The following is a 57,671-nucleotide window of genomic DNA, read 5'->3' as shown; positions in this document are numbered from 1 at the left end:
AAATGGCTCGGATGCGGAACGTCAGATTATTCGCCGTCGATTGAAAATGATTACGGCCACATGTGCCACTTTCAAGCTTTGCGTACGAATTCCGATTTCAGCTGCATGGCACCGAAGCCGTCGATCTTGCAGTCGATGTCGTGATCGCCGTCGACCAAACGGATATTCTTGACCTTGGTGCCGACTTTGACCGAGGACGAGCTGCCTTTGACTTTCAGGTCCTTGATCACCGTCACCGTATCGCCGTCCTGCAGGATGTTGCCGACCGCATCCTTGACGGTTTTTGCGGCATCGGGCGTTTCCGCGGCGGCCGATTGCGGCCATTCGTGGGCGCATTCCGGGCAGACATAGTTGTCCCCGTCGCCGTAGGTGTATTCGGATTGGCATTTGGGGCAGGGTGGCAGCGCGCTCATGGAGTTCTCATTGGCCTGTACAGGCTTTCATTGTAATCCCTGCGCTGGTAGCGGACAGGAAATCAAAAGGCGATGGCTTGGTGTGGAAGGCCGTGCCGGTTCCGCGCAAATAACCGATATATGGGTTGGCCTTGGTCCGGGATTCTTTCGATTTCACAATAAATTTACAATTCAACTGTGGTGGACGGATTTCCGACATCTCGGCGGAGTCGGCAGACCCAAACCCCGTGCGCGCGCGGGCTCATCAGGGCTTGGCGAGGTCCTGAGGCCGATGTGCTGCGCGATATGTGGTTGATTAAATTAAAAATACACATAATCACTATTAAAAATATTAATACCAATACTTGTATTATTAAAATAATATGGATTTACCTGATGTGCGGAGCGCCCTCCCTCTCTCTGCTCCGCCGATCCCAGGTGTGTTCATTCCATCACACTTTTAAAGGCCACGCCCTGCGTGGCCTCTTTTTTTGCCGGTGCCGGCATTGGCAGTGCCCAGTCAACTCGGTATGCTCGAATACCGCCGATTATGCCGATAACGCCTTGAAACCGATGAAACAAAACCCTACGGTGCAGCTGCGCACCTGGATGTGGCGCGCCTTCATGCAAAGTGCGCTGATTCCGCTGCTGCTGGTGGAGACGGTCCTGATTGCCGTCTACCTGCTCAGCAACAGCGCCATCCGTGATGCCCAGATCGAGTATCTGCGGGAGAACGCGCGCAACGACCTGCGCGCGGTGGCCAGCCAGGAATCGCGCGTCATCGACCAGCAGCTGTCGGCAATCGGCGCGCTTACACGCATGTATGCCAATGAAGTGGGCAGCGCGCTGCGTGACCCCAAAACCGTGCCGTTGACCTCGAATCTGGCTTTGACCGATACCGGCGTGCACTACAGCCCGAAGGACGACGGCCGCCCCGCGGTGTTCTATTCGGCCGCGCTCTGGAAAAAGAGCGGCCATGACCTGGTCAAGCTCGCCAAGCTCGAACACGTCGATGGCCTGATGCGCCAGATCAAAGCCGAGAATCCGCTGGTGTCGGCGATTTACTTCAACAGCTGGGACAGTCTGAACTACATCTATCCCTGGTTCCTGACGCCGGAACAGTATGACCACAACATGCCGATTCCGGACTACAACTTCTACTATCTGGCCGATGCCAAACACAACCCGAAACGCGGCGTAGTCTGGACCGATGTCTATGTCGATCCGGCCGGACAGGGCTGGATGATGTCCGCCATCGCGCCCGTGTACCGCGCCGACTTTCTGGAAGGCGTGGTCGGGCTGGATGTCACGGTCGGCAACATTCTGACGGAAATCAGCAACCTCAAGGTGCCTTGGAATGGCTATGCCGTGCTGGTCAGTGACGAGCTGAACATCATGGCACTGCCCGAAGCCGGCGAAGCCGATTTCGGCCTGACCGAGCTGACCGATTTCACCTATGACGAAGCCATCAGCAAGGAAAGGTACAAACCCTCTGATTTCAATCTCGGCAAACGCAAGGACACCCAGAAGCTGGCACGGGCCATGCAGGCCAATGCTTCCGGCATCATCGCGCTGCCCCTCGGCGGCAAGTCGCATCTGGTGGCATGGACGCGCATCGAGCAGACCGGCTGGCGGTTGATGGCCGTGGTTGCCGAGGAGGATATCTTCCAGCAAACCAATATGCTGGCCGGACGCTTCACCCAGATCGGCTATCTGCTGATCGCCGGACTCGTATTCTTCTATGCAGTATTCTTCACCTACATGTGGCTGCGCTCGCGCAGCCTGAGCGCACGTCTGGAGAAGCCGATCATCGGCGTTTCCCGCATGCTCGACCAGATCGGCAACGGCCTGTGGCAGCCGGCCAGGGCCGGTTCCGAAATCAGCGAACTGGACGCCATGGCCGGACATGCCTCGGCCATGGGCCAGCGTCTGGGCCAAAGTGAAGCCGAACGGCAGCAGGCGCAGCAGCGCCTCGAACTGGTTCTGGAAGGCACGACCGAAAGCGTCTGGGAGCAGGATCTGCGCGCCAATACCGTAACCGTGCGCGGCCGCTTCGCCAAGCGTTTCGGCCTGAGCGGTGAAACGGTCACCGAGGAGGAATTCCGTTCGCACGGCCACCCCGAGGATCTGAAGGCCGTTTTCGAAGCCAAACAGCTGGCCGTCGACGGCGTGCAGGATTTCTACTACAGCGAATACCGCTTTGCCGACGCCGTCGGCAACTACCACTGGCTGCTCAGTCGCGGCCGCGTGCTCGAGCGCGACCCGCAGACCGGAAAGGCGCTGCTGGTCGGCGGCACCCATCACGACATCGACGCGCTGAAGAATACCGAAATGGAGCTGCGCGAAGCCAGCCTCGAGGCCCAGGCCGCCAGCGTCGCCAAGTCGCGCTTCATTTCCAGCATGACTCACGAGCTACGTACGCCGCTCAATGCCATCCAGGGCTTTGCACAGCTCATCCGCATGCAGCACCCGTCCGGCAGCGGAAACGACGAGCCGCAGTACATCGACGAAATCATCAGTGCCAGCAGTCACCTGAACCAGGTGGTCGGCGATATTCTGGAGTGGTCCAGTGCCCAATCGGAACCCCAGTCCATTGAACTTCAGCCGGTCATCGTGCGCGAAGCCATGCTGGCCTGCGCCGAACTGGTCCGCGTTGAAATCGAGCGTGCCGGGCTGACGCTGAACCTCGATCTACCGCCTGAAGACTTCAGCGTACCGGCCGATCCGCGCCGCTTGCGTCAGGTCATCATCAATCTGATATCGAATGCCATCAAGTACAACTCGCCCGAAGGCCAGATTACGCTGACCTACCAGATCGCCGGCCAGCATGTGCGCATCATCGTCGAGGATACCGGCATGGGCATCGGCGCCGAACTGCAGGGCCAGCTGTTCCAGCCGTTCCAGCGACTGGGCCGCGAGAATACCGCCATTCTCGGTACCGGACTCGGCCTGTCGCTGTGCCGCGAATTCGCCACGCTGATGGGCGGCCGCATGGGCGTCAGCAGCCATCCGGGCATCGGCAGCAGTTTCTGGATCGAGCTTCCGTTGAACCGTTCCGTCCCGCCGGTGCCGGCCACGGCGCCGCTGACGTCTGAGCAGCCCCGGGCCTTGCCGCGCGTTGTTCTGGTCGAAGACAATCCCGCCAGTCAGTTCCTGGTCAAGATGGCGCTTGAAGACATGGCATGCATCGACGTCGTTGCCGACGGCCGTGAAGCCCTTGCGCGTATACTGGATGCACCGCCCGTGCTGCTGCTACTCGATATCAATCTGCCCGGGATGAACGGCAAGGATCTCCTGCAGGCGCTGCGTGCCGATGTCCGCACCCGCGCGCTCAAGGTCGTGGTGCTCAGCGGCGTGGTCGGGGCCGGCCAGCTTCTCGATCTGGATTGCCAGGGTTTTCTGGCCAAACCGCTGGACAGCGCCGAACTGCGCCGTCTGGTCAGCGCTCTACTGAACTCCCGAGGATAAACCGATGCTGCCCGATAATTTGAAAAATGCGACCGTGGTTCTGGTCGATGATACGCCCGCCAATCTGCGCCTGCTCGAGTCCAGCATGCGCGCATTCGGCCTGCGCAACATCCGCGCCTTCAGCGATTCCGCGGAATCCCTGGCCTGGCTGCAAAGCAATCCCTGGGATCTTCTGGTACTCGATCTGGACATGCCGGCGCCGAACGGGTTCGATATCCTGCAGGCGCTGGCAGTGCGGGACCGCAGCGCGGCGCCGATCATCATCGCCAGCGCGCTCAGCCGTCCGGAAGACCGACGCAAAGGCCTGGCCCTGGGCGCCAACGACTACATCTGCAAACCGCTGGATCTGCCCGAGCTGCTGCTGCGGGTCCGCAACAATCTGGAACTGAGCGCGGCAAATCACTTCCTTCGTCTGGAACGCAACCAGCTGGAACAGGCCGTGCATGAGCGCACCGCGCAGTTGCGCAGCAGCTACCAGAGCATCATCGGCATTCTCTCCCGTGCCGCAGGCTACAAGGAAAACGAAACCGAGCGTCACGTCATGCGCATCGGCGAATACGCGGCGCTGATGGCGCGCGCCATCGGCCTGACCGAAGAGCAGTGCGAGCACATGAGGTTGGCCATGCCGATGCACGATATCGGCAAGATCGGCATTCCCGAGGCGATCCTGCAGAAATCCGGACCGTTCACGTCGGAAGAGCGTGAAATCATGAAACATCATGCCCGCATCGGCCATCACATCATGAGCGACAGCATGGGTACCCCGCTCAGCCGTCTGGCTGCGGAAATCGCGCTATACCATCACGAGCACTGGGACGGCAACGGCTACCCGCAGGGCCTGAAGGGCGAGGAAATTCCGCTGTCGGGTCGCATCGCCGCAATCTGTGACGTTTACGACGCGTTGCGCTCGGCTCGTCCGTACAAGACGGCTTGGTCGGCCGAGGAGACCCTGGTGTACTTCCGGGAACGTTCGGGTACCCACTTCGATCCTGATCTGGTGCATGTGTTCGAGCGCATTTTCGACCAGCTCGAGAACATCCAGAACAGTCTGGTTGACGAAACCCCGAAATCCCTGGATGAGCTGGCCAAAATGGCCGGCTCGCCGATTTCCGACATCCTCAACGAGCACCGCCTCTAGCACTTCTGTCCCGCCGCCGATTTCAGTTATGATGGGTATCGGTTGACGCATTCCGCGGGACGGAGAAGCTGTGATGGACAGACGTGATTTCCTGGTAGCCTCGGGCGCATCGCTCGGCGCCCTGATGATTCCCGGATACGGCCGCGCCGTAGCGGCCGAAGCCCTGCTGGAAACCATGGATCCGGCCCGCAAGAAAGTGCTGGCCGATATCGCGCTCGGCGCCGCCACCGCCGCCGGCGCCAGCTACTGCGACGTGCGCATCGGGCGCTACCTGCGGCAATCAATCACCACCCGCGAGAAACGCGTCCAGAACGTCCTGAACAGCGAGTCCACCGGTGCCGGCATCCGCGTCATCGTTAACGGCACCTGGGGTTTCGCGGCCAGCAGCGATCTGAGCAACGACGGCATCGCGCGCGCCGCCCGCCAGGCCGTGGCCATCGCCAAAGCCAACAGCGTGGCGCAGACCGAGCCAGTGCGTCTGGCGCCGGTCAAGGGCGTCGGCCAGGTGTCCTGGGCCACCCCGATCGGCCGCAATGCCATGGCGGTGCCGGTAAAGGACAAGGTCGAGCTACTGCTCGGCGTGAATGCCGCGGCCATGGCCGCCGGCGCCAATTTCATCAACTCGCAGCTGTTCATCGTCAACGAACAGAAATATTTCGCGTCGACCGACGGCTCCTACATCGACCAGGACGTGCACCGCATCTGGCCGAACTTCAATGTCACCGCCATCGACAAGGCCAGCGGCAAATTCCGCAGCCGCAATGCGCTGTCTTCGCCGATGGGCATGGGTTACGAATATCTTGAAGGCGGCCGCAGCATCCCACTACCCAACGGGCTGACAGCTTACAAGGACCGCTACGACATGCTCGAGGACGCCGTGCAGGCGGCCAAGCACGCCGTACAGAAGCTCAAGGCGCCCTCGGTCAAACCGGGCAAATACGATCTGGTGCTGGACCCGAGCAATCTGTTCCTGACCATCCATGAAAACGTCGGCCATCCGCTGGAACTCGACCGCGTGCTCGGCTACGAAGCCAACTACGCCGGCACCAGCTTCGCCACGCTCGACAAGCGCGAGCAGGGCTTCCGCTACGGCAGCGACATCGTCACCCTGTTCGCCGACAAGACCGCACCGGGCACGCTCGGCGCCGTCGCCTACGATGATGAAGGCGTGCGCACCAAGCGCTGGGATCTGGTCAAGGACGGCATTTTGGTCAATTACCAGGCTATCCGCGATCAGGCCCACATCATCGGCGAGACCGAATCGCAGGGTTGCTGCTACGCCCAGAGCTGGGCCGATGTGCAGTTCCAGCGCATGGCCAACGTTTCGCTGGCGCCGGGCAAAAAGCCCCTGCAGCCCGCGGACATGATCAAAAACGTCGAAAAGGGCATCTACATCCTCGGCCGCGGCTCGTTCTCAATCGACCAGCAACGCTACAACGCCCAGTTCGGCGGCCAGCTGTTCTACGAAATCGAGAACGGCAAGATCACCGGCATGATCGAAGATGTGGCCTATCAGATCCGTACCCCGGAATTCTGGAATGCCTGCACCGCCATCTGCGACGAGAGCGACTTCCGCCATGGCGGCTCGTTCTTCGATGGCAAGGGCCAGCCGTCCCAGGTGTCCGCGGTCTCGCACGGCGCCGCCACCACCCGTTTCGACGGCATCAACATCATCAACACCGCGCGGTCGCTGGGATGAATCCCGCCGGCATGACTTATGGGCTATGCCATTGCCGCACGGCCTTCACTATGATGGGGATTCGCCAACCGCCTGCCGGCGGGACGCACCCCCATTCAACCCAGGAGCACTGCGATGGATAGACGACATTTCTTGGCGGCATCGGGCCTCGGCCTGAGCGGCTTCATGATTCCCGGCTTCGGCAATGCCGTGGCGGCCGAGGCACTGCTGACCAAAATGGATCCGGCGCGCAAGAAGGTGCTGGCCGACATCGCCCTGAACGCCGCGACCGGCGCCGGCGCCAGCTACTGCGACGTCCGCATCGGGCGCTACATGCGCCAGTTCGTGATTACCCGCGAAGACAAGGTGCAGAATGTGGTCAACACCGAGTCCATCGGTGCCGGCATCCGGGTCATCGCCAATGGCACCTGGGGCTTCGCCGCCACCAGCGATCTCAGCAACGCCGGCGTGGCCAAGGCCGCGCAGCAGGCGGTCGCCATCGCCAAGGCCAACTCCAAATCACAGACCAAGCCGGTGCAGCTGGCCCCGGTCAAGGGCGTCGGCGAAGTATCCTGGGCCACGCCGATCAGGAAAAACGCCATGGAAGTGCCGGTCAAGGACAAGGTCGACCTGCTGCTTTCCGCCAACAGCGCGGCCATGGCCGCCGGCGCCAACTTCGTCAACTCGATGCTGTTCCTGGTCAACGAGCAGAAGTATTTCGCCTCCACCGACGGATCCTACATCGACCAGGACGTGCACCGGATCTGGCCGACCTTCACTGTCACCGCCATCGACAAAGCCACCGGCAAGTTCCGCAGCCGCGACAGCATGTCCTCGCCGATGGGCATGGGCTATGAGTACCTCGACGGCGACCGCCACATCGAACTGCCCAATGGCCTGATGGTCTACAACGACCGCTTCGACATGAAGGAAGACGCCGTCGCCGCCGCCAAGCAGGCGCAGCAGAAACTGAAAGCGCCGTCGGTCAAGCCGGGCAAATACGATCTGGTGCTGGATCCGACCCATACCTGGCTGACCATCCATGAATCGGTCGGCCATCCGCTCGAACTCGACCGCGTGCTCGGCTACGAAGCCAACTACGCCGGCACCAGCTTCGCCACGCTCGACAAGCTGAAGGACAAATTCAAATACGGCAGCGACAAGGTCACCATCTTCGCCGACAAAGTCCAGCCGAACACCCTCGGCGCCGTCGGTTTCGACGACGAAGGCGTCAAGACCAAGCGCTGGGATCTGATCAAGGACGGTACGCTGGTCAATTACCAGGCCATCCGCGACCAGGCCCACATCATCGGTGAAACCGAATCGCACGGCTGCTGCTACGCCGACTCCTGGTCGAGCGTGCAGTTCCAGCGCATGGCCAACGTTTCGCTGGCACCGGGCAAGTCCCCGCTGTCGGTGGCCGACATGATCAAGGATGTCGAGAAGGGCATCTACATCATCGGCGACGGCTCGTTCTCGATCGACCAGCAGCGCTACAACGCCCAGTTCGGCGGCCAGCTGTTCTACGAAATCGAAAACGGCAAGATCAAAGGCATGGTCGAGGACGTCGCCTACCAGATCCGCACTCCGGAATTCTGGAACGCCTGTTCGGCCGTCTGCGACGAGCGCGATTACCGTTTCGGCGGTTCGTTCTTCGACGGCAAGGGCCAGCCCGGCCAGGTTTCCGCGGTCTCGCACGGTTCCAGCACCGCGCGCTTCGACGGCATCAACGTCATCAGCACGGCCCGGTCCCTGGGCTAACCGACCTCACTACAGGAGCAAGCATCCATGAGCATGTATACGGAACAACAGGCCAAAGCGATCCTCGACAAGGTCATCGCGCTGAGCAAGGCCGACGAATGCACCGCCACCCTCGGCGGCGGCATCAACGGCAACATCCGCTTCGCGCTGAACAACGTGTCCACCAGCGGCATCGTCACCAATGCCGAACTGGCGGTGCAGGTCGCTTTCGGCAAGCGCGTCGGCGTCGCCACCATCAATGAATTCGACGACGAATCGCTGGCCCGCGTGGTCCGACGTGCCGAGGAGCTGGCACGGCTGGCGCCGGAAAACGAGGAATTCGTTCCGGCCATCGGCAAGCAGACCTATAAACCGACGCCGACCTACAATGCCGGCATCGCCGCGATCACCCCGGAGTACCGCGCCCAGGTCGCCGCCGATTCCATCAATCCGTGCAAGAACGACGGGCTGATCGCCGCCGGTTTCCTGTCCGACAGCGTCGGTTTCTTCGCTTCGGCCAACAGCAACGGCAATTTCGCCTACCAGCAGTCGACCGGCCTGGATTACACCTGCACCGTGCGCACCGATGACGGTACCGGTTCCGGCTGGGTCGCCCGCAATGCCGGCAGTCTGGAGGACTTCAAAGCTTCGCGTGAAATCCAGACCGCCATCCAGAAGGCCAAGGGTTCGCGCGGCGCGAAAGCGCTGGAGCCGGGCAAATACACCGTCATTCTCGAGCCGGCCGCTTCCGCCGGTCTGATTTCCTTCATGATGAACGGCTTCGATGCCCGCCAGGCCGATGAAGGCCGCAGCTTCCTGACCAAAAAGGGCGGCGGCAACAAGCTCGGCGAGCAGGTCTTCGATCCGCGCGTGACCCTGACCAGCGACCCCTGGAATCCGGATGTGCCGGTGATGCCCTGGGATGGCGAGGGCCTGCCGCGCGAGAAGATGACCATCATCGACAAGGGCAAGGTGTCCTATCTTGAATATTCCCGCTATTGGGCCAAGCTCAAGGGCAAGGAAGCCAAGGGTTCGCCCGGCAACCTGATCATGGCCGGCGGCACCAAGTCCACCATGGATCTGGTCAAGGGCACGGCCAAAGGCATTCTGGTCACCCGCACCTGGTACATCCGCATGGTCGACCCGCAGACCGTGCTGCTGACCGGTCTGACCCGCGACGGAACCTTCTACATCGAGAACGGCGAGATCAAGTACCCGATCAAGAATTTCCGTTTCAACGAGTCGCCGGTGATCATGCTCAACAACATCGAAGAACTCGGCAAACCGATCCGCCTCGGTGACGACGAATCCCCGTTCGTGATGATGATTCCGCCGATGAAGATCCGCGACTTCACCTTCACCTCGCTGTCGGACGCCGTGTGATGTCCCGGGAGCCGGCATGGACCGTGCCGACTTCCTGCGTTTGATGTTCGGCGGTGCGGCGATGGCCGCACTGCCGCGCATGGCCGCCGCAGGCCCTGAATACGATTTCCGCTTCACCCGGCTGATGTACGAATCCGGAGACTGGGATGTGGATGCGCGCATGCCGTCCAACATCATCACCTCGCTGATCGATTACACCAGTCTGCGCGTCGATCCGAAAGAACACGTGATCGCCCTGTCGGATCCGAAAATGCGTCTGGCCCCGTTCTGCTATCTGGCCGGACACAAACTGGTGCAGTTCAGTCCGGCCGAGCGCCGCAACTTCGAGGCCTATCTGCGCAGCGGCGGCTTCATTTTCGTCGATGACTGCAACCATGACATCGACGGCCTGTTCGCCAAGTCCTTCGAGGCGCAGATGACCTCCATTTTCGGGCCGAAGGCGCTGCGCAAGATTCCCAATACCCACCCGCTGTATTCGAGTTTTTTCCGCTTCAGCGAGCCGCCGACCACCGGTTTCGAATTGAACGGATGGGGTGACGACATCGTGCACGATTACCTCAAGGGCATCGAATTCGATGGCCGCCTCGGTCTGCTTTACAGCAACAAAGATTACGGCTGCGAGTGGGATTACGATTGGCGCAACAAGCGCTTTCTGGCCGAAGACAATACCAAGTTCGCGGTCAATATCGTGATGTACGCCCTCAATGCCTGATGCCATGAAACCCCAACCGGAAAAGCCCGCCATGACCAGTACCGAAGCCGATATCCAAGCCACCCTCGACCAGCTCGGCGCGCTGCGCGCCGCCATTGCCAAGGCCATCGTCGGCCAGGATGCGGTGGTCGAACAACTGTTGATCGGTTTGCTGGCCGGCGGTCACTGTCTGCTCGAGGGCGTTCCGGGCCTGGGCAAGACCCTGTTGGTTCGTTCACTCGGGCAGGCGCTGGCACTGGCGTTCCGGCGCATCCAGTTCACACCCGATCTGATGCCGAGCGATATCCTCGGGACCGAAATCCTGGAAGAGGACCACGGTACCGGCAAACGCCACTTCAAATTCCAGCCCGGTCCGGTGTTCACCAACCTGCTGCTGGCCGACGAGCTCAACCGCACGCCGCCGAAGACCCAGGCCGCCCTGCTGGAGGCCATGCAGGAACATACCGTCAGTTATGCCGGCGTCACGCATGCCCTGCCGGAACCGTTTTTCGTTCTGGCAACGCAGAATCCGCTGGAGCAGGCCGGCACCTATCCGCTGCCGGAAGCGCAGCTCGACCGATTCCTGCTGCATATCCGCGTCGACTATCCCAGCGAAGACGAAGAGCGCGACATCCTGATGCAGACCACCGGCAGCGGATCTTCGCGGGTGCCGACGGTGATGGCCGGCGAGGCCGTGCTCGGCCTGCAGAAACTGGTACGCGAGGTCCACATCAGCGCCGACATGCTGGCCTGGATCAACCGTCTGGTGCGTGCCAGCCGGCCGCAGTCCGAAACACCGGGCATCGGGCAATGGGTGAAGTGGGGCGCCGGTCCGCGTGCCGGACAGGCACTGGTGCTCAGCGCCAAGGCGCGTGCACTCATCCACGGCCGCTTTGCGGTCACCGAGGACGACGTCCGCGCATTGGCGGCACCGGTGCTGCGCCACCGCCTGTTGCTGACCTTCATGGCCGAAGCCGAACAAAAGAGCGCCGATGACGTGGTGGCCCTGCTGCTGGCTGCGGTTCCATACCCGCACTGAGCCCAAACGCCATGGCCGGACCCGATCTGATTCCCGCTGATGTCCGGGCGCGCCTGAAAGGGCTGCGTCTGGTCTCGCGCCGGGTATCGGGCGCGCTCGGCATCGGCCAGCATCACAGCCGTTCACGCGGCGCCGGCATGGAGTTCGCCCAGTACCGCGCTTATGAGCCGGGCGACGAGCCGCGCCAGATCGACTGGAAACTGTACGCGCGCTCCGATAAATTCTTCGTGCGTGAATCCGAGCGCGACAGTCCACTGGCCGCCTGGGTGCTGCTCGACGCCAGTGCTTCGATGGCGCAATCGGATGCCGCACGGCCCGGCTGGAGCCGGCTGCAGGCCGCGAAAGCACAGGCCGCCTGTCTGTTCGAGCTGGCCTGCCGGCAGGGCGACCGTTTCGGCCTGATTGCGGTCAGCGGTGACCGACTGCAGGTCATCAATGCCGGCAGCGGCACCCGTCACCGCGACCGTTGTCTGCAGGCCTTGAGCGCGTTGTCGGCAGCGGGCGCCTGGCCGGATGAAGCCGCCTGTCGGCCGATCTGGGAGCGCATCCACGCCAACGATCTGGTGCTGCTGCTCAGCGACGATTTCGACGAGCGTGCCCTGGCCTTGATTGAACGGCTAGCCGCCGCCCGACGCGAGGTACTGAATATCCAGATCCTGACCGTCGAAGAGCGCGACTTTCCATTCCGCGATGGCCGGCGCTTCATCGATGTCGAATCCGGCGCGGCCCTGCTGACCGATGCCGCCGCCGCCCGCGAGGACTATCTGCGTGCGTTTTCCGCCGCCTGCAAAGAACTGGCGCTGCGTCTGACTTCGGCCGGCATCCGGCATGTGCCGTATGTTCTGGATGAGCGCCTCGACGCGCCCTTGGTACGTCTGTTCGCGCAGGGCAAGGCGCGCTTTCAGGAAAGCGCATGAATTTCCTGCTGCCTTCCGCATTTCTGGCCTTGCTGGCCTTGGCGCTGCCGGTGCTGATCCATCTGAGCCGACGCTCACAGCAGCAGCGCACCGATTTTGCCGCCTTGCGCTGGCTGCAGGCCCGTTTCCGTCCACGGCGTCAGCCGATCGTGCAGGAATGGCTGTTGCTGCTGCTTCGCCTGCTTCTGCTGGCGCTGCTTGTACTTTTTCTGGCGATTCCCGTCCGTCAGCACACGTCGGCTCCGGCGCATTGGCTGGTGGCGGTGCCGGGCGTCATCTGGCCACCTGATGCCGAGCTGCCCTCGGGGTCCTCGGTGAGCAGGCATTGGCTGGCGCCCGGCTTTCCCGAAGCGGACCGTCCACTGCCGCCGACAGCGGTTCCGGTGGCCAGTCTGCTGCGCGAACTGGATGCACGACTACCGGCCAAAACCCGCTTGACGGTACTGGTGCCGGAACGCCTGCATGGTTGGGATGCCGAGCGGCCTCGCTTGCAGCGTGCGGTGGAATGGCGGGTGGTCAAAGGCCGGACGCGCGAGACCGCGTCGCAGCCTGAAGTTCCGGCCATGGTGCTGACTGCCGATCCTGCAAATGCAGACCGTGCGCGCTATTTCCGCGCGGCCTACCGGGTCTGGCAGGCGCAGCTGCCGGAGGCGCAGCAACGCGATCTGCCCTTGCTTGCCGCGGAGGCTACGCCACCGGCATCGGCGCGGATCTGGGTGGTTCTGTCCGCCGGCAAAATTCCGGAAACGGCGGGCGGGCGGTACGCTCATGCTCGCGCCGGATGCGCTAACCGATGCCGGCATGTCTGACGTGCTTTGGCGCACGGAAGACGGTAGCATCCTGCTTGAGCAGCAGGCCTTGGGCGAAGGCCGCATATTGCAGTGGCGACAGCCCTTGAACGGTTCGCAGACGCCGCAACTGCTTGATGCCGCCTTTCCCGATCAATTACAGGCGGTGCTGACGGCAATGCCTCAGCCCGACACGGCATCGGCGTTGAATCAGCGACCCCGTACCGGCGCCGCGCGAACCATTCCCGATCCGCAGCCACTGCAGCCGTGGCTGATGATGGCCATTGCCCTGTTGTTTCTTGCCGAACGCGTGCTGGCCACGCGGCCGGCGCGGAGCCCGCCGGCATGACGGTTCCTGTGCGTCCCCTGCGTTGGCTCACACAGGCCCGTTGGCGTGAGGTCGGCGTCGTTCTGGCAATCGGTCTTCCGCCATTGGCGGCGGCGTGTTACCTCCTCGGGAAAAGTGTCGGCGCGATTGCCGCCTGGGTTTTTCTGGGTGCTGCGCTCGCGCTGTTCGGATTGATTCTGCGGCATCGGCTGCAGCGCCTGGATAACGCGTGGCTGATCAGGCGTCTGGATGCCTTGCCTGTTCTGGAAAACAGTGCGGATCTGCTGTTTGGCCATCAGACGTCCGAATCGCCTCTGGTCGGCCTGCAGCGTCAGCGCATCCAGCAGCGCCTGGCCGCCCTGCCGGAACAGGATCTGCGCCGGCCGTTCCCGATGGCGTGGATTTCCGGAATGCTGCTGCTGAGCTTGGCCATGATTTCCGCCGCATTGTTTTGGCCGAAGCCGCAGGAAGCCGGACGCTTCAAAACGCAAGCGACCGTGGAGTCGGTCGCGCGTACGCCGGTAAAGTTGATCGAGGCCCATCTTCGGATTATTCCACCGGCATACACCGGACTTCCTGCGCGGAATGAAACCGGTCTGCCGGCGAAATTTCCGGAGGGCAGCCGCATTGTCTGGCAATTGCGATTCGCGCCGCAACCCGGGCAGGTGCGGCTGCAGTTTTTCAGCGGGCGCAACGTGGATCTGCACCGCGAAGGCGATGCCTGGACAGCGGATGCCGTCATGACGGCTTCGGATGTGTACCGGGCGGTCATCGACGGGCAGGCGCAGAACAAACCCTGGCAGCGTCTGGATGCCATTCCCGATCAGGCGCCGCAATGGCGCGTCAGCCTTCCGGACCGCAGTCTGAGCCTGCTTGCCCCGGGGCAGCGCACATGGCCGCTGCAGCTGGAGGCCGAAGACGATTACGGTCTGTCCGATGCGGTCATGGAAATTCAATTGGCCCAAGGCAGCGGCGAGAACATCCAATTCAAAAGCAGTAGCCGCGCGTTGATCGGCCAAGGAACGTCAAAACGGCAGCGCTATGCGGCCACGCTGGATCTGGCCGCGCTGGGCATGCAGGCCGGCGATGATCTGATTGTGCAGTTCCGCGTCGGTGACCGGCGCCGGCCGCAGGCCAACAGCACCGTCAGCGCCGCGTATATCCTGCGCTGGCCGGTCGAAGACGCCTATGAGGCCAGCGGCGTCGAAGGCATGCTGAAAAAAGTGATGCCGGCTTATTTCCGCAGCCAGCGCCAGATCATCATCGACACCGAAAAGCTGCTGGCCGAGAAGAAGAAACTCAGCCGGGAGCAATTCGAAATCCGATCCGATACCATCGGCGTCGATCAGCGCGTTCTTCGGTTGCGTTACGGCCAGTTCCTCGGCGAAGAATCCGAAACCCCGGAACCGCCGTCGGAGGACGGCGGGCACCACGCGGATGACGGTCACGACCACGGCGGCGGCAAGGCGCCGGAAAAATCGGCAACCGTTTCCGATCAGAGCATCCTCGAGCAGTTCGGACACACGCATGACATTCCGGAGGCCGCTACCTTGCTCGATGCCGGAACCAAATCCTTGCTGCGCTCGGCATTGAATGAAATGTGGCAGGCCGAGCTGCACCTGCGGCAGGCCGAACCGGCCAAGGCGCTGCCCTTTGAATACCGGGCTCTGGCCTTCATCAAGAAAGTGCAACAGGCTGAACGGATCTATCTGGCCCGTGTCGGTCCCGAATTGCCGCCGATCGATGAAAGCCGGCGGCTCAGCGGCGACCGTAGCGGTTTCAAGGCGCCCGACGACGAGTTGCGTGCCGCCGTGCGCGAGGACGCTCCGCTGCTGGCGTTCTGGCAAAGTCTCGATGCGGCGGATCCGCCGAAGACGGCCGATTTGAAAACCTGGATGGCCGATCATGGCGATCGCCTGCCCGATGCCCTGGGTCTGAAAGTGGCGCTGGCGGAAATGGAGAGCCGGCCCGATTGCCGCAGCTGCCGCGAAGCGGTCAAAGCGCTGCTCTGGCCGGTATTGGCCAAGCCGCCCGCCGTGCCGAAAGCACGGCGTCTGCAGCCGGTTGAAAGTCCCTATCAACGGGCACTGCAAAAGGAACGCCAACCATGATGTCATCGACGCTACTGGCGGTTGTGCTCGGGATTGCCGTTCTGATCAGCGCGGCGCTGATTCTACTTTCCGCGCGCCGCCATGCATTCCGCCCATGGCGCACCGGTGCATTGCTGCTCTTGAGCGTTATTTCGGCGCTGATGCTGTATTACGCATTGATTCCACCAACGCGGCAGGTGCCTGTCGGCCAGCGCATGGTGATGACGGCCGGCTCAGATACCGTCGGAAATCTTCCTGTCGGCCAGCGCGTCGCTTTGCCGGAAGCGCCGGCAGGGCTGGCGGTGCCACGCGTTCCGGATCTGGCCAGTTTGCTCCGTCGATCGCCCGACATCGGACAATTGCTCATCGTCGGCGACGGCCTGCCCGCGCGTGACCGCGAAGCCGTGGCGGGTCGGGGCGTCCGGTTTCTGCCCTCCGCGCCGCCGATTGGACTGACCGATTTCTGGATGCCGGAATCGATCAGCACCGGGCACCGTTGGCTCTTGCGCATCCGCGTGTCCGGCATGGCCGATGCGCGGGTCGAACTGCGGGACCCTTCCGGCGCATTGGTTGATGCCAAAGCCGTCGATGCCTCCGGGCAGGCCGCACTGTCCGATATCGCACGCGCCGCCGGGCGGGTGAATTATCAACTGCGGGTCTTGGATTCCGCCGGTAAGATCAGGGAGAACTTCACGGTCCCGGTTGCGGTCAGTCAACCGACGGCAATGAAACTGCTCAGTCATGCCGGTGGCCCCGGGCCCGATCTGAAGTCGCTCCGGCGCTGGGCACTGGATGCGGGGCTGCAGCTGCAAAGCCATATCGCCCTCGGACCGGGCATGGCGGTGCGTACCGAAGATTCCGCAATCCGGGCCGAAACATTGGCCGAGCAGGACATGCTGATCGTCGACGAACGCGCCTGGCAGAATTTCGATGCCGGTCAGCGGCGCAATATCCGTGAAGCCGTTGCAAACGGTCTTGGGTTGCTGCTGCGTGTCACCGGCCCGATGTCGGCGCAGACGGCGGCGGATTTCCGGCAGATGGGACTGCGCATCGACGCGGCGACGCTGACCCAGAGCGTGCAGCTGACGCCGGATGCCGGAAGCGCCGATTGGCCGACACTGACCCGGCAGCCGGTGCGCGTCAGCGCTGCCGATGCCCGGATTGTACTGACGGGCACACAGGGCGAACCTTTGGCCCTCTGGCGGGCGCAGGGCAATGGCCGTGTCGGCGTACTGCTCTTATCGGACAGCTTCCGTCTGGCATTGGCCGGATACGGTGATGCCCATAGCCGGATCTGGAGTGATCTGGTTTCGATGTTGGCGCGTCCGCAGACGGAAATGCCGCCGGTTCGGCGTGGAGATCTGGCCTGGCCGCAAGAGCGCATGGTGTTCTGTCAGTTGCAGCCCGGCGCCACGGTTCAGACCGATAGCGAGCGTCAGGCGCTCAGTGTTGAAACCACCGGAAGCAACCGGGGCTGCGCCGGATTCTGGCCGCAGGCCGCGGGCTGGTACACGCTTTACAGCGACGAAAACCAGTTGCCGTTTTATGTCCACTCCCCGAAAGAAGGCGAAGCGCTCCGCCGCAGCCTGAGCCGTGCCGCCACGCTGAAACTGGTCACGCCTGCTCCGGATGCGGCCATGGCATCACGCGTGCCGGTGCCAGGCTCGCCTTGGCCGTGGTTCCTCGGCTGGGTGCTGGCCAGCAGCCTGCTGTGGTGGATGGAGCGAAGCCGGCTCGGGCGCGGCATGTAGTTCGTCCAAATCGTCCTGCCGGAAGCCTGGCCATCAAGAAAAAGCCTTGAAATCGCCCCTGAAAACTCAGGTACTATAGGCTCTTGCAGCGCGATTCCGCCCTGCAGGGACATCGGGGGATGTCGATGGGGAACCCTTACTGCACACGCGGCAAGCGGCAGCATCCTGGTCAGGACCGGTCCGGGGCTGCGTCATGATCCTGCGCCGTCTTTCGCAATCACTGAAGGAACAGAACTGGACCGCCATCTGGATCGAGTTCATTCTGCTGGTGACCGGTGTTTTTCTGGGTATGCAGGTTTCCAACTGGAATGCGGAACGGGAAACCAGGCGGAAGACTGAGGTGTTCACGGAGCGGCTGAAAGCCGATTTGCGCAACGAGGCGTTTTTTTACCAATACCTGATTGAATACAACCGCGATGTGCTCGTCAGTGCCGAAAAGACGGTCAATGCGCTTACCGGCAAAGTGCCGCTGTCGGATGAACAGCTGCTCATCAACGCCTACCGCGCCACGCAATACAAGAATCCGCAACGTTTCCGGGCGACTTACGACGAATTGATTTCAACCGGAAATATCGGGTTGATCAAGGATCAGAAATTGCGCCTGACTGCCATGCGGATCTACAACGTCCCGAGCATGGACAGTCTTGCGCAGGAGGGCGTGAAGTCGCATTATCGGGAAGCGTTCCGGATGAGTATCGACAATGACATGCAGCGCGCGCTCGCCCGGCAGTGCGGTGACCGCTACGTCACGCGCGGCGATTACAAGGCCATTCTCAATGCCATCGATTACCCGTGCACGCTTGATCTGCCAAAAGATGAGATTGAGAAATCGGCAAAGTCATTGCGTTCGAATCCGCAATTCGTCCCCTATCTGCGCGTGCGTATTGCCGACATCGGCACCCGTCTGTTCGATATGACCGTGAACAATTCCGATATTGTAGAGGGACTGAAGACGGTCACCGGAGCGCAGCCATGATTCTCCGCAGGCTCTCGCAGTCGCTTAAGGAACAGAACTGGACCGCCATCTGGATCGAGTTCATTCTGCTGGTGACCGGCGTGTTTCTGGGCATACAGGTCAGCAACTGGAATGCGGCACGGGTTGAGCAGCGTCGGGCGGATGAGCTGTTCATCCGTCTCATCGGCGATCTGGAAAGCGAAATCAACAATGTCGATGCGCTGCAGGCGTACTACCTGACCACCGCGACGTATGCAAAAGTCGCCTTAAGTGAATTCGAGGCACCGGGTTCGGTCGATGCCGAGACATTCGTCATCAGCGCCTATCAGGCAAGCCAGTGGCAGGAGGCGGCGTCCAGCCGGTCGACCTTCGATGAAATCGTGGCTACCGGCGCCGTCAATCTGGTCCGTACCGAAAAGGCCCGCAACCTGCTGATCGCTTATTACGAATTTGACTGGACCGATGCACTGACGGTCACGTCCAGGCCGCATTACCGCGAATTGATGCGCGGCGTCATGCCCTATCCGGTTCAGGAGGCGATCAAATCGGCCTGTGGCGATCAGGTCAGGCGTACAGGCCGGGCCAATCTCACCTGGCTGCCCAGGACGTGCGATATCGACTTGCCGGCCGAGGACATCGAGCGCGCAGCCGCCGCGCTGCGTGCGGCGCCGGGCATGGAGCAGGCGCTGCGCTATCAGCTTGCTGAAAACGACACCAAAGCCGCCAATTACGCCTCAACCAGAAAACAGATTGTTCCTATCGTTGCCGCAATCAAGGAAGGCGTTCGATGATGCTTCGCCGGCTGGCACAGAGCCTAAGAGAACAGAATTGGACCGCCATCGTCATCGAGTTCGTTCTGCTGGTGAGCGGTGTGGTTTTGGGCATCCAGGTGAGCAACTGGAATGCGGAGCGTGTGTCCAGCAAACAATCCGAAATATTCACCGGCCGGCTCCGCGAGGACCTGAAAACCGAAGCGTGGAACTATATTTCCCTGAATGGGTATTACGGCAATGTCCTGAGCAACGCCGAAAGAACGCTGGATGCTCTGGAGGGCGATGCGCAGTTGTCGAACGAGGCGCTGATCATCGCCGCCTACCGCGCCACCCAGTACGGTGAAGCCGTTCGACACCGGTCGACCTATGACGAGCTGACTTCGACGGGGTCGCTTGGCCTGATCAAGGATCCGATGCTGCGAAAAACCGCGCTTGAGGTCTACAACAGCGTGGCCTATGAAAACCTGAAGTCCGAGGGCATCAATTCAAGATACCGGATTGCCTTCCGGATGAAGATTCCGTTGAAGGTCCAGACTGCCATCGGCAGCAAATGCGGCGATCTGCCCCAGGATGTCGGAAACTATGACAGAATCGATACCTCGCTTGATTATGCCTGTACCACCGGCCTTTCATCTGATGAAATCGACAGAGCCGCCGGCATATTGCGCTCGAATCCCGATTTCATCGAATTGCTGAGACTCCGTATCGGGGACATCAAGTCCCAGTTGAGCAATGCCCAGCTGTTTCTGAGCGATGATGTCAGGAACAACATCCTCGCCATGGCCAAGGAAAATCCATGATCCTCCGTCGCCTGTCGCAATCCCTGAAAGAACAGAACTGGATGGCCATCGGCATCGAATTCGTGTTGCTGGTGGTCGGCGTTTATCTCGGCATTCAAGTGGCGAACTGGAAGGAAGCCCGGGTGGAGCGTGAATTGGTGCGCGGCCATCTGACCGAAATCGCCCAGGACCTCCGGATGCATCTTGCCATACGCGATGAGCTGGAAGATTCGGCCAAACTGCGTATTGCCGCCGTCGATTACATTTACGATCAGGCGTTCGGAATCCGCCTGCCGGTGACTCTCGTGCGTGCCAGCGAGCGTTGGGAAGCACCGCCGGCCGAAGCGTTTCCGCCCGAACAGCTGGATCACCTGATGGGCGCGGTGAATCTGGTGAGGATCTCGGTGCGTTCTCGCAACGGCTACGAATCCCTGATAAGTTCCGGCCGCCTCGGGCTTCTGAAGAACCGCAAACTCGCACATCAGATTCAGGCCTATTACGGCAATTTCGACAGCCTGCTGGATGTCCAGTCGAATGTATTGCGCCCTTTCCGGAACGACGGGGCTCGTGATCAGTATCCGTTGGGCCTATCGGTGTTCGATCAGCGGCCGGCTGCCGAAATCGTGGCGTTGGCACGGGAAAACCCGGGGTTTGCGGCCTACCTGCGCAGCCAGCGCGAGTGGGCGATTACCCAGTACCATCTGATGAGCGATATCAACGAGGAAACCGCTGAACTGCTCGCGGCCATCGAAAAGGAACTTGCCGCGCCATGATCCTCCGCCGCCTCTCGCAATCGCTGAAAGAACAGAACTGGATGGCTATCGGCATTGAGTTTGTATTGTTGGTGGCTGGTGTTTATTTGGGCATTCAAGTGGCGAATTGGAATGCCGCGCGCGCCGAGGATGCCAAGGCGCAAGCGTATTTGACCCGCATTGAAGTCAATCTGCAGGCTGATATGCAATCAATCGAGCGCCGCGAGGCTTTGTGGCGACAGGTGATCAACTATGGCAAGGGCGCTGTCCGCTATGCCGAGACCGGCGAATTGGTGGACGGCTCCGCCTGGAAAACGGTGTTGGCGTTTTATCAAGCCAGCCAGCTGTGGCAATGGGTGACTTCCGACTCGACCTATCAGGAAATGCGCAGTGGCGGCGAACTGGGACTGATCCGCAACCAGCGCTTGCGCGATGCGCTGTCCCAATATTACCTGGAGAACGGCTCCGGAACCGCGTATCTGTTCATGCTGCAGCCGGAGTATCGGAAGCTCGTGCGGGGACTGACGCCATCAAAAGTGGCCGACCATATCTGGGCGAAGTGCTGGCAGCAACCCAAACCGAGTGAGCAGTATCTCATCGATTGCGAATCGCCGGTCTCCGAAGTCGAGGCGCAAGCAGTACTCGATGCATATCTGAAGGATCCGAAACTGTTGCCGGAACTGCGCTTTTGGGTCGCCAATCAGGGCGTAGCCATCACTGCCATTGGGAATTACAAGCCGTATTTACAGGACATGCAGGCGCTGATGAAAGAAACTGAGCGCTGATCAGCCAATCCATCCGCGGGCAAGCGCCCTGCGTGAAAGCACCACCAGTCCAATGGCGACCAGCAGCACAAAGCCCTGCATGGCCATCACTAAGCTGCCTGGATTGACGCCGCTGAGGATGAACAGGCCGATGTCCTGCACAATCACGCCCGCCAGTGACAGCTCGAGCAGTACGGCCGACCAGCGTTTGCGCAGTATCAGGCCAAGGCAGCCGGCCGCGCCGCCCCAGACCGCAACGGCCGTAGCTGCCACTGCCCAGGCCGGCCGGCTGTTGTACAGCGTCTGGTTCGCCGCATCCATGGCGGCGATGTCAGCCGGGCTCAGCATCACATCGCTGAGGTAGGCGGCGCATCCCATCAGGTTCCACAGCAGGGCGAGGATTGAAACAGGCAGATACCATTTCGGGCGTGCGCTCATGACGGACTCCGTGGATTTGATTCAGGCCATTACAGCGTTCCGCCATGCGTCCGTCAATAGGGGTGCCGTTGGGAACGCAGAAAGGGAAGCAGAGAGGCGCCCCAGGTCCGGTATCCGGCATCGTTCGGATGCACACCGTCGGTCACGAACAGTGCCGCGTTCTGTCCGCCGTCGGCATCGGTAAACTTCGGATACAGATCCAGGAACACGGTGTATCCGGCATGCGGCTGGCTGGCCGCCAGGTCTTTTACGCGGGCGTTGACCGGAACCACCACAGTCCGGTTGCGTTCGGCGTCATTGGTCGGAAGCAATGACTGAAGGATGATACGGGCCTTCGGTTTGCGGGCATGCACGGCATCCAGGACCGAGACAATGCCGGCGAAGACGCTGTCGACCACCGGATCTTCCTGCGCCCAGGTATTGTTGATGCCGATCATCAGCACGATGAACTCCGGATTCAATTCAGGCGCATCGAGTTGCCCCCTGCCGCCTTCGGCTTTCGGCTGGATGCGGAACAGCACGTGTTCGGTACGGTCTCCGGAAATTCCCATGTTCAGGGCACGGTTTTCCGGAAGTCCTTCAACGAAGGCCGGCCGCCAGCTGTCCTGTCCGAATTTCTGCCCACGTACCCAGGGATTCTCGCCCAGTTGCCAGAAGTCGGTAATGGAGTCGCCGAGAAATACCAGTTTCACCGCGGATAATGCGGCACGGTCTTGCAGGGCCGCATCGATTGCTTCCGCGCGCAGCTGCCAGTATTCCACCCGCCGCAGCGGAGATTCCGAAACAAAGCCGTCCGGGCCGTTGGCGGATACCTGGCCTGAATGGAGAGCCAGGAAAACAATAAGCAGGAACGATTTCGCTCGGTGTGCCCCTAAAAAGAGCGGAGGGAGGTACGTCATGTGGGTCACTGCCTTTTCCATGTGCGGGAAGTACGAGCATGCCATATTCATGTCAGGTGCCGCCATCCGCCCGCCGCTTTCAGGAATGATGACCTTTGCAGGCATTGACATGATTCCAGCTATGGCGGTCGTCATGCCGGTGGATGTTGCGCAGCACCGACGGACACTCTGCATCCTGTTCAGTTTCGGCGTTGCTTGGCAGGTAATTGATTTTACTGTCAAACCGCTGATATGCGCAGATTGAACATGAATGTACCCATACCGGTGCCTGAATGGATTCGGCATGGTTTTACAAGCTTAAGGTGAATTGCTAGCATCAATCGCCAGAGCATTTATTGCAACGGCACATCACATCAGATCATTCATCGGGGGATTAAAAATGTTGAAACGTGCGATTTTGACCAGCATGCTGCTGGCGGCTGCAGGGACTGCCTCGGCAGCGGATTCGTGGTCCGGTTGGTATGCAGGCTTCAATGCCGGACAGGGAAGCGGCGATGCGGATGCCTCGGCGGCCTTGAGCGGAAACTGGAGCGTCGAGACGGTTGCAACACAGACGGCCGTTCTGGATGCGTTGTCCGGAAAGGTGGACGGTAGCGGAACATCCTGGGGTCTTTTTGCCGGTTACGACCATGATTTCGATAACGGCTTCGTGCTCGGCATCGAGGCGGAGTACGGCGATTTCGGCGCAAACGGAGATGATGTCCGCAGCGTTCTGGCTACCGGCAGCGGTCTTGAATATACGGTCGGGCAGGGTTTCGATGCCGGCGACAGTTATTCGATCCGGCCCCGCTTCGGATATGCCGGCGATCAGGTGATGGTCTACCTCACCGCCGGTTGGGCTTGGACGGATGTGGATTTTGCCACGGTGTTGACGGAAACCGGTCTTGACAACGGCTATGCCAAAATCGGCGGTGCCTCGAAAAGCCTCAGTCAAACCGTGCTCGGTGCCGGTCTGGAGTTCCGCTTCGGTGGCAACTGGAGTGGACGCCTTGAATATCTCCGCTATGACGGCGGCGATGTGACTTATGATCTGGATTATGCGCCGGGCAGCACCTTCCCGAATTATGGCGAAACCGTGACACAGGAATTCCAGGCGGATGTCATCCGCTTCGGTCTGGCCTATCGCTTCTGAGTTCCAACACGCCCGGCCCTTGATGGGCCGGGTGTTTCAGGCTTAATCAAAAAGCAGAGCATCGAAGGTCCGTAACTCCGATTCAATGCCTTCCAGGTCGAGGGCTTGCGCGCCGATGCCGATCTCGAAGCGGACCCGCTCCCTGCCGTCATCACCTGTCATCAACTGCGAGTCCAGTGCGGTCATATCGATGCTGTGCCGCGCCAATACGGTCAGGATGTCGCGAAGCATGCCGATACGGTTTGGGGCTTCGATCGCGAGGCTCCGGCTGCGGAGATTGCCGAGCCGGATCAGGGCAGCTTCCGATTTATGGGCCATGTCCCGCCGCCAGACGCCGTCCGGATCAATGCGTTGCGTTGCCGCATCGAACAGTGCGGCCAGCTCGGTACGTGAACTGCCGTGCGTTTGGATGGCTTCCAGACGGTCATGCAGCACCGCCAGCAGGTTACGGCCGAACTCGCTGGTCATTCCGGTGGCGATGATGCCGGCGGAGACCTCGCCGCGCTGCGCGGCGACACGCCCGAGACCGAGCTCGGCCAGCAGGTAGTTCGCGGAGGCAAGCATCGTCAGATCGGCAATGTCCAGCGCATGCGCGGCCAGACCGGTGGCCAGCGCATCGAGGAAAACCCGTTGCACCACATGCGGCAGCATCTGGACCACTGCCATGATCTCGCCATGCCGTGTGAAATCGATCCGGCTGATCTGCATTCCGAGCAGGCCGTAGATGTGCCGTGCCGCCGCTTCGGCAGTCTCCGGCTGATTGCCGATGGGCATCAGCAGCACGTTCTGTCCGCGCAGGGCGGCGTTGGAGGCCGCCATCGGGTGGCTCGAACAGACACGGACTCCGCTTGAGGCCAATTCCTGCAGCCGGACGTTGAATCCGGATTTGTTGGTGGCGCAGTCGATCAGCATGCGGCCGTGCATGGCACTGCCGTGCATCTGCAGCAGACCATCAATGGCCGGATCCGGAATGGCGATGAACAGCAGGACGCTGTTGGCAATCGCCTGGTCGATTTCAGCAGGGCTGGCATGTTTTTCAACGATGAGCACCTTGAAGCCGGCGTTAATCATCGTTTCGGCAACGCGCTTTCCCCAGCCGTTACCACCGCCGAACACACAGACGGGTCCGATGGCCGGCGAGAAGAAATCCGTGTTGCTCATGGCCCGGATTCCGGGCAGACCGGTTTTCCCGGTGCAAGGGGAAAGCGGATGCGCTCGGCCATTACAGGTATCCGCTTCAGGTTGCCGTCCGTCAAGGTTTCGAGCCGGTACAGCGTACTTTCGCAGCGTTGTGGTTGCGGATGCAAGTGCAATTCGTAGAACTGGCCGGCGAGCGGGATGAACACCGGTGCTTCACAGAAAGCAGACTGCGAATCCGTCAGCGCCTTAGCACTGGCACCGCCGGGGCTGATGGCTCCCATTAGTGAGGTACTGATGGACTGTTTGGGCATGATGAAGCCGGCACCGATGGCGAACCGTCGATCGGCCGGAATGCGCCGTTCGAGGAGTCCTTCGCGTGGCATTTCACTGCCTGGCATGTCGATGCGCACGGCATCGATTTTGCGGCCCCCGCTGAGCCAGCCGACATCACCCGTTTTTTTGCAGGCTACCGGATCATATTCGGCGATATGCACCGAATATGCCTCGGGATTGACCAGCACAATGCGCAACCCGGCTGCATTACCCGTGGGCTCGGTGTAATTCTTGGCCCCGATGTTGCCGCTAGCGAACAAGAGCAACAGCAGGAAATGTCGTAACCTCATCGTAACAGTTCCTGCAAACCCAGTTCCGCCAGCATCTGCACCATGCGCCCGGCTTGCTGGGCCTGTTCGCTGGAGGCATTGCCCTGCTGCGCCCGTTTGGCCACGCCCTGGGCGATGGCGGCCAGACGGAAAAAGCTGAAGGCCAGTACGAACGGCCAGTCGGCAGGAATGCGCCGTCCGGTCAGTGTGGCGTAACGAGCCAACAAGGCCGCTTCGTCCGGAATGCCGAGGGCCGCACGGTCCATGCCCGCCAAACCCGGCAACGCCGGATTGCGCGGTAGACGCAAAGCCATGCACAGATAGCCCAGATCGGCGAGCGGGTGCCCGAGGGTGGACAGCTCCCAGTCGACCACGGCGAGCACTCTGCTGCCGTCCGGCGTGAACATGAGATTGTCGATGCGGAAATCGCCATGCACCAGCGAAACGCTGCCGTCGTCTTCCGGGCAGCGCAGGGGGAGCTGCGTAATCAGTGCCTCCATGGCCGGAATGGTCTGGGTTTCCGAATCGCGGTATTGCCGGCTCCAGCGATCCAGCTGGCGGGCGAAATAATTACCCGGTTTGCCGTAATCGGCCAGACCGGCTTTAGTCACATCCACGGCATGGATGGCCGACAGGGTCTGCAACAAGGCCTCGTAAAGCGCGGTGCGCTGTTCCGGCTGCAGTTCCGGCAGCGAGGGGTCCCAAAACACCTGGCCATCGATGTAGGACATGACATAGAACATCGACCCGATGACCGTGTCATCGGAGCACAGGTGCAGGGGATGCGCGACCGGAACGCCGGAACCGTGAAGCGCTTCCAGAACCCGGAATTCCCGGTCGACCGCATGTGCCGAGCCGAGCAGGGTGCCCGGCGGCTTGCGGCGCAGCACATAGCGGCCACTGCCGGCCTCCAGCAGATAGGTGGGGTTGCTTTGGCCGCCTTTGAACTTGCTCGATTGCAGCGGACCGCGGAAGCCGGGAATTCGGGATTCCAGATAGTCGGCCAGCGCCGCATCGGGGAGTTGCAGGGAGGCGCGGGAGCCGGTCATCGGATTATTTCAGCAGCCCGCGTGCCAGGGCGGCGATGTGCACCTCATCCGGCCCGTCGGCCAATCGCAGACAGCGTGCGCCGGCCCAGGCATGCGGTAAAAATGGGTGCTGCAGACCTTCGGCACCGAACAGCTGGATGGATCGGTCGATGACCTGCAGCGCCATGCGCGGCGCGACGATCTTGATCATGCCGATTTCATGTTTGGCGGCCTTGTTTCCGCCGGCGTCGAGCATGGCGGCGGCATTGAGCGTGAGCAGACGCGCCTGTGCGATTTCACAGTGCGACAGGGCGATCATTTCCTGCGCCATGCCCTGCGCGCCGAGTGGCTTGCCGAAGGCGATGCGTGATTTCGCGCGTTCGATCATCAGCTCCTGCGCGCGCTGGGCCAGACCGATCAGACGCATGCAGTGGTGGATACGGCCCGGACCCAGCCGCGCCTGGGCCAGCGCGAAACCGCTGCCCTCGGCACCGATCAGATTTGCCTTCGGCACACGGACGTTATCGAAGGCCAGCTCCATATGGCCGCTGGGCGCGTCATCGAAGCCAAAGGCTTCCAGCGCACGAACCACAGAGACCCCCGGCGTGCCCATCGGCACCAGCACCATCGAGTGCCGTGCGTGTTTATCCGCATCGGGATTGGTCACACCCATGACGATCAGGATGGCGCAGCGCGGGTCGCCGGCGCCGGTAATCCACCATTTGCGGCCGTTCAGCACATAGTCCTCGCCGTCCGCGCGGATACTGAGCGCGATATTGGTGGCATCGGACGAGGCCACTTCCGGTTCGGTCATGGCAAACGCCGATCGGATTTCGCCACGCAGCAACGGCGCCAGCCACTGGGCTTTCTGCACCTCGTTGCCGAAGTGTGCCAGAACCTCCATGTTGCCGGTATCCGGGGCATTGCAGTTGAATACTTCCGAGGCCCACAGCACCCGCCCCATCTGTTCGGCCATCGGGGCATAGTCGCGGTTGCTCAGGCCGGCGCCGTGTTCGGCATCAGGCAAGAACAGATTCCACAGACCTGCGTCTCGGGCGAGCCCTTTCAGGGTTTCGATGCGCGGGCAGGGCAGCCAGCGCGTGGCCGGATCCTGCTGCCAGGCCGCGATTTCTGCTTCCGCCGGGTAGATGTATTCCCGCATGAAATCGACCAGCCTGCGCTGAATTTCGGCGGCATCATGACGCTTCGGGCTTGATGGATTCACGTCTTACTCCTGAGGTTCAAAGCATGATATCAATCGGCAGCCAAGAAAGCACGGTCACTAGACCGCGTTTGAGAAGCCCGGTCTCGGGCTCTTCATGCCACGCCACCTCGGTGCCCGAGGAGCGGTCGATCCATTCCAGGTTTCCGGCGGCGTCCAGCCGGACCTCATAACTGCCCTTATGCAGTCCGGAATCGAAGGCGTCATGGATGGCCCTGGCCAGCTTCGGACTCTCGACCACGAAGCCCATTTCGGTATTGAACTCGGCGGAGCGCGGATCAAAGTTGAAGGATCCAACGAATGCGCGTCTGCCATCGATCGCAAACGTCTTCGCATGCAGGCTGGCGCTGGAACTGCCCAATCCCCGGCTGGTTACATCACCCGAACCTTGAGCCGCATCGGGTTTGAGCTCGAACAGGCGGACGCCTGCCGCCAGAAGTGCTTTTCGGCGCTTGGCGTAGCCGGCATGCACTGCGCTGACATCGGTTGCGGACAGTGAATTGGTGAGCACACGAATGCTTACCCCCTTGCGCGCCATACCGGCAAACGCCTCGGTGCCTTCAGTCATGGGTACAAAGTAGGGCGAAACCAGATCCAGCCGGTTTTCGGCCTTGCCGATGGCATTTCCCAGACGCGGCAGCATGAGGGTACGGGTTCGGTCATCGCCTTGCGCCAGCGTTTTTTCAGGGGCATCGGCAAGCAGCTTAACCGGCACCCATTCGAAGCTGAAATTGCCAGAGCGGAGGTTGGCTATGATCTGGCTGGTCTTGAGCGCCGCTGCGTATTTTCGTATTTCCGGTTCACCGCCGAGCGCGCCGAGTTTGCGGAATATCTGCTGTTGCGCACTTTCAGGTGCTGTCCTGACAAGCTTGGACAGCGGATAAGATGATTCACTGTTCCAATAGCGGTCGAATAATGAAGATACCTCAGTGACCACACTGCCGACCGCCATCATGTCGAGGTCGGCGAAATTGACGCCCTCTGCAGCGTCGAAATATTCATCACCGATGTTGCGGCCGCCGATGATGGTGGCCGCATTGTCGGCAGTGAGTGATTTGTTATGCATTCGGCGGTTGAGGCGCCTGAAGTCAGTGAGATAGCCCAGGACTTTGAAGCGTCGTTGCTGGAACGGGTTGTAAAGGCGAACTTCCGTGTTCGGAAGCGCATCCAGTGCTGCCAGAACCGGGTCGAGACCTGCAATGCCATTGTCGTCCAGCAGGAGCCGAACCCGGACCCCGCGGGAGTCCGCGCGACGTAGCGCATCGAACAGCAGATGTCCGGAGACATCGTCATGCCAAATGTAGTACTGAACGTCGAGGCTGCGTTGCGCGCTTTCAATGAGAAGCATGCGGGCGGCAAACGCGCTTCGGCCATCTGAAAGCGAATGGATGCCGGTCAGCGTCGGGTGCCGAGCCGCAGCGGCGGCATAGGTGCGCGTGATTGCCGTGGTCGGATCCGGAGCCATGGCCTGCGAAGCCATGCGTCCGGTCAGCGGTGGCAATTCCGGCGCCGCGATGAACATGGCAACCATCAGGACGATGACGCCGCCCAACCACCACCACTTTCTGGGCATCGAATTTCCTTGCAATGCGGCCTTCAGACCATGATAAGCACTGAGATGCCTATCGGCAACGCTCAGGGAACGTAATCTAAGGCGCAGGTACTTTCTTTGAAGATTAACGGATCCAGCGGCCCGACCCATCCTTGCGGCTTCGGCTGGACATCGCGCATGAAGGAGGCGATGCACTCGCGCTCATACCGCACCGTGTAGGCATCAAGATCGATGCCGTTGAGGCCGGCTTCAACACGCGGGTGTTGTTGGATGAAGGTCAGCATGACCTCGAGATCGCGCCGGTTCTGGTACTGCGGCGGCAGGGCGGCTTGTGCTGGCAGGGCGAGAAACAACAAAAGGACGGCAGGTATTTTCATGTAAATGCTTCGGCAGTAGGTGCTGGGATTAGGGGCTTGGAAAATCCGTGGCATGCAGGTCGGCCATCAGTTTAATCCAGTAATCCGCGCCGAGCGCGCGGGCTTTGGCGATGTTGTTGTCCGGGATGGAGTCCGGATCCGGATAATTGGCGATGGCATCTTCCAGCGCGTCTTCCCGCAGCAGATGCAGCATCGGATACGGGCTTCGGTTGGTGTAGTTCGCCGGGTCATCGGCGTCGGCATCGGCAAAGCGGTAATCCGGATGGAAACTGGCGACCTGATACACGCCTTCATAGCCGCGATCGGCCAACAGGTCCTCGGCCAAACCGGCAAGATCGAGGTAGTCGTCAAAGTCGGCGAAGCCCTCCGGCAGAATCAGCAGGGTGGTCTGCGTACCGTCATCGGCATCCAGATGCGTGCATTCGTCCATCAGCTGCAAGAGCACGGATTCAATCTCCGGCTCCGGAGCGACGATGAAGCGCACCGTGCCATGGCGCAGCTCCCGCTTGGCGAAAGGGCAGAAATTCATGCCGACCACCACCGTCTCGATCCATTGCCGGGTCCGTGCAGTGACGGTGTCAGGAGTGTCGGTGTCCGACATCGGCTTACTTGACATCAACCAGCTGCCAGTGGTTTCCGGCCAACAGGCGCATGCGATGCTTGAATGCCGTGCCGTTCAGGGCGGTATCGGCGACCAACATGAAGCCGAGCCCGTGCAGCTTTCCCGAGACCTTGGCTTTGGCATCGATGGCCAGCAACGCCGGATCAACCTGGTCGGCCTCATCCTCGTCCATGCCGGCCAGCCAGTCTTCGATGAAGCGGCGGTCGGACAGGGCATGCTGCAATTGCTCGGCGAAGGCATCGACGCCCATGGCCGTGAAGCTGACGGCGGCATTGCTGCCGCGGGCTTGTTCCGGATCCGGCAGGGTGATGTAGAACTTCATGGCAGACTCCCCGATGCAAAACGGCCAAGCTACCGCGGCCCATGGGGCATTCTAGCAAAAGCCGGCTTGCTCAGTTCGGAGAATGGCAAATACGGTTTCTGCCCTGGCTTTTCGCGGCATACAGAGCGGTATCCGCACGCGATGCCGTATCCGCAACAGAAGCATCCTCTGCATTTGCAAGAGCGATTCCACCACTGATTGTTATCGCCAGCGAGGTATCACCAAGCATGAAGGGCTCACTGTGAATGGCCAATCGGATCCGTTCGGCAACCACCATGGCTTCTTCTAGGCCGGTGTCCGGAAGCAGTACCGAAAACTCCTCGCCGCCGACGCGGGCGGCAACATCAATCCGCCTTACGGCGCCGGTGATGCGTGCCGCTGTTTCAGCCAAAACGATATCACCGCTGTGGTGACCATAGGTATCGTTGACTGACTTGAAATGGTCGATGTCGAGTGCCAGGTAGGCAAACCCAGCGCCCGTCCGTTGATGCCGGTGCCATTCGTGCAGGGTGATTTCCTCGAAGGCCATCCGGTTGAACAGTCCGGTCAAATGGTCCCTGCGGGCTTTGGCATCCAGCTGGGCCAACAAGCGCCGTGACAGAAGATGATTCACGGTGTAATTCATCAATCCTGAAATCAGCATGTAACTGAGCAGCAGCGGCACAATAAGGCTGCCGCCGAGTCGTGAAATCTGCCATTGCAGGCCACCGAAGAAAATCAGCAAGGTGAGGAAATAAAGCACAAGCAAGGTACCGGGAACAAGGGCCGTGGCTGCAATGCGCATGCCAAATTCCCGGGTCAAGGGCAGATACATGATCTGCATGCTCCGTGCGGTCAGCCATATCGCGCTGGCATAGGACACACTCTTGCGCAGAAAATCCATCTCCGGAGAGGGGCCGGCGTAAAGGATCAGTGCAGAAGCGATGACGGCCACCCAGAGGTGCTCGGCATCATTCGGCCGGCGCAGGATGAAATGTTCGAAGCCGCGTTTCATGGCAATGAATGCTAGAAGTGAAAGCAGATTCGTGCCGACCACCGGCAGCCACAGGCGACCGTCGTCCCGCAGCAGACTGAGCATCAGTGCGGCAGAGGTAAGCGCCATGAATACTGTCCAGTTCAGCAGCGCTTTTCGCTCATCGGCCAGCTTTGGCTGAAAATGAAACCATGAGCCGGAATAAACCAATGTCTGGAAAAGCACCAGCGCAAACAGCGCCCAGGATTCAAGCGTTGTAATCATGGAAAGCCTGTTTCTGTGTTGACAACGCATCATAGCGTGGCCGAATGAATACGGCATTTCTCAATGCAATAGAACTGCCCAAAATGGGTTCATGTAAAGCATGAAAAAAAAGAAGGCGCCGTTTCCGGCGCCTTGGCTTACCACACGAGCTGTTCGGTCGCTTCCATGGTCGGTCCGTATTCCTGGCCAACACTCAGTCCGCTCTGCTGCCGGTTGAAGTAGAACTCCGGCGCCGGCCGCTGTTTGCCGCCGATTTCGGCCATGGTTGCGGCATCGAACAGACGGCCGTTGACCATCACGTAGGCGGTATCGATGGTGTTCTCGATCTTGTCCAGCGGGTTGCTGTTGGTGATGACCAGATCGGCGCGTTTGCCCGCTTCCAGCGAACCGATTTCGGCGCTGAAACCCAGATAATCGGCGCCGTCGATGGTGGCGGCACGCAGGGCTTCCCAGGGCGTGAAACCGCCCTGCACCAGCGACCAGATTTCCCAGTTCGGCGATAGGCCCTGCATCTGGCCGTGGCCGCCGACCTGGATGCGGATGCCGGCATCGCGCAGGCGTTTGGCCTGCTGCGCCACCTTGATGTGGTAGTAGTCCCAGTCCGGTGCGGTTTCCCGGCGGATCGAGCGTGCATCCAAGGCCTCGCGCGGGTAGAAGTTCAGGAAGCGCTGGTTTTCCCAGATGTTCATCTTGTCGTACCACCAGTACTCGGCATTCAGACCGCCGTAGTTAACCACCAGGGTCGGGGTGTTGCGGACATCGGTGGCCTTCCAGGTCTCGACCACATCCCTGTAAAGCGGCGCGACCGGAATGTTGTGTTCGACGCCGGTGACGCCGTCGAGAATCATGGTCATGTTGTGGTTGAAGGTGGAGCCGCCTTCCTCGACCACCAGGATGCCCTGTTCACGCGCTGCCTGGTTGATTTGCTGGCGTTGGTCGCGGCGCGGCTGGTTGTAGCTTTTCACGCTGAAGGCACCGACCGCTTTCATGCGCGCGATGGTGTTGCGCGCGTCGTCAATGGAGTTGATGACGGCTTTGAAATCGCCATCCGCGCCGTACAAAATGGTGCCGGTCGACATCACGCGCGGACCGACCAGGGCGCCGGCCTTCTGCAATTCGGCCTGCGAGAACACCGTTTCCGAGGTTGCCGAGGGATCGTGCATGGTGGTGATGCCGAACGCGAGATTGGCGTAATAGGCCCAGTTCTGCTGCGGAACCACACCGCCGCCGAAATGCGCGGCATGGGCGTGCGCATCGACGATGCCGGGGAAGATGGTCTTGCCACGGGCGTCGATGATCCGTGCACCGGCAGGCACCGTCACGTTGGCGCCGACCGCGGTGATTTTGTCACCCTGCACCAGCACGGTACCGCTTTCGATGATTTCCTGCTGGCGCTCGGCATTTTTCATGGTGATGATGCGGGCGCCGGTGAAGGCCACGGTGTCGGAAGGACGGTCGCTCGGCACGCTGAACGCCATCGAGGTCGAAGCGGCCGAAGCTCCGGGTTTGATGTCGCGCGTGAAATACTGGTTGCCCAGCATCCAGTGCACGGTGTCGGCATCCGACCAGTGCAGGTAGGGGCCGGCGCTGCTGGTCAGTCGGGTGACCGGCACCGCGGTGGTGTCCTTGCTCAACTCGATGCTGCCGCCATAAGCAGGCAGCGGCGCCACATAAGCATTGAACAGTTCGGTGAAGGCGACATGCTTGCCGTCCGGACTGAGCTGCACCGAGTCGGCGTATTTCAGGCTCAGGATTTCGCGTTTATCCTCGCCGTGCAGGCCGATGCGGTTCACTTTCTTCGACAGGCCACCGCCGCTCATGTACAACAGGGCTTTTGAATCCGGGGTGAACTGCGGCTCGCCGCCATCGGCGATTTTCTGCGGCGACCAGCTGGCAGTCGGCGTGATGTAGATGCCGGGGGTGCCGGTATTCAGGCTGCCGGTGAGGCTGCCGCCGCCGTCCTTGATGAACACCAGATACTTGCCGTCGGGCGACCACTTCGGCTGGTAATAAAAGCCGGGCTCATCGCTCAGGGTGCGGATGCTGCCGCTGGCCAGATCGATTTCCCGGATGCTGCCCTGGGTTTTGTCGCTCCAGGCGGTATACAGCAGCCTGCGGCCATCCCGGCTGAAATGCGGTTGGTATTCGAATGCCACGCTTTCGCCGGTCAGGCGGGTGATTGCACCGCCCGGCAGACTGCGCTTCCAGAGATGACCGACCGCATGGAACACCACGGTTTTGCCATCGGGCGAGGTCGCCACGTCACGCAGCATTTTCGGGGTGAAGCTGTCGCCTTCCAATGTATGGCTGACCCGGATCGGCGCGGTCAGTTTCTGCTGCACTTCGGCGGTGAACGCGATCGGGCTCGGTTTGCCGCTGGCCATGTCCACGCGCCAGAGCTTGCCCTGGGCCCAGATCACCACCGATTTCGAATCCGGAGTCCAGTTGAAGTTCGCGTAGGGGCCGAAAATCGCCCACACTTCCTGCATGTCGTGCGAGAGACCGTCCCACACCGGTGTGACCTTGCCGGATTTGAGATCGAGCACATGCAGCACGGTTTTGTCGCGCACGCGTTTGATGAAGGCCAGACGCTTGCCGTCGGGCGAGGGCTGCGGCCGGATGGCGCCGCCGGGGGTGTTCACCAGGGTTTCGGTGTCGCCGGTTTCGCGGTCGAGGCGTTTGATGGCGTAGATCACGCCATGCACGTTCTTGTTGTATTCGAAGGAACTGCCGGGGCTCACGTCTTCCGAGTAATAGACGTAGCGGCCGTCCGGACTGACCGCCGGCTCGCCCAGATCCATCTGGTCGTTGCGGCGTTTGGTCAGCTGCAGGCCTTCGCCGCCGTTGCGGTGGGTCATCCACAGCTCGCCCGCGCCGAGCGAACGGCCCGAGGTGAAATGCTTGCGGCCGATCAGATACTGGCCGTCCGGCGTCCACACCGGGTTGTTGAACAGCCGGAAGTTTTCCTTGGTGACCTGCACGGCATTGCTGCCGTCGGCGGCCATGCGCCAGAGGTTGTTGCCGCCGGCGCGGTCGGACGTGAACGCGATTTCGCGGCCATCCGGCGAGAACCGCGGCTGCACGTCCCAGGCCGGTCCGGAGCTGAGGCGCTGGGCGGTGCCGCCGGAAATCGGCAGCAGGTAGATGTCGCCCATCATCGAGAACACGATGCGCTTGCCGTCCGGACTGACATCCAGATCCAGCCAGGTGCCTTCATCGGTGGTGAAGCGCACGGTCTTGGTTTTGCCGTGATCGGCGGAAACGTCCCAGGCCGGTTTATCGGCGGCGGCCAGCGGGCCAAGCAGCAGGGCGCTGCAGAGCAGCGCCAGGGGTTTGATGGTCATACGTTATTCCTCAGGGTTGATAGGCGCGCGGCAGACTGCTTTCCGGGGCCAGATAGCGGTCACGCAACAGGGTCTGGCGCGAAACCAGCGGGGTGTTCTTGCCGGCCAGCCACATCGCGGATGCCGTCGAAGCGACATCCAGCGGGTCACCGGTCCAGAGCACGAGATCGGCCGTTTTGCCGACTTCGATGCTGCCAATCCTGCTTTCCACACCGAGCGCCTTCGCCGGCGCCGAAGTGATGCCGGCCAGACCGGCTTCCCAGGGCAAACCGTTGGCCACCGCAACGCCGGCTATCTGGCGGACTTTGCGGGCATTGTGCGAGGAATCATTGCCGTTGATGAAACTGACGCTGACGCCGGCACGGTGCAGACGCGCCGCATTCTCTTCGCTGGCGCCGATCTGCTCGAAGCTGCCGGGCAGATTGTCCATCGCATCGAGGAACACCGGAACTTTCGCTGCCGCCAGTTCATCGCTGAGACGCCAGGCTTCGGCACCACCGACGATGGCGATGCGGATGCCGGTTTTCGCCGACAGCTTCAAAGCCTGCCGGATGTCGGCTTCACGGTTCACCGTGACCAGAAAACGGTTGCCGAGCGATGCCGTGTTCAGTGCATTGCGTCCGGCGGCAGTCAACAGGCGCGGATCGCCGGCAATCGGCATCTTGGCTTCGGCGAAGGCCTGTTCCAGCAGCATGAACTGGGCCGCGCGGCTGGAGCCGCTTTCATTGAGCTGGCTGCTGCCGATACGGATGAAGGGCGTCCGGCGCAGCGGTTCATAACCGCCGTCCAGGCGCATCACACCGCCTTGGCCGGGCAGCAGGCTGCCGCCGGTGCCCAGAGCAGTGAAACTCATGCCGCCGACACGTGCGACCGCCAGCAGCGTCGAGCGCGGGTTATAGGCGCGGGTGGCGTCGAATTCCGGGCGCAGGGTTTCAATCAGTCCGGAGTCCCCGGTTTTTAGACTCAAGTTGGCATCAACGGTCGAGCCTTCCTGGCTGATCTCCTCGAGACCGATGTCGGTAATGCCGCCGAACAGACCGGGCGTCAGCGGTTTGCCGCCGGCATCCACCACCGGCGCATTGCCGGGATTGGCCAGATTCCTTCCGACCGCGCGGATGATGCCGCCCTGCACCAGCACATCGGCATTCTGCAGGGTGCCCTGCGCGGCCGCGGTATGCACGGTGGCATTGCGGATCAGTACATTCTGCGCCTGGGCGCCGAAGGCGAAGGCCATCAGGCCGATGAATACGTAGCGGCGGCTCATGGTTGGCCCTCCTGTCCGAGAATGAAATCGACCCGCGGCTGCAGGGCGCGATTGCCGCGGTCATACAGCAAAGCACCGTCGATGTAGACCTTTTCCGCCTTCGCGTAGGTCGAGAACGGCGTGCCGTTCCAGACCACCACATCGGCCATTTTTCCGGGTTGCAGGCTGCCGGTGCGGTCGTCGATGCGCAGGGCCTTGGCGGCGTTCGCGGTCAGCCAGCGGATGGCATGCTCGGGCGTGATGTCGATATTGACGCGTTTGGCCGAAGCGATGACCTTGGCGGCTTCCTGGTTCAGGCGCTGGACGCCTTCCGAGGAATCCGAGTGCACGATGGCGCAGCCGCCGGGCACGCGGTCGACCAGCGCGATGTTTTCCTCGATGCCGTCATAGGCTTCCAGCTTGAAGCCCCACCAATCGGCCCAGAGCGCGCCGCAGATGTTTTCGCGGGCCAGCACATCGGCGATCTTGTAGGCTTCCACGCCATGGTGGAACGAGGCGATTTTGAAACCGAATTCCCTGGACAGATCGATCATCTGCGCCATTTCGTCGGCGCGGTAGCAGTGGATGTTGACGGTGATGTCGCCGCGCAGCACACCGGCCAGGGTCTCATTGCGCAGATTCTGTGCCGGCGCCTCGCCGCGGCGTCCGCCGGCTTCATAGGCATCCCATTGCTTCCGGTAGGCCTGCGCATCGATGAAGGCCTCGCGGTAGCCGGCCATGTTGCCCATACGGGTCGACGGACCGCCCTTTTCGCCGTAAACCCGCTTCGGATTTTCGCCGCAGGCCATTTTGATGCCGTAGGGCGCATCCGGGAACTTCATGGCCTGTACGGTGGTTGCCGCCACGTTTTTCAGGATCACGCTGCGGCCGCCGACCAGATTGGCCGAGCCGGGCAGGATCTGCAGGCTGGTCACGCCGCCGGCCAGGGCCTTGGCGAAACCGGCATCCTGCGGCCACACGGAGTGTTCGGCCCAGACATTGGCGGTGACGGCATTGGTGGCTTCATTGCCGTCACTGGTCGCATCGATGCCGGGGCTGGCATAGACGCCCAGATGCGAGTGGACGTCAATGATGCCGGGGGTGATCCATTTGCCGGTGGCATCCACGCTAAGGGCACCTTGCGGTGCGGCCAGACCCTTGCCGACGGCCTGGATTTTGCCATCCTGCATGAGGACATCGGCGTTCTCGAGGCGTTCCCCGGTACCGGTCAGTACCGTGGCATTGCGCAACAGTACCGGCCCGGAGGCAACGGGCCGGTAGGTGCTGGCATAGGGCGCCGGTTTGGCGGGTTCCGGTGCCGGCTTGGCTTTTTTCGCCTGCAGGGGGGATGCGCCCAGGGCGGCGGCCATGATCAGGCCGAGAGGGATTTTTGACATGGGAATCTCCGGTTGAACGGATACCGTATAGCAGATGGCGCTTTCTGCCAAGAATTTTTACCCGAATGCCGACGCATGGCACAATAGTGCAAAGGAGAATCCATGAAAGACAAACAGGAAATCGTCAGCAACTGGCTGCCCCGTTATACCGGTCTGGCGCTCGAGGACTTCGGCGGCCATATTCTGCTGACCAACTTCGGCGGCTATCTCGACACTTTCGCCCGGCTGACCGGCGCCGAAGTGGTTGGCCGCGACAAGCCCATGCCCAGCGCCACTTTCGATGGCATCACCATGATCAATTTCGGCATGGGTTCGGCCAATGCCGCCACCATGATGGATCTGCTCAGTGCTCTGCCGCCGAAAGCCGTGCTGTTTCTGGGCAAGTGCGGTGGGCTGAAAAAGAAGAACCAGCTCGGCGATCTGATCCTGCCGATTGCCGCCATCCGCGGCGAGGGCACCTCGAATGACTACCTGCCGCCGGAAGTACCGGCCCTGCCGGCCTTCGCCATGCAGCGCGTGATTTCGACCATGATCCGCGATCTCGACCACGATTACTGGACCGGGACGGTGTACACCACCAACCGCCGGGTCTGGGAGCACGATGAAGAATTCAAGAACTACCTGCGCAAGCTGCGCTGCATGGCCATCGATATGGAAACCGCGACCATCTTCGCCGCCGGGTTCGCAAACTCGATACCCTGCGGCGCACTGCTGCTGGTGTCCGACCAGCCGATGGTGCCCGAAGGCGTCAAGACCGAAGCCTCGGACCGCAAAGTCACCGAAAACTTCGTGGAGCGCCACATCACCATCGGCATCGAGGCCCTGAAGCTGATCCGACGGCACGGCAAATCGGTCAAGCATCTGCGCTTTGACTGATGCGCGTTGCCCGGATGCGAAAACCCCCGCCATGGCGGGGGTTTTCTTTGGCCACGGGCGTTGTTCAGAAAATGAAGTTGATGGAGGTCACTTCATCGGGTTTGCCGTCCTGTACGCGCACCTTGCATTCCAGGGTCTGCTTGGCTTCATCGCGCAGCCCGGGCTCGATGATGATCGGCGCCTGCAGGGCCCAGACATCGTCCACGCGCTTGGCGCTCTGAGCCAGGGCGGCGGCATCAAGCTGGTAGGTTTTATCACCGATGCGGACTTTCGCCTCGGCTTCGCATGCGGCAGCCGCACGTTCCTTGGGTGAATTCGATGTGCCGCCGGTGCCGCCGCAGGCACCGAGGCAAATCGCTGACAATAGGATCAATGGGGCTTTCATGCGGCAGAACCCTCCTTTCAGGCATGCCTACAATCTACCGAACTTTCCAGTGCAAAGCAAAGCCTGCGCCCACAGGCCGTACATGTCCGCCGAGGGGTGCAGACCGTCCTCGGCATGCATACGCGGGTCGGTGCTGTGCCGGCGGGTCAGTGCGGTGATGTCGAGCAGGGCAATGCCGCGCGCCTTGCACCGCCGGGTGATGGCCAGATTGTATGCATCGATTTCGGCGCTGACCTGATTCAGGTCGCGGCCACAGGTTGCGCCAAAGGGGGTCTGGCCCCAATCCGGGATGCTCAACACCTGAACCCGCTCCGGGCGGTCGGCCACGGCTGCCATGGCCGTATCCAGCAGACTGTTGAATTCCCTGCTGAAACTGTCCACATCGCGGCCGCGATACTGATTGTTGACGCCGATCAGCAGGGTGGCCAGATCCCATGCGCCGAGCGGTTCCGCGGCAAGGATGGCCTGGGCCAGTTCATCGGTGGTCCAGCCGGTTTGAGCGATGACCCGCACCGGACGGGCCATGGCATGGCCTTCGGCCTGCATCAGGCCGGCCCATTGTTCGACCCAGCGCTGTTCGGGCGCGACGGCCTCACCGATGGTGTACGAGTCGCCGAGAGCGAGCAGATGAAGCATGGAGGATTCCGGCAAAGGGGTTGCGGCGATGATAACGGGAATCGGCCCGGACTGAACACCGGTGTCGAATGCCGTTACCATAGGCGTATGACCGAGAACGCGCATCCCCTGCCGCCCGAGTTGCTCGCCGTTGCCAAGCGCCTGCTGCATCGGCCGGCCGATTGCCACAAATACGACTTCGGCCGGGTGCTGGTCATTGGCGGCAGCCGTTCCATGGCCGGTGCGCCGGCTTTGGCCGGCATGGCCGCGCTGCGTGCCGGAGCTGGGGTGGTGGAAGTGGCGGTGCCGCAGTCGGTGGCGGCCACGGTCGCCGGATTCGATCCGGCCCTGATCGTGCATGGCCTTCCGGAAGCGGACGGCGGCTGCTTCGAGGGCTCGGCGCTCGCGGGCCTCTTGGCGTTGGTCCAGCGTGCCGATGTCGTGGTTTGCGGTCCGGGCATGGGACGCTCGCCGGTACTGCTGGATCTGGTGCTGGCATTGTGGCGCGATTTTCCACGCACCCTGTTGCTGGATGCCGATGGTCTGAACGCCCTGGCTGAAATTCCCGAAGACCGGCTCAAGCGGCCGGCCGGGCCGCGTCTGCTGACCCCGCATGCCGGGGAAATGCGGCGCCTGCACGCCGGCACGCCGGCGAGCCGTCCTGAATTCGAAGCGGCAGTCGATGCCTTTGCCCGCGACCGTCATGCCGTGCTGGTTCTGAAAGGGCATCGCAGCCGAATCACGGACGGTACCCGCCATGACCTCAATGCCAGCGGCAGTCCCGGTCTGGCCACCGCCGGAGCCGGTGATGTGCTGTCCGGCGTCATTGCCGCAATCGCCGCGCAGGGCATTGCGCCCTTTGAAGCCGCCCGCTTCGGGGTGTGGTTGCATGGCATCGCCGGGGAATTGGCCTGTGAGGCGCTGAGCGCGCCCGGGATGACCGCCGGTGATGTGCTGGACGCCCTGCCGGTGGCCTGGAAGGCGCTGGACGCGTGACCGTTCCCAATTCCGATTTCGCGGCCATCGGCTGGCCGCCGGCACAATCCATTGCCGAGGCCTTGAAGCCTTGGCCCGATGCGCAACTGGCGCGGGTCGTCGCGCAGCACCGCAGCGGCTATGAACTGGCACAGCACCCTGATCACAGTTTCCGCGCGCAGGCCCCGGCTGGCTGGCTGCGGCCGCGAACCGATCCGGAGCTGCGTGCCGTGGTCGGCGACTGGGTGGCGCTGGATGCGGCCGGCAAGCAGATTCTCGGCCTGCTGCCGCGGCATGCTTTGCTCAAACGCGCCGCTGCCGGCGAGCATTTCCAGCAGCAGCTGATCGCCGCCAACATCGATCACGTGCTGCTGGTCAGCGGCATGGACGCCGACTTCAACGCCAAACGCATCGAACGCTATCTGCTGTTGATCGCCGCCTCCGGTGCCAAGCCGGTCCTGGTGCTGACCAAGCTCGACAAATGCGGTGATCCCGCGTTTTACATTTCGCAACTGGCGGCTTTGGCCGAGGGCGGTATTCCGGTGCATGCGCTCAATGCCAAGAGCCCCGAAGAAGCCGCGGTCCTGCATACGTATTTATCCCCGGGCAAATCGGCGGTACTGGTAGGCTCGTCAGGTGCCGGCAAATCGACGCTGACCAACACCCTGCTCGGAACTGAGAAGATGAAAACCCGCAGCGTGCGCGAGGCCGATGCCAAAGGCCGCCACACCACGACGCACCGGGCGCTCATTGCCTTGCCGCAGGGCGGCTGTCTGATCGATACGCCCGGCATGCGCGAGCTCAAGCTCAGCGGCGACGAGCGCTTCGACGAGGGCATGTTCGCCGAATTCGCCACCTTGGCGGGACAGTGCCGGTTCAGCGACTGCAGCCACGGCAACGAACCTGGCTGTGCGGTGCAGGCGGCCATTGCCGAGGGCCGGCTGACGCTCGAGCGCTACCAGCACTACTGCAAGCTGAAAGACGAGCGTGACGCGGCCGCCATGACCCTGGCCGACCGGCGCGCTTCGGACAAGGCGCTGAGCGCCCGGGTCAAACGCCACGTGAAGGATAAATACGGGCGGAAATAAGCGGTTAGGGCCGGATTAAGCCGGTTTCGACCGGCATTGGGTACAATAGAGCGTTAGCACTAACCGTGCTCGATTCTGGAAGCGGAAATGTCTGAAGAAGATTTCAAGCAAGCGGCACTCGATTACCACCGGATGGCGCCGTACGGCAAGATCAAGGTCAGCGCCACCAAGCCGATGGTGACCCAGCGCGATCTGGCCCTGGCCTACTCGCCGGGCGTGGCGCATGCCTGCGAGGCCATCGTGGCCGATCCGGGCCAAGCCTCTTCGCTGACCGCCCGTGCCAATCTGGTGGCCGTGGTCACCAACGGCACCGCCGTGCTCGGTCTGGGCAATATCGGCCCTCTGGCCGGCAAGCCGGTGATGGAAGGCAAAGGCGTGTTGTTCCAGAAGTTCGCCGGCATCGATGTGTTCGACATCGAAATCGATGAAAACGATCCGGACAAGCTGGTCGACATCATCGCCAGCATGGAGCCGACCTTCGGCGGCATCAATCTGGAAGACATCAAGGCGCCGGAATGCTTCGAGGTCGAACGCAAGCTGCGCGAGCGCATGAAGATTCCTGTGTTCCATGACGACCAGCATGGCACCGCCATCATCGTCGGCGCCGCGGTCATCAATGCCCTGCATGTCGCGGGAAAGAATATCGAAGACGTGAAGCTGGCCACCAGCGGCGCCGGCGCTGCCGGCATCGCCTGCCTCGACATGCTGGTCGCGCTCGGCCTGAAGCCGGAAAACATCCTGGCCATCGACCGCGATGGCGTGCTGTTTGAGGGCCGCGAAGGCCTGGATGTCGACAAGGCCCGCTATGCACGCCGTACCGACAAGCGCAGCTTGGCGGACATCATTGAAGGCGCCGATATCTTCCTCGGCCTGTCGGCCGGCGGCGTGCTCAAACCGGAAATGGTCGCCACCATGGCCGAGCGCCCGATTATCTTCGCGCTGGCCAATCCCTATCCGGAAATCCTGCCGGATGCGGCCAAGGCGGTGCGTCCGGATGCCATCATCGGCACCGGCCGTTCCGATTACCCGAACCAGATCAACAACGCACTGTGCTTCCCGTATATTTTCCGCGGCGCGCTCGATGTCGGGGCGACCTGCATCAACGAAGACATGAAGCGCGCCTGCGTGTATGCCATCGCCGAACTGGCGCGCAAGGAAGCCTCCGATCTGGGGTCGGCCTACAGCGGCGAAACCCCGCGTTTCGGCGCCGATTACCTGATTCCGCGTCCCTTCGATCCGCGTCTGCTGATCTCGCTGGCGCCGGCCGTGGCGCAGGCCGCGATGCTGTCCGGCGTCGCCACCCGTCCCATTGCCGACATCCATGCCTACCGCGAACAGCTGTCGCAGTTCGTATACCGCACCGGCCTTTTGATGCGGCCGATGTTCGAGCGCGCACGCGCCGACCTCAAGCGGGTGGTGTATGCCGAAGGCGAAGAGGAAACCGTGCTGCGTGCCGTGCAGACCGTGGTCGATGACGGCCTGGCCCGCCCGATCCTGATCGGCCGTCCGGCGGTGATCGAACGCCGCATCGAAAAGCTCGGCCTGCGCCTGAAACAGGGCGTCGATTTCGACCTGACCAACCTCGACGACGATCCGCGCTTCAACGATTATTGGCAGCATTATCTGCAGATCATGGCGCGCAAAGGCGTCAGTCCGCCGGCGGCCAAAGCCATCGTGCGTTCGCGCGGCACCGTGGTCGCGGCGCTGATGGTCAAGCGCGGCGAAGCCGATGCCATGCTGTGCGGCATCGTCGGCAAATACTCCGGCAAACTCAAGCATGTCATCGATGTCATCGGCGTCGATCCGGCGGTCAGCGCGGTATCGGCGATGTCGGTGGTGATCAGCGACAAGGGTCCGCTGTTCTTCACCGACACCCACGTCCAGCATTGCCCGAGCGCCGAGCAGATCGCCGAAGCGGCCTTGCAGGCGGCGTTCCGTCTGCGTCTGTTCGGCATCAATCCGAAAGTCGCCCTGGTCTGCCATTCGAACTTCGGCTCCTCGGAAGCGGCCAGCGCGAAGAAAATGCGTGAAGCCCTGCAGCTCATTCTGGCCCGCTCGCCACGGCTGGAAGTGGAGGGCGAGATGCATGTCGATGCCGCCCTGCGTCCGGAGATCCGCGACCGCCTGTTCCCGGATTCGCGCCTGACCGGAGCCGCCAATCTGCTGGTGATGCCGGACATGGACGCCGCCAATACCGCCTACAACCTGACCCGGGTCATGACCGACGGCATCGGCATCGGTCCGATTCTGATGGGCATGGCCAAGCCGGTGCATGTGCTGACCCCGTCCGCGACGGTAAGACGCGTGGTCAACATGACCGCCATCGCCGCCGTCGAAGCGCAGATCCGCGAGCAACGCGGCGCCTGACCCGACCGAACCCCGACTTGAAAATACGAGAACCTGGAAAACGCTATGAGCTGGATGAACGATGTGCTGAATAACGACCACGATCCGAAAGAAACCCGGGAGTGGCTGGAGTCGCTCAAAGCCGTGCTCGACCACGACGGTGCCGAGCGCGCCCACCAGCTGCTTGAACGCATGGTCGAACTCACCCGCCGCGCCGGCGGCAATCTGCCGTTCCATCCGACCACCGAATACATCAACACCATTCCGGCCGAAAGCGAGCCGGCGATGGATGGCGATCTGGCCATGGAGTGGCGCATCCGTTCGATCATCCGCTGGAACGCGATGGCGATGGTGGTGCGCGCCAACCGCAAGCCCGGCGAGCTCGGCGGCCACATCGCCAGCTTCGCCTCCAGTGCCACTCTTTACGATGTCGGTTTCAACTATTTCTGGCGCGCGCCGAGCGAGAATCACCCGGGCGATCTGCTGTACATCCAGGGCCATTCCTCGCCGGGCATCTATGCCCGCGCCTTCCTGGAAGGCCGCATCAGCGAAGACCAGCTCGACAACTTCCGCATGGAAGTCGATGGCCGCGGCGTGTCCTCGTATCCGCATCCGTGGCTGATGCCCGATTTCTGGCAGACGCCGACGGTGTCGATGGGCCTGGGTCCGATCAGCGCCATCTACCAAGCGCGGTTCTGGAAATACCTCGAAGGCCGCGGCCTGATGCCGAAGACCGACCGCAAGATCTGGTGCTTCATGGGCGACGGTGAATGCGACGAACCGGAAAGCCTGGGCGCCATCGCGCTGGCCGGCCGCGAGGGTCTCGACAACCTGTGCTTCGTCATCAACTGCAATCTGCAGCGTCTGGACGGTCCGGTACGCGGCAACGGCAAGATCATCCAGGAGCTGGAGGGCAGCTTCCGCGGCGCCGGCTGGAACGTGCTGAAAGTGGTCTGGGGCAGTTACTGGGATCCGCTTCTGGCCCGTGACAGCAGCGGCCAGCTGAAAAAAATCATGATGGAAACCGTCGACGGCGAGTACCAGAACTGCAAAGCCTTCGGCGGCGCCTACACGCGGGAACATTTCTTCGGCAAAACGCCGGAGACCGCCGAGCTGGTGTCCAAACTCAGCGATCAGGACATTGCCCGTTTGAACCGCGGCGGTCATGATCCGCACAAAGTGCATGCGGCCTATGCCGCCGCCACCGCGCACAAGGGCCAGCCGACCGTGATTCTGGCCAAGACCGTGAAAGGCTACGGCATGGGTTCGGCCGGCGAATCGCTGAACCCGACCCACCAGACCAAAAAACTGGACACCGAATCGGTCAAGTCCTTCCGCGACCGCTTCAACATCCCGGTCAGTGACGAGCAGATCGAGAATCTCGGCTTCTACCATCCGGGCGAAGACTCGCCGGAAGTGAAGTACATGAAGGCGCGCCGCCAGGCCATGGGCGGCTATCTGCCGCAGCGCCGCCAGAAGTCGGATCTGACCCTGCCGGTACCGGCGCTGGAGACCTTCGAACGCTTGCTGAAATCCTCGGGCGACCGCGAGATTTCCACCACCATGGCCTTCGTGCAGACCCTCAACATCATTCTGCGTGACAAAGAGGTGGGGCCGCGCGTCGTCCCGATCGTGGCCGACGAGGCCCGTACTTTCGGCATGGAAGGCCTGTTCCGCCAGATCGGCATCTATGCGCCGTTCGGCCAGAAATACAAACCGGTCGATGCCGACCAGCTGATGTACTACCGCGAAGACACCGCCGGCCAGGTGCTGGAAGAGGGCATCACCGAAGCCGGTGCGTTCTCCAGCTGGCTGGCCGCCGCCACCAGTTATTCCACCAACAACCAGCCGATGCTGCCGTTCTACATCTTCTACTCGATGTTCGGCTTCCAGCGTATCGGCGATTCGGCCTGGCAGGCCGCCGACATGCGCGCGCGCGGTTTCCTGCTTGGCGCCACCGCCGGCCGCACCACGCTCAACGGCGAAGGCCTGCAGCATGAAGACGGCCATTCGCACCTGCTGGCCGGTGCCGTGCCGAACTGCAAATCCTACGATCCGAGCTTCGGTTATGAAGTGACGGTCATCGTTCAGGAAGGCATGCAGCGCATGCTGGCCGAGCAGCGCGACGAGTACTACTACATCACCCTGATGAACGAGAACTACCCGATGCCGGAAATGCCGGAAGGCAGCCGCGAGGGCATTCTCAAGGGCATGTACCTGTTCAAGGATGCCGGCAAGGCCAAGAAGGGAGAGCTGCGCGTGCAACTTCTCGGCTCGGGCACCATCCTGCGCGAAGCCATCGCCGCCGCCGAACTGCTCGACAAGGACTTCGGCGTTTCCGCCGACATCTGGTCCTGCCCGAGCTTCAACGAGCTGCGCCGGGACGGTTTCGATGCCGAGCGCTGGAACCGTCTGCACCCGGAAAGCGAAAAGCGCACATCGCATGTCGAACGCTGCCTGAGCGGCCGCAGCGGTCCGGCCATCGCCGCCACCGACTACGTGCGTGCCTTCGCCGACCAGATCCGCGCTTTCGTGCCGATGCATTACACCGTGCTCGGTACCGATGGTTTCGGCCGCTCGGATACCCGCGGCAATCTGCGCCGGTTCTTCGAAGTCGACCGCTACTACATCGCCCATGCCGCCATCGCGGCGCTGGCGGCCGAAGGCAAGATGAATGCCAAGGATGTGGCGCGCGCCATCAAGACCTATAACATCGATCCTGAGAAAGCCAACCCGATCGGCGTCTGACGCCGGCACAACCGAGAGGTTTCCATGAAACAGCCCGTACTTCTGATTGCACTCCTTGCCGCCGGCACCGCCGGCGCCGCCGACACGCCGTCATTCGATGCACAGCGACTTTCCCAGCATGTAAAGACGCTGTCTTCGGATGCCTTCGAAGGCCGCGGCCCGAACACCGCCGGCGAGGAAAAAACCGTCGCTTACCTGATCGAGCAGTTCAAGGCCGCCGGCCTGCAGCCGGGCGGCGACAGCAAGAACGGCAAACGCCTGTGGACGCAGGCCGTGCCGCTCGGTCGCTTCGAAATCAAAGGCCCGGTGCAGGCCTCGGTGTCGCTCGGCGGCAAAGCCAAGCCGCTGCAGCAGGGCAATGAAATCGCCATCCGCGCCGCCATGAACGGGCAGACCGCGGTCGCCATCAAGGATGCGCCGCTGGTGTTCGTCGGATACGGCGTCAAAGCGCCGGAACGCAACTGGGATGATTTCAAAGGCGTCGACCTGAAAGGCAAAATCGCCGTGGTGCTGATCAACGACCCGGATTTCGAAACCGGTCAGGGCGCGTTCGGCGGCAAGGCCATGACCTACTACGGCCGTTGGACCTACAAGTTCGAGGAAATGGCCCGTCAGGGCGCGATCGGCACCATGATCGTGCATGAAACCGCGCCGGCCTCTTACGGTTGGCCGACCGTGAAGAACTCGAACACCAATGTCATGTTCGATATCGTCCGCCAGGAACCGCAGAAATCGCATGCCCCGCTCGAATCCTGGATCCAGCGCGATACCGCGGTGGCCTGGTTCAAACAGGCCGGTCTGAACTTCGACACCCTCAAAAAGCAGGCGCAGACACCGGGCTTCAAGCCGGTCACGCTCAAGGGCGTCAGCTTCTCGGCCGATTACGCCGTCAATGCCCAGACCATCACCTCGCAGAACGTGGTGGCCCGCCTTGAAGGCAGCAAGAATCCGAAGCACACGGTGATTTACAGCGGTCACTGGGATCACCTCGGCGTCGGCGCGCCCGATGCCAAGGGCGATACCATCTACAACGGCGCCGTCGACAACGGTACCGGTCTGGCGGCCATGCTGGAATTGGCGCGCGCTTACGGCAAGGCTCCGAAAACCCACCGTTCGGTGGTGTTCCTGGCGGTGACCGCCGAGGAAAAGGGACTGCTCGGTTCCGAATACTACGCCGCCAATCCGGTGTTCCCGCTCGGTAAAACCGTCGCGATGATCAACATGGACGCGCTCAGCCCAGGCGGCAAGGCGCGCAACTTCAACATCTCCGGCAGCGCCAAACTCGAACTGCTCGACCGTCTGGTGGCCACGGCCGCGAAATGGAACGTCGCCTACTCGCCGGATCCGAAGCCGGAAGCGGGTCACTTCTTCCGCTCCGATCACTTCCCGATGGCCAAGCGCGGCGTGCCGGCGATTTCCTTCGGCAGCGGCGATGACCTTCTGGTCGGCGGCAAGGCGGCCGGCGACAAGGAAGAGGTCGATTACACCACGGCGCGTTATCACCAACCGGCGGATGAATGGCAGGCCGGCTGGAGCTTCGAAGGCATGAGCCGTGATCTGGAAATCCTGTACACCCTGGGCCGCGATCTGGCCAATTCGAACGACTGGCCGAACTGGTCGGTGGATTCCGAATTCCGCGGTGCCCGCGACCAGAGCGCCTCCGAGCGCAAGGGTGACTGATTTTCGCGGATTTCGCGCGTGAAGCTGGTCAAGCTGCTGGCCAATCTCGGTTACGGGTCACGCAAGGACGTGACCCGGCTGATCCGTAACGGCTGGCTGACCCGGCGTGACGGCAGCACCGTCGGTCTGGACGACGCCTACACGCACGAGGATCTGCTGGTGGACGACGAGCCGATCGATCCCGCCCAAGGGGTTCTGATCCTGCTCAACAAGCCGATCGGGTACACCTGCTCGACCAAAGATCCCGGGCGCGTGGTCTACGATTTATTGCCGGAGCGCTTCCGTTACCGCAATCCGGTACTGAGCACGGTCGGCCGGCTCGACCGCGACACCTCCGGTCTTTTGATGCTGACCGATGACGGCCAGCTGCTGCACCGCATTATTTCCCCGAAAGCCGAGTTGCCGAAAGTGTACGAGGTGGAATTGGCCGAAGACCTGCGCGGCGACGAAGCCGCGCTTTTCGCGGCAGGCACCCTGCTGTTGGAAAGCGAAACCACGCCCTTGGCGCCTGCGGTGATGGAAACTATCGACGCCCGTCATGCCCGGCTGACACTCATTGAAGGGCGCTATCATCAGGTGCGGCGCATGTTCGCGGCCACCGGCAACCGCGTGCTCAGCCTGCACCGCAGCCGAACCGGAAATCTGGATTTAAGCGGCCTCGAACCCGGACAGTGGCGCATCGTGCCGCGTGACGAAGCGGAAGCGAAGCTGTTCGCTTAAGTGAATAAGCAATCCGCCCTGATTGGGCGGATTAAGTCACTTCACATTGATGACGGGGTCAATCTGACCGCCGACGATAAACGTACAATTCGCGCCTTGTACGCTACAGACTGCCTGCTGCATCTTGATGCGTTCCATCTCGACGAACTGCGCGGGATTCAGATTCATGGCGTTTCGGTACGCATTGTCTGCCTCGGCCCGACTCTGTTCGGCGGCTTTTCGGCTTTGCTCGGCAAGATCGCGTTTATGTTCGGTGAGCACACGCTGTTCCTGCTGCGCCGTTTCAACGCGCTGATTGCGCACTGCATCGGGTGGATTGGCTTTACCTACCGTTATCTTCACAAGTCGAATCGGTATGCTGTTAGCCTTGAAATATTCTTGCATTGCTTTCGTGACTTCGGTGTCGATCTCATCGATGGCGGTAGTCTGAATAGCTGTTTCATTCATGCCGTGCTTTTTGACCGCAGAGCGGACGCGATTGAAAAATTCCTGCTCAACGTTGTTTTTGTACCAGTCTTGGCCAAAGTCCTTAACCAGAACTACCGGATCAGTAACCTGCAGGCGAATGATGGCATGAAAGTCCAGCGGTACGCCGTCACTTGACATCAAATCAGTGAAATTACCGTCGAATTGCTGCGGAAACATATTGACGTATATTTTCTGCGTGGACATCCATGTGTATGTCAATCCAGGAGATACCGGCTGCGCCCGAACACCACCGTGTCCAAACAGCCAGGGTTTATCAATCAGCACCGCCTGTTGTCCGGCATCGGGTGCTACCACGGTACAGGCCGTGCAGACAAATAACAGCGAGGTCGCGAGCGCTGCGTGTTTAATGTATTTCATCAAAATTCCCCAAGGATTATTATCAAGGCCTTTAACCGGCTGGCGCTTTCATTTTCAATATAAACATCTGCCGGGTCAAGCTCTCTGCGGCTTGCGAATTTACGTCGCACACTATGTATCCATTTCAATTCTACGGGTAGAAAAAAGCCGCCAGAAGGCGGCTTTTTTGCAGATGTGCAGCGTTTAATCGACGCGGATCACCGGCGGCGGGCTCCAGCTGCCGCTGCCCGCAGGAAGAACCGACGGTGCTTCGGTTTTCGGCCAGTACAGGCGCATGACCATGTAAATCGGACCGTTCGGTGCCGGGAGCCAGTTGGCTTCCTTGTCCTTTCCGGGCGAATCCTTCTGGATGTAAAGGGTCAGCGAGCCGTCGGCATTGGTTTTCATGCCGGGCAGCATCGGCGAGTTGATCAGGTAGCGGTTGATCGGGTTCTGGATCAGCAGCTGGCTCGTACCGTCGTACATGGTGACTGACCAGAAGGCATTGACCGGTGGCAGTTGTCCGGCATCGAAAGTCAGGGTGTATTTATGCTTGCTGCCATCGAGCACTTCGCCGTTGGCATCCGCACGCGTCATCGGGTACATGGCTTCTTCGGCGTTGTTGCCGTAAATGCCGCCTTTCGCAGCCGCGGCCCGCATCATCCAGTTGCCGTTGAAGAATGCGGCATCGCCGAACATGGAGCCGACTTTCCAGCCATTGATGGTCTTGCCGCCGCTGTTGAGGAATGTATCGATTTTTTCGGCGCCCGATTTCATGCCCAGCATCATTGCCGCTCTGCGTGCGGCCGGCAGTTCCTTGAACGCGAATGGTGCATCGGTACCGATACCGAGCCGCGCCAGTTTTGCCCGGATCGCTTTGTCCTGGGGGGATTCCGGGACGAACTGCAACGCGGCATCGAGATAGTCGAAGAACTCCGATTTGATACCGGCGTTGCTGGCCGGCGGGAATGCCGCTTGTGCAGCTGCCGGCGGAGCCGGCTGTTTCAGGAAGGCGGACAGCGGCTGTACCCGGTAGCCGGCCTGAATTTTTTTCACATTGGCCAGATCCTCGGCATTGAACAGCTGGGTGCGGAAAATGGTCAGGCCCAGCGGCGTGGTGGCCCGGAACACCTGCTTGATGCCATCCGGGGTTTCGCCATTCCAGTCCGGGCCGGCCACCAGATAATCCCCGCCGTCGCTGCCGGTCGCGCGGCTGCCGATGTAGCCGTAGTTATAGGTGTTGCCGTCGGTCAGCTGTACCGAGAAATAGCGGTTCTTTTCCACCGCCGGGACCGATATCACCATCGGTTCGGCGCGCAGGTCCAGCCAGAGCATCGAATAGGGCGTGTCGCTGTTGGGCGTGACCACGGCCGTGTCCTGATAGGTGAAGACCCGGGCCTCGCTGGCAATGGTATTGAACGGGGCCTTGTACTGGCCGGAATCCTTGTTGAGGGCCAGCTCATTCATCACCGCGTAGTTCATCACGATCGGCAAGCCGTAGATGAAGGCCTCTTCGGCCAAGGCTTTGACCTCGCCAACATCCGCTGTTTCGGTGCCGGCAGCCTCTTGCTTGGACGAATTGCAGCCGGCAGTCATCACCGTCGCCGCTGTGACGCCCAGCGCCAAGGCCAAGGTCTTCACTCTGGATGATTTCATGCAGATTTCCCCGTGTCGTGGTTGTTTTCGGGATTATTGCACAACTTGACGCAGCGGTCGGCCAGCGCCCCCATGACTTCCGGCCATTGCCGGCAGCCAGCGGCGGCTTTATGCTTGGGGCATACCCACTCCGAGGACACCGGCATGCGCCGTCTATTCACCGTATTCCTGGCCTTGTGCCTGTTCAGTGGCACACTGGCCGCGCAGGCGCCAGCCGCCGCACCCGGCGAGCGCGAACTGCCGGCCGGCTTGATTGTGCCCGATGCCGCCAAACCCGGCCCGGGCTTCGATGCCGACAAGGCCACGCAGTCCTATATCGACCTGCTGACCCCGGAGCAACGGGCGCAGTCCGATGCGTATTTCGAAGGCGGCTATTGGCTGCAGCTCTGGGGCTTTCTTTACGGCTTGATGATTTGTGCGGTATTCATCGTCAGCGGTCTGTCCGTCAAGATGCGCGATATCGCCAAGCGCATCAGTCACCGCCCCTGGTTGTATACCGCTATTTTCGGAGCGCTCTGGTTGTTGGCGTCGAGCGTGCTGAGCCTGCCTTGGGCGCTTTACACCGAGTTTTACCGCGAACACGCCTACGGGCTGTCGAATCTGACCCTCGGGGGCTGGTTCGAGGAGTCCGGCAAGAACCTGCTGTTGGAATTGATCATCATGCCCTGGCTGGTTGCCGGCATTTTCGCTGCGGTGCGTAAAGCGGGCGAAAGTTGGTGGCTGCGTGCCGGCATCGCCAGCTTCTTGGTTCTGCTGCTGCTGATCATGGTCAGCCCGGTGTTCATCAATCCCTTGTTCAATGACTACAAGCCGTTGCCGGACGGTCCGGTAAAATCGGCGATTCTCTCCCTGGCCCGCGCCAACCAGATTCCGACCGACAATGTGAAGTACTTCGACGCCTCGAAGCAGACCACGCGGGTCAGCGCCAATGTCTCCGGTTTCGCCGGCACCACCCAGGTCAGCCTCAACGACAATCTGCTCAACAAAACCTCGTTGCCGGAAGTCAAGGCGGTGATGGGCCACGAGATGGGACATTATGTGCTCAACCATGCCGTCCGCAATCTGGCCTATATCAGCCTGGTGCTGATGTTCGGATTCTGGTTCGTGCACAAGCTGATCGACCGTGCCATCGTCCGTGTCGGCACGCGCTACGGCATCACCGAGCGCACCGATCCGGCGGTATTGCCGATTGCAGTGGCGGTGTTCAGCTTCTACATGCTGCTGGCTACGCCGGTGATCAATACCATCATCCGCACGGCCGAGAAGGAAGCCGATCTGTACGGCCTGAACTCGGCACGCGAGCCGCACGGTTTCGCCACCGCCGCCATGCGCCTGAGCACCTACCGCAAGATCCATCCGGGCTACTGGGAAGAAGTGATTTTCTACGATCATCCGAGCGGTTACGACCGCGTGCATTCCTCGATGCTGTGGTTGCAGGAAAACCAGGAACTGGCGACCGGACAGCCCTGAACCGAACCGATGGCGTCATGAAACAGGAGGGCTTGCCCTCCTTTTTCATGCGCGGTATTCACGCTCTGCGCACATTTCGAACACAACACGCTCACGCGAATCTGACGCGCTCTGCACGCCTGCCGCGGCATAGTGGCGCTGTGCCAAAGCACACCTCCCATGAACCGCAAAGGAAATCCCATGAACGTATTCAAGCATGCCCTGTTCGCCATCGCCTTGGCTGGCGCCAGCTCCGCCGCTCTGGCGCACAATCATGAAAAGAAGGAAACCGGCACCATCGTCGCCGTTGCCGCCGGTAACCCCGACTTCTCCACCCTGGTCGCCGCTGTGAAAGCCGCCGGCCTGGTCGACACTTTGAATTCGGCCGGTCCGTTCACCGTGTTCGCGCCGACCAACGCCGCATTCGCCAAGCTTCCGGCCGGAACCGTGGAAAGCCTGCTCAAGCCGGAAAACAAAGCCAAGCTGACCGCCATCCTGACCTATCACGTGGTCGCCGGAAAAGTCACCGCGGCCGATGTGGTCAAGCTGAAAAGCGCCGACACCGTGAACGGCAAAGCCGTCAAAATCATGGCCGGTCATCATGGCGTCAAAGTCAACGACGCCAACGTCACCGCCACCGACATCAAAGCCAGCAACGGCGTGATTCACGTCATCGACAGCGTACTGATTCCATAATTCACCCAGTGCAGAAAAAGCGGCCTTCGGGCCGCTTATTTTGGGAATCAAATCGAGGGCGGTTCGCTTCGGCTGCGGTAGCGGGCGGTGAGATAGACGGTGATCAGCACGAACAGCAGCCCGGCAGCGGAGGCAAATACCAGCGGCAGGCCCTGACCGGTGTAGCGGTAAAGCGCCACGGCATAGAACAGCGAAATCGAAGAAGACACGATCCAGATCGACCAGGACCGCAGCGACAGGTCGCGGCTGGATTTGGTGTCGATCAGTTTTTTCCACTGCGGCAGATAGGCGAGCAGGGAGATGACCGGAACCGCGGTCTGCAGCGTGCCGGCGATGATCAGTAATTTGTAGTTGTCCGGCATGGCCGACCGGGTCAGTCCCGGAAGTTCTCGAACTGCAGGGGCAGTTCGAAGTCCTTGGATTTCAGCAGGGCGATGGCTTCCTGCAGGTCGTCGCGCTTCTTGCCCATCACTTTCAGCTTGTCGCCGTTGATCTGGGAGTCGACCTTCAGCTTGGCTTCCTTGAGCGCGGCCGCGATCTTCTTGGCGGTCTTCTGCTCGATGCCGGATTTCAGCGTGACTTTCTGCTTGGCCGTGGCCAGGTTCACTTCCGGCTCGCCGATGTCCATGCAACGGGCATCGATGCCGCGGGCGATCAGGCGTGCCTTCAGGATGTCGAGCATCTGCTGGACCTGGAAGTCGCTCGGCGCCTGCAGGGTCACCACGAATTTCTCGAGCGTGAACGAGGCCTCCACGTTCTTGAAGTCGAAACGGTTCTTCAGCTCGCGGTTGGCGATGTCGATGGCATTGGTCAGTTCGTGGTTGTCCACTTCGGAAACGATGTCGAACGAGGGCATAGATCCTCCGGTAATAATGACGCTAGTGTGACTCGGCGGCGGAGGATGTGCAATCATGTGGCTATGTCCCACGACGCCAAAAACGACAACAAACGCCGCGGCATCCTGATGATGCTGCTGGCCTGCCTGTTCTTCAGTCTCATGGACGCGGTGATGAAGCGGCTGACCGCCGATTTTCCGCCGATGCAGGTCACCGCGCTGCGCGCCATGAGTTCGCTGCCGCTGATCCTGCTCTATGTGCACTGGCGCGGGGCCTGGTCCTCGCTATGGCGCGTGCGCTGGGCCCTGCATCTGCTACGGATCGGCCTGGGCGTGCTGATGTTGGCCCTGTTCATCTACGCCATCAAGCGCCTGCCGCTGACCGAAGCCTACGCGATTTTCTACATCTCGCCGTTCGCCATCGCGGCCTTGTCCATCCCCCTTTTGGGCGAAAGGGTCGCACGCGCCAGCTGGATCGCGATCGGTGTCGGCCTGCTGGGGGTGCTGGTGGTGCTCAAGCCGACCGGCGCCGGGATGGTCAGTCTGGCAGGATTGGCCATTCTGGCGGCCGCGCTGTGTTATGCGGTGTCGGCCATCAGCGTGCGCCTGCTCAGCCGGACCGACAGCGCCGAAAGCATGGTCTGGTGGTCGATGGCCGGCATTGCCGTGCTGGCGGGCCTGTTGGCCCTGCCGGAATGGGCCCCGTTGGAACGGCGGCATCTGCTGCCCTTGGCGGCCTTGGCGGTCACCGGCTTCTTCGGCCAGCTCACCATCACCGAGGCCTTCCGAATCGCGCCGGCGGCAACGGTCACGCCGTTCGAGTATTCGGCCCTGGCCTGGGCGCTGGGCTTGGATGTGCTGATTTGGCAGGTGGTGCCGGAGCTCAGGGTATTCATTGGCGCGGCCATCATTGTCGCCAGCGGCATTTATCTGGCGCGTCATGAAGCCGGGTTGCCCGAGTCGGAGCGGCCTTGACCGGTCATCGCTGGAAGTCGCTGCCGATGGCAATTTCAGGCACTATCCGATAAAGTAAAGGCGCCGGATGAGTCCCGTCCGACCGCACATGTGCGGAAACTTCCCAAGAATCGATCGAGGTGTCTATGAAGTCCTTATTGCTCAACGCCGTCCTGTTCGGAACCGCCCTGAGTCTGGCCGGGTGCGCCAGCCAGCCCAGCATCAGCAGTCAGTCGCGTCCGAATGTGGATTTCGCCGCCTACAAAACCTACGGCTGGGTCACCCCGCTGGCGACCGACAAAGCCGGCTATTCGACCATGATCACCGGGCACTTCAAGAGCGCGGTCCAGAATGAAATGGCGGCCCGCGGCTATGTCTATGATGCCAACAACCCGGATCTGCAGGTCAACTTCTATTCCAACATCGAAAACCGCAGCGAAACCTACAGCAGCCCGACGATGTCGGTGGGCTACTACGGGTACCGTGGCGGCTTCGGTTATGGTCTGGGCATTCCGGTTTATGGTTCCGATGTCGAAACCCGCAACTACAAGGTCGGCACCGTCAACATCGACATCGTCGATGCCAAGCGCAAGGAGCTGGTCTGGGAAGGCGTGCTGGAAGGCACCCTGAGCAAGAAAGCGATGGAAAACCCGGGAGCGGCAATCAAGTATGCGGTCTCCCAGATCTACACCCGCTATCCGGTGGCGGCCCGTACCGCCGCGCCGGCCCAGTAAGGCTTTCCGCAATTATGTAAAAAAACGGCCCATTCGGGCCGTTTTTTCATTCCGCAGCTGGAAACTCGCCGGACAGTGCGTAAAGCATGCGGTCACGCGGCCCGGGCCGGTCATCCTCAATCCATTCGCCGAGCTTGACCGGCGTGACGCCGGCTTTGGCCAGTTCGTCCAGGAAGCGCGCCTCAATCTCGCGTTTCAGAATGAACACGCGGCGGTCCGGCGCATTGGCCAGCTCCTCGGCCAGGCTGGAATCGTAGGCGGAGTCCGAGATCGGCTTCGGACGCGGCGTGAACGACACTTTCTTGATATTGGCATCGAAATACAGATTCAATCCGTTACGCGACATGTCCTCGACGAAAATGATCTGCTCCGGCTTGCCCGGCAACATCGGCTTTATCTCTGATGCGAAGGCCCGTGAGTCCTTATCGTGATCATCCAAGGCAACAGGCAACAGGCCTTTGATGGCCAACACCGCGACCAGCCAGACGGCCATGGCGATGGCGGTGCCGCGTCCGAAGTGCACCGGTTCAAGGCGTCGGCTCAACAGGAGCAATGCCGGAATGGTCAGGCCCAACACATACAAGGGCAAGCGCGATTGCGCCAGAGAGAACACCAGCAGGGGCAGCAGGAACCAAAGCCAGAGAAAGCGACTTTGTTCGAGAGGTGCTGCAGGTTTCGCGGCTTGTTTCCGGAAAACCGCAAGTGCAATCAGGGCCGGCAGCGTGCCCAGCAGCAAAGTCGGCAGAAACTGCGTGAACGGCCCGTACCACTCGCCGTTTCGGTTGTGGGTATCGCTGGCGATGCGGGCGACCACTTCGTGGCCGAGGAAATAATCCAAAAGTCCCGGATGGCGCAGGATGACCGCCACATACCAGGTCAATCCGATCAGGACGAAGCCGAGCAGTCCAAGCGGCCGCAGCAGGGCGCGCCCGTCACGGTGCCAGAGAGCAAATACGGTGATGGCCAGCAGCGGCAAGAGGCCGGGGGGGCCCTTGGTCAGGAAGGCCAATCCGAAGGCGCACCACATGGCATCCAGCCAGCGGCGATTGCCGCCGCCGAATCGGTACTGGGCATAGCAGCTCATGGCCAGGGTGGTCATGGCCGCCAG

General features: G+C 61.5%; 50 protein-coding genes and 2 pseudogenes. 30 read left to right on the top strand and 22 right to left on the bottom strand.

All coding sequences use genetic code 11. The annotated features are described in order from the left end of the window. Positions 1-71 precede the first annotated feature (71 nt). Entirely contained in the window at positions 72-413 is a 342-nt protein-coding gene (locus Q0W88_RS04585) for a zinc ribbon domain-containing protein YjdM (protein ID WP_297800534.1), read from the bottom strand. A gap of 552 nt (positions 414-965) precedes the next feature. Here Q0W88_RS04585 and Q0W88_RS04580 point away from each other — a divergent pair. From Q0W88_RS04580 to Q0W88_RS04500, 17 genes are all read left to right on the top strand, one after another. Continuing rightward, entirely contained in the window at positions 966-3,860 is a 2,895-nt protein-coding gene (locus Q0W88_RS04580) for an ATP-binding protein (RefSeq protein WP_297800532.1), read from the top strand. A 4-nt stretch (positions 3,861-3,864) separates the two neighbouring features. Beyond that, positions 3,865-4,998: an HD domain-containing phosphohydrolase gene (locus Q0W88_RS04575; RefSeq protein WP_297800531.1), complete on the top strand. Its 1,134-nt coding sequence runs from the start codon at positions 3,865-3,867 to the stop codon at positions 4,996-4,998. A gap of 73 nt (positions 4,999-5,071) precedes the next feature. Then, a complete protein-coding gene (locus Q0W88_RS04570) occupies positions 5,072-6,697 on the top strand; it encodes a TldD/PmbA family protein (RefSeq protein WP_297800529.1) in 1,626 nt (541 codons plus the stop codon). A 114-nt stretch (positions 6,698-6,811) separates the two neighbouring features. Beyond that, a complete protein-coding gene (locus Q0W88_RS04565) occupies positions 6,812-8,437 on the top strand; it encodes a TldD/PmbA family protein (RefSeq protein WP_297800527.1) in 1,626 nt (541 codons plus the stop codon). Positions 8,438-8,464: 27 nt separating this feature from the next. Next, complete coding sequence (locus Q0W88_RS04560) at positions 8,465-9,799, top strand: TldD/PmbA family protein (RefSeq protein WP_297800525.1); 1,335 nt, start codon at positions 8,465-8,467, stop codon at positions 9,797-9,799. A 16-nt stretch (positions 9,800-9,815) separates the two neighbouring features. Continuing rightward, the gene (locus Q0W88_RS04555; protein ID WP_297800523.1) at positions 9,816-10,511 is read left to right on the top strand and encodes a DUF4159 domain-containing protein; all 696 of its coding nucleotides are present in this window, start codon (positions 9,816-9,818) and stop codon (positions 10,509-10,511) included. Positions 10,512-10,542: 31 nt separating this feature from the next. Continuing rightward, positions 10,543-11,529 (top strand): MoxR family ATPase, encoded by a 987-nt coding sequence (locus Q0W88_RS04550; protein WP_297800521.1) that lies wholly within the window; start codon positions 10,543-10,545, stop codon positions 11,527-11,529. 11 nt (positions 11,530-11,540) lie between these two features. After that, a complete protein-coding gene (locus Q0W88_RS04545) occupies positions 11,541-12,446 on the top strand; it encodes a DUF58 domain-containing protein (RefSeq protein ID WP_297800519.1) in 906 nt (301 codons plus the stop codon). After that, positions 12,443-13,255, top strand: coding sequence for a BatA domain-containing protein (locus Q0W88_RS04540; RefSeq protein WP_297800515.1), 813 nt, complete (start codon positions 12,443-12,445; stop codon positions 13,253-13,255). Before Q0W88_RS04545 ends, Q0W88_RS04540 begins: the two co-directional genes overlap by 4 nt. Next, a complete protein-coding gene (locus Q0W88_RS04535) occupies positions 13,248-13,583 on the top strand; it encodes a hypothetical protein (protein WP_297800512.1) in 336 nt (111 codons plus the stop codon). Before Q0W88_RS04540 ends, Q0W88_RS04535 begins: the two co-directional genes overlap by 8 nt. After that, a complete protein-coding gene (locus tag Q0W88_RS04530) occupies positions 13,580-15,673 on the top strand; it encodes a hypothetical protein (protein ID WP_297800510.1) in 2,094 nt (697 codons plus the stop codon). The genes Q0W88_RS04535 and Q0W88_RS04530 overlap by 4 nt, the downstream gene beginning before the upstream one ends. Next, entirely contained in the window at positions 15,670-17,403 is a 1,734-nt protein-coding gene (locus Q0W88_RS04525) for a hypothetical protein (RefSeq protein ID WP_297800508.1), read from the top strand. The genes Q0W88_RS04530 and Q0W88_RS04525 overlap by 4 nt, the downstream gene beginning before the upstream one ends. 193 nt (positions 17,404-17,596) lie before the next feature. Beyond that, positions 17,597-18,379, top strand: coding sequence for a DUF6090 family protein (locus Q0W88_RS04520; RefSeq protein WP_297800506.1), 783 nt, complete (start codon positions 17,597-17,599; stop codon positions 18,377-18,379). Continuing rightward, positions 18,376-19,149 (top strand): hypothetical protein, encoded by a 774-nt coding sequence (locus tag Q0W88_RS04515; protein ID WP_297800503.1) that lies wholly within the window; start codon positions 18,376-18,378, stop codon positions 19,147-19,149. The genes Q0W88_RS04520 and Q0W88_RS04515 overlap by 4 nt, the downstream gene beginning before the upstream one ends. Continuing rightward, on the top strand, positions 19,146-19,931 hold the full coding sequence (locus Q0W88_RS04510; RefSeq protein WP_297800500.1) for a hypothetical protein: 786 nt from the start codon (positions 19,146-19,148) through the stop codon (positions 19,929-19,931). The genes Q0W88_RS04515 and Q0W88_RS04510 overlap by 4 nt, the downstream gene beginning before the upstream one ends. Next, positions 19,928-20,683, top strand: a complete 756-nt coding sequence (locus tag Q0W88_RS04505) for a hypothetical protein (RefSeq protein ID WP_297800498.1) — start codon at positions 19,928-19,930, stop codon at positions 20,681-20,683. Before Q0W88_RS04510 ends, Q0W88_RS04505 begins: the two co-directional genes overlap by 4 nt. Further along, positions 20,680-21,447, top strand: a complete 768-nt coding sequence (locus Q0W88_RS04500) for a hypothetical protein (protein ID WP_297800496.1) — start codon at positions 20,680-20,682, stop codon at positions 21,445-21,447. The genes Q0W88_RS04505 and Q0W88_RS04500 overlap by 4 nt, the downstream gene beginning before the upstream one ends. Here Q0W88_RS04500 and Q0W88_RS04495 read toward each other — a convergent pair whose 3' ends face one another. Next, complete coding sequence (locus Q0W88_RS04495; RefSeq protein WP_297800494.1) at positions 21,448-21,864, bottom strand: hypothetical protein; 417 nt, start codon at positions 21,862-21,864, stop codon at positions 21,448-21,450. A 53-nt stretch (positions 21,865-21,917) separates the two neighbouring features. Beyond that, positions 21,918-22,625 carry a GDSL-type esterase/lipase family protein gene (locus Q0W88_RS04490; protein ID WP_297800493.1) on the bottom strand — a complete coding sequence of 236 codons (708 nt, stop codon included), beginning with the start codon at positions 22,623-22,625 and terminating at the stop codon, positions 21,918-21,920. 136 nt (positions 22,626-22,761) lie between these two features. Here Q0W88_RS04490 and Q0W88_RS04485 point away from each other — a divergent pair, with 136 nt between their 5' ends. Both Q0W88_RS04485 and Q0W88_RS04480 read left to right on the top strand, forming a co-directional pair. Continuing rightward, positions 22,762-23,007, top strand: coding sequence for a hypothetical protein (locus Q0W88_RS04485; protein WP_297800491.1), 246 nt, complete (start codon positions 22,762-22,764; stop codon positions 23,005-23,007). Between the two features lie 135 nt (positions 23,008-23,142). Then, positions 23,143-23,895 (top strand): outer membrane beta-barrel protein, encoded by a 753-nt coding sequence (locus Q0W88_RS04480; RefSeq protein ID WP_297800488.1) that lies wholly within the window; start codon positions 23,143-23,145, stop codon positions 23,893-23,895. 42 nt (positions 23,896-23,937) lie between these two features. Here Q0W88_RS04480 and Q0W88_RS04475 read toward each other — a convergent pair whose 3' ends face one another. The 12 genes and pseudogenes from Q0W88_RS04475 to Q0W88_RS04420 form a co-directional block, all read right to left on the bottom strand. Further along, positions 23,938-25,056 carry a prephenate dehydrogenase/arogenate dehydrogenase family protein gene (locus tag Q0W88_RS04475; protein ID WP_297800486.1) on the bottom strand — a complete coding sequence of 373 codons (1,119 nt, stop codon included), beginning with the start codon at positions 25,054-25,056 and terminating at the stop codon, positions 23,938-23,940. Next, positions 25,053-25,565 carry a hypothetical protein gene (locus Q0W88_RS04470; protein ID WP_297800483.1) on the bottom strand — a complete coding sequence of 171 codons (513 nt, stop codon included), beginning with the start codon at positions 25,563-25,565 and terminating at the stop codon, positions 25,053-25,055. The genes Q0W88_RS04475 and Q0W88_RS04470 overlap by 4 nt, the downstream gene beginning before the upstream one ends. An 89-nt stretch (positions 25,566-25,654) precedes the next feature. Further along, entirely contained in the window at positions 25,655-26,686 is a 1,032-nt protein-coding gene (locus Q0W88_RS04465) for a phosphotransferase family protein (protein ID WP_297800481.1), read from the bottom strand. Between the two features lie 4 nt (positions 26,687-26,690). Continuing rightward, the gene (locus Q0W88_RS04460; protein WP_297800480.1) at positions 26,691-27,890 is read right to left on the bottom strand and encodes an acyl-CoA dehydrogenase family protein; all 1,200 of its coding nucleotides are present in this window, start codon (positions 27,888-27,890) and stop codon (positions 26,691-26,693) included. 16 nt (positions 27,891-27,906) lie between these two features. Continuing rightward, positions 27,907-29,367 carry a phospholipase D family protein gene (locus Q0W88_RS04455; protein WP_297800478.1) on the bottom strand — a complete coding sequence of 487 codons (1,461 nt, stop codon included), beginning with the start codon at positions 29,365-29,367 and terminating at the stop codon, positions 27,907-27,909. A gap of 155 nt (positions 29,368-29,522) precedes the next feature. Next, positions 29,523-29,816 (bottom strand): hypothetical protein, encoded by a 294-nt coding sequence (locus Q0W88_RS04450; protein ID WP_297800475.1) that lies wholly within the window; start codon positions 29,814-29,816, stop codon positions 29,523-29,525. Between the two features lie 28 nt (positions 29,817-29,844). Further along, positions 29,845-30,417: a DUF1415 domain-containing protein gene (locus Q0W88_RS04445; protein ID WP_297800472.1), complete on the bottom strand. Its 573-nt coding sequence runs from the start codon at positions 30,415-30,417 to the stop codon at positions 29,845-29,847. A 4-nt stretch (positions 30,418-30,421) separates the two neighbouring features. Further along, positions 30,422-30,760: a hypothetical protein gene (locus tag Q0W88_RS04440; RefSeq protein WP_297800468.1), complete on the bottom strand. Its 339-nt coding sequence runs from the start codon at positions 30,758-30,760 to the stop codon at positions 30,422-30,424. 70 nt (positions 30,761-30,830) lie between these two features. Next, positions 30,831-31,997, bottom strand: a complete 1,167-nt coding sequence (locus tag Q0W88_RS04435) for a GGDEF domain-containing protein (protein WP_297800465.1) — start codon at positions 31,995-31,997, stop codon at positions 30,831-30,833. A gap of 137 nt (positions 31,998-32,134) precedes the next feature. After that, positions 32,135-35,341 (bottom strand): amidohydrolase family protein, encoded by a 3,207-nt coding sequence (locus Q0W88_RS04430; RefSeq protein WP_297800463.1) that lies wholly within the window; start codon positions 35,339-35,341, stop codon positions 32,135-32,137. Positions 35,342-35,351: 10 nt separating this feature from the next. After that, the gene (locus tag Q0W88_RS04425; RefSeq protein WP_297800461.1) at positions 35,352-36,605 is read right to left on the bottom strand and encodes an amidohydrolase family protein; all 1,254 of its coding nucleotides are present in this window, start codon (positions 36,603-36,605) and stop codon (positions 35,352-35,354) included. Beyond that, positions 36,602-37,879 (bottom strand): annotated as a pseudogene (locus Q0W88_RS04420) (amidohydrolase); the annotation flags it as partial. The pseudogene Q0W88_RS04420 and the gene Q0W88_RS04425, both read right to left, overlap by 4 nt. Before the next feature lie 204 nt (positions 37,880-38,083). Here Q0W88_RS04420 and Q0W88_RS04415 point away from each other — a divergent pair. Then, positions 38,084-38,857 carry an AMP nucleosidase gene (locus Q0W88_RS04415; RefSeq protein ID WP_297800458.1) on the top strand — a complete coding sequence of 258 codons (774 nt, stop codon included), beginning with the start codon at positions 38,084-38,086 and terminating at the stop codon, positions 38,855-38,857. Positions 38,858-38,921: 64 nt separating this feature from the next. Here Q0W88_RS04415 and Q0W88_RS04410 read toward each other — a convergent pair whose 3' ends face one another. After that, entirely contained in the window at positions 38,922-39,242 is a 321-nt protein-coding gene (locus Q0W88_RS04410) for a hypothetical protein (RefSeq protein ID WP_297800456.1), read from the bottom strand. A 27-nt stretch (positions 39,243-39,269) separates the two neighbouring features. Next, on the bottom strand, positions 39,270-39,878 hold the full coding sequence (locus Q0W88_RS04405; RefSeq protein ID WP_297800455.1) for a GDSL-type esterase/lipase family protein: 609 nt from the start codon (positions 39,876-39,878) through the stop codon (positions 39,270-39,272). 87 nt (positions 39,879-39,965) lie between these two features. Between Q0W88_RS04405 and Q0W88_RS04400 the strand changes: the two genes are divergently transcribed. From Q0W88_RS04400 to Q0W88_RS04375, 6 genes are all read left to right on the top strand, one after another. Continuing rightward, positions 39,966-40,853 carry an NAD(P)H-hydrate dehydratase gene (locus Q0W88_RS04400; RefSeq protein ID WP_297800453.1) on the top strand — a complete coding sequence of 296 codons (888 nt, stop codon included), beginning with the start codon at positions 39,966-39,968 and terminating at the stop codon, positions 40,851-40,853. Further along, a complete protein-coding gene (rsgA, locus tag Q0W88_RS04395) occupies positions 40,850-41,920 on the top strand; it encodes a ribosome small subunit-dependent GTPase A (protein ID WP_297800451.1) in 1,071 nt (356 codons plus the stop codon). The genes Q0W88_RS04400 and rsgA overlap by 4 nt, the downstream gene beginning before the upstream one ends. 87 nt (positions 41,921-42,007) lie before the next feature. Beyond that, positions 42,008-44,287, top strand: a complete 2,280-nt coding sequence (locus tag Q0W88_RS04390; protein ID WP_297800448.1) for an NADP-dependent malic enzyme — start codon at positions 42,008-42,010, stop codon at positions 44,285-44,287. A gap of 45 nt (positions 44,288-44,332) precedes the next feature. Then, positions 44,333-47,014 (top strand): pyruvate dehydrogenase (acetyl-transferring), homodimeric type, encoded by a 2,682-nt coding sequence (gene aceE / locus Q0W88_RS04385; RefSeq protein ID WP_297800446.1) that lies wholly within the window; start codon positions 44,333-44,335, stop codon positions 47,012-47,014. Positions 47,015-47,038: 24 nt separating this feature from the next. Next, positions 47,039-48,694, top strand: coding sequence for a M28 family metallopeptidase (locus tag Q0W88_RS04380; RefSeq protein WP_297800444.1), 1,656 nt, complete (start codon positions 47,039-47,041; stop codon positions 48,692-48,694). Positions 48,695-48,712: 18 nt separating this feature from the next. Then, positions 48,713-49,414, top strand: coding sequence for a 16S rRNA pseudouridine(516) synthase (locus Q0W88_RS04375; RefSeq protein WP_297800442.1), 702 nt, complete (start codon positions 48,713-48,715; stop codon positions 49,412-49,414). A gap of 36 nt (positions 49,415-49,450) precedes the next feature. On the opposite strand, the gene Q0W88_RS04370 is transcribed toward Q0W88_RS04375, so the two are convergent. Together Q0W88_RS04370 and Q0W88_RS04365 are read right to left on the bottom strand one after the other, a co-directional pair. Continuing rightward, the gene (locus Q0W88_RS04370; protein WP_297800439.1) at positions 49,451-50,260 is read right to left on the bottom strand and encodes an SPFH domain-containing protein; all 810 of its coding nucleotides are present in this window, start codon (positions 50,258-50,260) and stop codon (positions 49,451-49,453) included. 183 nt (positions 50,261-50,443) lie between these two features. Continuing rightward, positions 50,444-51,895, bottom strand: a complete 1,452-nt coding sequence (locus Q0W88_RS04365; RefSeq protein WP_297800437.1) for a DUF1254 domain-containing protein — start codon at positions 51,893-51,895, stop codon at positions 50,444-50,446. A gap of 144 nt (positions 51,896-52,039) precedes the next feature. Between Q0W88_RS04365 and Q0W88_RS04360 the strand changes: the two genes are divergently transcribed. Beyond that, positions 52,040-53,365, top strand: coding sequence for a M48 family metallopeptidase (locus Q0W88_RS04360; RefSeq protein ID WP_297800435.1), 1,326 nt, complete (start codon positions 52,040-52,042; stop codon positions 53,363-53,365). Positions 53,366-53,545: 180 nt separating this feature from the next. After that, on the top strand, positions 53,546-54,040 hold the full coding sequence (locus Q0W88_RS04355; protein ID WP_297800433.1) for a fasciclin domain-containing protein: 495 nt from the start codon (positions 53,546-53,548) through the stop codon (positions 54,038-54,040). A 47-nt stretch (positions 54,041-54,087) separates the two neighbouring features. Here the strand turns inward: Q0W88_RS04355 and Q0W88_RS04350 are convergent, their stop codons facing one another. Next, complete coding sequence (locus tag Q0W88_RS04350) at positions 54,088-54,402, bottom strand: PQ-loop domain-containing transporter (RefSeq protein WP_297800431.1); 315 nt, start codon at positions 54,400-54,402, stop codon at positions 54,088-54,090. Positions 54,403-54,413: 11 nt separating this feature from the next. Further along, a complete protein-coding gene (locus tag Q0W88_RS04345) occupies positions 54,414-54,896 on the bottom strand; it encodes a YajQ family cyclic di-GMP-binding protein (RefSeq protein ID WP_297800429.1) in 483 nt (160 codons plus the stop codon). A 63-nt stretch (positions 54,897-54,959) separates the two neighbouring features. On the opposite strand from Q0W88_RS04345, the gene Q0W88_RS04340 reads away from it, so the two are divergent. Both Q0W88_RS04340 and Q0W88_RS04335 read left to right on the top strand, forming a co-directional pair. Beyond that, a complete protein-coding gene (locus Q0W88_RS04340; protein WP_297800575.1) occupies positions 54,960-55,850 on the top strand; it encodes a DMT family transporter in 891 nt (296 codons plus the stop codon). Positions 55,851-55,975: 125 nt separating this feature from the next. Beyond that, positions 55,976-56,563 carry a DUF4136 domain-containing protein gene (locus Q0W88_RS04335; RefSeq protein ID WP_297800426.1) on the top strand — a complete coding sequence of 196 codons (588 nt, stop codon included), beginning with the start codon at positions 55,976-55,978 and terminating at the stop codon, positions 56,561-56,563. Positions 56,564-56,609: 46 nt separating this feature from the next. Here the strand turns inward: Q0W88_RS04335 and Q0W88_RS04330 are convergent. Next, a pseudogene (locus tag Q0W88_RS04330) lies at positions 56,610-57,671 on the bottom strand (glycosyltransferase); the annotation flags it as partial.

It is taken from the genome of Arenimonas sp. GDDSR-1 (genome assembly GCF_025980345.1).
GTDB lineage: Bacteria > Pseudomonadota > Gammaproteobacteria > Xanthomonadales > Xanthomonadaceae > Arenimonas.
Note: the sequence above shows the minus strand (reverse complement) of the source record. Positions and strands in the feature narration are given on the sequence as shown.

What these genes read in the sequence shown, in the direction of transcription:
- Q0W88_RS04380 (WP_297800444.1), top strand. Translation starts at nt 47,039, where the DNA reads ATGAAACAGCCCGTACTTCTGATTGCACTCCTTGCCGCCGGCACCGCC.
- Q0W88_RS04410 (WP_297800456.1), bottom strand. Translation starts at nt 39,242, where the DNA reads ATGAAAGCCCCATTGATCCTATTGTCAGCGATTTGCCTCGGTGCCTGC.
- Q0W88_RS04355 (WP_297800433.1), top strand. Translation starts at nt 53,546, where the DNA reads ATGAACGTATTCAAGCATGCCCTGTTCGCCATCGCCTTGGCTGGCGCC.
- Q0W88_RS04370 (WP_297800439.1), bottom strand. Translation starts at nt 50,260, where the DNA reads ATGAAATACATTAAACACGCAGCGCTCGCGACCTCGCTGTTATTTGTC.
- Q0W88_RS04500 (WP_297800496.1), top strand. Translation starts at nt 20,680, where the DNA reads ATGATCCTCCGCCGCCTCTCGCAATCGCTGAAAGAACAGAACTGGATG.
- Q0W88_RS04445 (WP_297800472.1), bottom strand. Translation starts at nt 30,417, where the DNA reads ATGTCGGACACCGACACTCCTGACACCGTCACTGCACGGACCCGGCAA.
- Q0W88_RS04400 (WP_297800453.1), top strand. Translation starts at nt 39,966, where the DNA reads ATGACCGAGAACGCGCATCCCCTGCCGCCCGAGTTGCTCGCCGTTGCC.
- aceE (WP_297800446.1), top strand. Translation starts at nt 44,333, where the DNA reads ATGAGCTGGATGAACGATGTGCTGAATAACGACCACGATCCGAAAGAA.
- Q0W88_RS04585 (WP_297800534.1), bottom strand. Translation starts at nt 413, where the DNA reads ATGAGCGCGCTGCCACCCTGCCCCAAATGCCAATCCGAATACACCTAC.
- Q0W88_RS04415 (WP_297800458.1), top strand. Translation starts at nt 38,084, where the DNA reads ATGAAAGACAAACAGGAAATCGTCAGCAACTGGCTGCCCCGTTATACC.
- Q0W88_RS04480 (WP_297800488.1), top strand. Translation starts at nt 23,143, where the DNA reads ATGTTGAAACGTGCGATTTTGACCAGCATGCTGCTGGCGGCTGCAGGG.
- Q0W88_RS04365 (WP_297800437.1), bottom strand. Translation starts at nt 51,895, where the DNA reads ATGAAATCATCCAGAGTGAAGACCTTGGCCTTGGCGCTGGGCGTCACA.
- Q0W88_RS04340 (WP_297800575.1), top strand. Translation starts at nt 54,960, where the DNA reads ATGTCCCACGACGCCAAAAACGACAACAAACGCCGCGGCATCCTGATG.
- Q0W88_RS04525 (WP_297800508.1), top strand. Translation starts at nt 15,670, where the DNA reads ATGATGTCATCGACGCTACTGGCGGTTGTGCTCGGGATTGCCGTTCTG.
- Q0W88_RS04345 (WP_297800429.1), bottom strand. Translation starts at nt 54,896, where the DNA reads ATGCCCTCGTTCGACATCGTTTCCGAAGTGGACAACCACGAACTGACC.
- Q0W88_RS04580 (WP_297800532.1), top strand. Translation starts at nt 966, where the DNA reads ATGAAACAAAACCCTACGGTGCAGCTGCGCACCTGGATGTGGCGCGCC.
- Q0W88_RS04405 (WP_297800455.1), bottom strand. Translation starts at nt 39,878, where the DNA reads ATGCTTCATCTGCTCGCTCTCGGCGACTCGTACACCATCGGTGAGGCC.
- Q0W88_RS04550 (WP_297800521.1), top strand. Translation starts at nt 10,543, where the DNA reads ATGACCAGTACCGAAGCCGATATCCAAGCCACCCTCGACCAGCTCGGC.
- Q0W88_RS04485 (WP_297800491.1), top strand. Translation starts at nt 22,762, where the DNA reads ATGTGGGTCACTGCCTTTTCCATGTGCGGGAAGTACGAGCATGCCATA.
- Q0W88_RS04495 (WP_297800494.1), bottom strand. Translation starts at nt 21,864, where the DNA reads ATGAGCGCACGCCCGAAATGGTATCTGCCTGTTTCAATCCTCGCCCTG.
- Q0W88_RS04350 (WP_297800431.1), bottom strand. Translation starts at nt 54,402, where the DNA reads ATGCCGGACAACTACAAATTACTGATCATCGCCGGCACGCTGCAGACC.
- Q0W88_RS04335 (WP_297800426.1), top strand. Translation starts at nt 55,976, where the DNA reads ATGAAGTCCTTATTGCTCAACGCCGTCCTGTTCGGAACCGCCCTGAGT.
- Q0W88_RS04575 (WP_297800531.1), top strand. Translation starts at nt 3,865, where the DNA reads ATGCTGCCCGATAATTTGAAAAATGCGACCGTGGTTCTGGTCGATGAT.
- Q0W88_RS04535 (WP_297800512.1), top strand. Translation starts at nt 13,248, where the DNA reads ATGTCTGACGTGCTTTGGCGCACGGAAGACGGTAGCATCCTGCTTGAG.
- Q0W88_RS04425 (WP_297800461.1), bottom strand. Translation starts at nt 36,605, where the DNA reads ATGAGCCGCCGCTACGTATTCATCGGCCTGATGGCCTTCGCCTTCGGC.
- Q0W88_RS04530 (WP_297800510.1), top strand. Translation starts at nt 13,580, where the DNA reads ATGACGGTTCCTGTGCGTCCCCTGCGTTGGCTCACACAGGCCCGTTGG.
- Q0W88_RS04455 (WP_297800478.1), bottom strand. Translation starts at nt 29,367, where the DNA reads ATGGCTTCGCAGGCCATGGCTCCGGATCCGACCACGGCAATCACGCGC.
- Q0W88_RS04465 (WP_297800481.1), bottom strand. Translation starts at nt 26,686, where the DNA reads ATGACCGGCTCCCGCGCCTCCCTGCAACTCCCCGATGCGGCGCTGGCC.
- Q0W88_RS04560 (WP_297800525.1), top strand. Translation starts at nt 8,465, where the DNA reads ATGAGCATGTATACGGAACAACAGGCCAAAGCGATCCTCGACAAGGTC.
- Q0W88_RS04520 (WP_297800506.1), top strand. Translation starts at nt 17,597, where the DNA reads ATGATCCTGCGCCGTCTTTCGCAATCACTGAAGGAACAGAACTGGACC.
- Q0W88_RS04440 (WP_297800468.1), bottom strand. Translation starts at nt 30,760, where the DNA reads ATGAAGTTCTACATCACCCTGCCGGATCCGGAACAAGCCCGCGGCAGC.
- Q0W88_RS04510 (WP_297800500.1), top strand. Translation starts at nt 19,146, where the DNA reads ATGATGCTTCGCCGGCTGGCACAGAGCCTAAGAGAACAGAATTGGACC.
- Q0W88_RS04540 (WP_297800515.1), top strand. Translation starts at nt 12,443, where the DNA reads ATGAATTTCCTGCTGCCTTCCGCATTTCTGGCCTTGCTGGCCTTGGCG.
- Q0W88_RS04450 (WP_297800475.1), bottom strand. Translation starts at nt 29,816, where the DNA reads ATGAAAATACCTGCCGTCCTTTTGTTGTTTCTCGCCCTGCCAGCACAA.
- Q0W88_RS04515 (WP_297800503.1), top strand. Translation starts at nt 18,376, where the DNA reads ATGATTCTCCGCAGGCTCTCGCAGTCGCTTAAGGAACAGAACTGGACC.
- Q0W88_RS04390 (WP_297800448.1), top strand. Translation starts at nt 42,008, where the DNA reads ATGTCTGAAGAAGATTTCAAGCAAGCGGCACTCGATTACCACCGGATG.
- Q0W88_RS04430 (WP_297800463.1), bottom strand. Translation starts at nt 35,341, where the DNA reads ATGACCATCAAACCCCTGGCGCTGCTCTGCAGCGCCCTGCTGCTTGGC.
- Q0W88_RS04475 (WP_297800486.1), bottom strand. Translation starts at nt 25,056, where the DNA reads ATGAGCAACACGGATTTCTTCTCGCCGGCCATCGGACCCGTCTGTGTG.
- Q0W88_RS04570 (WP_297800529.1), top strand. Translation starts at nt 5,072, where the DNA reads ATGGACAGACGTGATTTCCTGGTAGCCTCGGGCGCATCGCTCGGCGCC.
- Q0W88_RS04505 (WP_297800498.1), top strand. Translation starts at nt 19,928, where the DNA reads ATGATCCTCCGTCGCCTGTCGCAATCCCTGAAAGAACAGAACTGGATG.
- Q0W88_RS04565 (WP_297800527.1), top strand. Translation starts at nt 6,812, where the DNA reads ATGGATAGACGACATTTCTTGGCGGCATCGGGCCTCGGCCTGAGCGGC.
- Q0W88_RS04360 (WP_297800435.1), top strand. Translation starts at nt 52,040, where the DNA reads ATGCGCCGTCTATTCACCGTATTCCTGGCCTTGTGCCTGTTCAGTGGC.
- Q0W88_RS04435 (WP_297800465.1), bottom strand. Translation starts at nt 31,997, where the DNA reads ATGATTACAACGCTTGAATCCTGGGCGCTGTTTGCGCTGGTGCTTTTC.
- Q0W88_RS04545 (WP_297800519.1), top strand. Translation starts at nt 11,541, where the DNA reads ATGGCCGGACCCGATCTGATTCCCGCTGATGTCCGGGCGCGCCTGAAA.
- Q0W88_RS04555 (WP_297800523.1), top strand. Translation starts at nt 9,816, where the DNA reads ATGGACCGTGCCGACTTCCTGCGTTTGATGTTCGGCGGTGCGGCGATG.